The 43,319-nt window shown below is 71.6% G+C and carries 35 protein-coding genes, 1 tRNA gene and 1 pseudogene (1 of these 37 cut by a window edge); 24 read left to right on the top strand and 13 right to left on the bottom strand.

What is annotated here, in order from left to right; all coding sequences use genetic code 11:
- On the bottom strand, positions 1 to 403 hold the 5' portion of the coding sequence (locus ACH34T_RS27740; protein WP_396023852.1) for a thiamine pyrophosphate-binding protein. It extends 1,289 nt beyond the left edge of the window; 403 of the gene's 1,692 nt are visible here — the first part of the coding sequence; the start codon lies at positions 401 to 403; its stop codon lies beyond the left edge, outside the window.
- A 345-nt stretch (positions 404 to 748) separates the two neighbouring features.
- On the opposite strand from ACH34T_RS27740, the gene ACH34T_RS27745 reads away from it, so the two are divergent.
- The 3 genes from ACH34T_RS27745 (at position 749) to ACH34T_RS27755 (ending at position 4,619) form a co-directional block, all read left to right on the top strand.
- On the top strand, positions 749 to 3,157 hold the full coding sequence (locus tag ACH34T_RS27745; protein WP_396023853.1) for an ATP-binding protein: 2,409 nt from the start codon (positions 749 to 751) through the stop codon (positions 3,155 to 3,157).
- Complete coding sequence (locus ACH34T_RS27750; RefSeq protein WP_396023854.1) at positions 3,130 to 3,786, top strand: response regulator; 657 nt, start codon at positions 3,130 to 3,132, stop codon at positions 3,784 to 3,786. Before ACH34T_RS27745 ends, ACH34T_RS27750 begins: the two co-directional genes overlap by 28 nt.
- A 272-nt stretch (positions 3,787 to 4,058) precedes the next feature.
- Complete coding sequence (locus tag ACH34T_RS27755; RefSeq protein ID WP_396023855.1) at positions 4,059 to 4,619, top strand: LuxR C-terminal-related transcriptional regulator; 561 nt, start codon at positions 4,059 to 4,061, stop codon at positions 4,617 to 4,619.
- Positions 4,620 to 4,785: 166 nt separating this feature from the next.
- On the opposite strand, the gene ACH34T_RS27760 is transcribed toward ACH34T_RS27755, so the two are convergent.
- Both ACH34T_RS27760 and ACH34T_RS27765 read right to left on the bottom strand, forming a co-directional pair.
- Positions 4,786 to 5,133, bottom strand: coding sequence for a hypothetical protein (locus ACH34T_RS27760; RefSeq protein WP_396023893.1), 348 nt, complete (start codon positions 5,131 to 5,133; stop codon positions 4,786 to 4,788).
- A 302-nt stretch (positions 5,134 to 5,435) separates the two neighbouring features.
- Positions 5,436 to 5,678: pseudogene (locus ACH34T_RS27765) on the bottom strand (hypothetical protein); the annotation flags it as partial.
- Here ACH34T_RS27765 and ACH34T_RS27770 point away from each other — a divergent pair.
- Both ACH34T_RS27770 and ACH34T_RS27775 read left to right on the top strand, forming a co-directional pair.
- The gene (locus tag ACH34T_RS27770) at positions 5,665 to 6,021 is read left to right on the top strand and encodes a sulfotransferase family protein (protein WP_396023856.1); all 357 of its coding nucleotides are present in this window, start codon (positions 5,665 to 5,667) and stop codon (positions 6,019 to 6,021) included. The pseudogene ACH34T_RS27765 and the gene ACH34T_RS27770 sit on opposite strands and share 14 nt — an antisense overlap.
- Positions 6,018 to 7,355, top strand: coding sequence for a hypothetical protein (locus ACH34T_RS27775; protein WP_396023857.1), 1,338 nt, complete (start codon positions 6,018 to 6,020; stop codon positions 7,353 to 7,355). Before ACH34T_RS27770 ends, ACH34T_RS27775 begins: the two co-directional genes overlap by 4 nt.
- A 47-nt stretch (positions 7,356 to 7,402) precedes the next feature.
- Here the strand turns inward: ACH34T_RS27775 and ACH34T_RS27780 are convergent, their stop codons facing one another.
- Positions 7,403 to 8,623, bottom strand: coding sequence for a cytochrome P450 (locus tag ACH34T_RS27780; protein ID WP_396023858.1), 1,221 nt, complete (start codon positions 8,621 to 8,623; stop codon positions 7,403 to 7,405).
- A 231-nt stretch (positions 8,624 to 8,854) separates the two neighbouring features.
- On the opposite strand from ACH34T_RS27780, the gene ACH34T_RS27785 reads away from it, so the two are divergent.
- From ACH34T_RS27785 to ACH34T_RS27830, 10 genes are all read left to right on the top strand, one after another.
- On the top strand, positions 8,855 to 8,959 hold the full coding sequence (locus tag ACH34T_RS27785) for a keywimysin-related RiPP (RefSeq protein ID WP_396023859.1): 105 nt from the start codon (positions 8,855 to 8,857) through the stop codon (positions 8,957 to 8,959).
- Positions 8,960 to 9,208: 249 nt separating this feature from the next.
- Complete coding sequence (locus ACH34T_RS27790; RefSeq protein WP_396023860.1) at positions 9,209 to 11,044, top strand: asparagine synthase-related protein; 1,836 nt, start codon at positions 9,209 to 9,211, stop codon at positions 11,042 to 11,044.
- Complete coding sequence (locus ACH34T_RS27795) at positions 11,025 to 11,303, top strand: lasso peptide biosynthesis PqqD family chaperone (RefSeq protein WP_396023861.1); 279 nt, start codon at positions 11,025 to 11,027, stop codon at positions 11,301 to 11,303. The genes ACH34T_RS27790 and ACH34T_RS27795 overlap by 20 nt, the downstream gene beginning before the upstream one ends.
- A gap of 13 nt (positions 11,304 to 11,316) precedes the next feature.
- Positions 11,317 to 11,754 carry a lasso peptide biosynthesis B2 protein gene (locus ACH34T_RS27800; protein WP_396023862.1) on the top strand — a complete coding sequence of 146 codons (438 nt, stop codon included), beginning with the start codon at positions 11,317 to 11,319 and terminating at the stop codon, positions 11,752 to 11,754.
- Positions 11,751 to 12,983: a cytochrome P450 gene (locus tag ACH34T_RS27805; RefSeq protein WP_396023863.1), complete on the top strand. Its 1,233-nt coding sequence runs from the start codon at positions 11,751 to 11,753 to the stop codon at positions 12,981 to 12,983. The genes ACH34T_RS27800 and ACH34T_RS27805 overlap by 4 nt, the downstream gene beginning before the upstream one ends.
- A gap of 82 nt (positions 12,984 to 13,065) precedes the next feature.
- Positions 13,066 to 14,325 (top strand): cytochrome P450, encoded by a 1,260-nt coding sequence (locus ACH34T_RS27810; protein ID WP_396023864.1) that lies wholly within the window; start codon positions 13,066 to 13,068, stop codon positions 14,323 to 14,325.
- A 45-nt stretch (positions 14,326 to 14,370) separates the two neighbouring features.
- Positions 14,371 to 14,634 (top strand): ferredoxin, encoded by a 264-nt coding sequence (locus ACH34T_RS27815; protein ID WP_396023865.1) that lies wholly within the window; start codon positions 14,371 to 14,373, stop codon positions 14,632 to 14,634.
- A gap of 6 nt (positions 14,635 to 14,640) precedes the next feature.
- Complete coding sequence (locus ACH34T_RS27820; protein ID WP_396023866.1) at positions 14,641 to 18,360, top strand: ABC transporter ATP-binding protein; 3,720 nt, start codon at positions 14,641 to 14,643, stop codon at positions 18,358 to 18,360.
- 64 nt (positions 18,361 to 18,424) lie between these two features.
- A complete protein-coding gene (locus ACH34T_RS27825) occupies positions 18,425 to 19,294 on the top strand; it encodes a hypothetical protein (RefSeq protein WP_396023867.1) in 870 nt (289 codons plus the stop codon).
- A complete protein-coding gene (locus ACH34T_RS27830) occupies positions 19,291 to 22,113 on the top strand; it encodes an AAA family ATPase (protein WP_396023868.1) in 2,823 nt (940 codons plus the stop codon). Before ACH34T_RS27825 ends, ACH34T_RS27830 begins: the two co-directional genes overlap by 4 nt.
- Here the strand turns inward: ACH34T_RS27830 and ACH34T_RS27835 are convergent.
- Entirely contained in the window at positions 22,097 to 27,838 is a 5,742-nt protein-coding gene (locus tag ACH34T_RS27835) for an acyltransferase domain-containing protein (RefSeq protein ID WP_396023869.1), read from the bottom strand. The two genes, ACH34T_RS27830 and ACH34T_RS27835, sit on opposite strands and share 17 nt — an antisense overlap.
- Before the next feature lie 158 nt (positions 27,839 to 27,996).
- Between ACH34T_RS27835 and dpgA the strand changes: the two genes are divergently transcribed.
- The 5 genes from dpgA (at position 27,997) to ACH34T_RS27860 (ending at position 32,078) form a co-directional block, all read left to right on the top strand.
- A complete protein-coding gene (gene dpgA / locus ACH34T_RS27840; RefSeq protein WP_396023870.1) occupies positions 27,997 to 29,115 on the top strand; it encodes a 3,5-dihydroxyphenylacetyl-CoA synthase DpgA in 1,119 nt (372 codons plus the stop codon).
- A gap of 18 nt (positions 29,116 to 29,133) precedes the next feature.
- Positions 29,134 to 29,910, top strand: coding sequence for an enoyl-CoA-hydratase DpgB (gene dpgB, locus ACH34T_RS27845; protein ID WP_396023871.1), 777 nt, complete (start codon positions 29,134 to 29,136; stop codon positions 29,908 to 29,910).
- Positions 29,907 to 31,247, top strand: coding sequence for a (3,5-dihydroxyphenyl)acetyl-CoA 1,2-dioxygenase DpgC (gene dpgC, locus ACH34T_RS27850; RefSeq protein ID WP_396023872.1), 1,341 nt, complete (start codon positions 29,907 to 29,909; stop codon positions 31,245 to 31,247). Before dpgB ends, dpgC begins: the two co-directional genes overlap by 4 nt.
- On the top strand, positions 31,231 to 31,548 hold the full coding sequence (locus ACH34T_RS27855) for a hypothetical protein (protein ID WP_396023873.1): 318 nt from the start codon (positions 31,231 to 31,233) through the stop codon (positions 31,546 to 31,548). The genes dpgC and ACH34T_RS27855 overlap by 17 nt, the downstream gene beginning before the upstream one ends.
- 77 nt (positions 31,549 to 31,625) lie before the next feature.
- Positions 31,626 to 32,078 (top strand): carboxymuconolactone decarboxylase family protein, encoded by a 453-nt coding sequence (locus tag ACH34T_RS27860; protein WP_396023874.1) that lies wholly within the window; start codon positions 31,626 to 31,628, stop codon positions 32,076 to 32,078.
- Here the strand turns inward: ACH34T_RS27860 and ACH34T_RS27865 are convergent.
- The 4 genes from ACH34T_RS27865 to ACH34T_RS27880 all read right to left on the bottom strand — a co-directional run bounded on the left by ACH34T_RS27865 (position 32,062) and on the right by ACH34T_RS27880 (position 36,790).
- Complete coding sequence (locus ACH34T_RS27865) at positions 32,062 to 32,868, bottom strand: class I SAM-dependent methyltransferase (protein WP_396023875.1); 807 nt, start codon at positions 32,866 to 32,868, stop codon at positions 32,062 to 32,064. The genes ACH34T_RS27860 and ACH34T_RS27865 overlap by 17 nt on opposite strands.
- Before the next feature lie 258 nt (positions 32,869 to 33,126).
- Positions 33,127 to 35,028, bottom strand: a complete 1,902-nt coding sequence (locus tag ACH34T_RS27870) for a CocE/NonD family hydrolase (RefSeq protein WP_396023876.1) — start codon at positions 35,026 to 35,028, stop codon at positions 33,127 to 33,129.
- Between the two features lie 356 nt (positions 35,029 to 35,384).
- Positions 35,385 to 35,930, bottom strand: coding sequence for a DUF1697 domain-containing protein (locus tag ACH34T_RS27875; protein WP_396023877.1), 546 nt, complete (start codon positions 35,928 to 35,930; stop codon positions 35,385 to 35,387).
- Positions 35,931 to 35,932: 2 nt separating this feature from the next.
- Entirely contained in the window at positions 35,933 to 36,790 is an 858-nt protein-coding gene (locus ACH34T_RS27880; RefSeq protein WP_396023878.1) for a polysaccharide deacetylase family protein, read from the bottom strand.
- A gap of 123 nt (positions 36,791 to 36,913) precedes the next feature.
- Between ACH34T_RS27880 and ACH34T_RS27885 the strand changes: the two genes are divergently transcribed.
- The 3 genes from ACH34T_RS27885 to ACH34T_RS27895 all read left to right on the top strand — a co-directional run bounded on the left by ACH34T_RS27885 (position 36,914) and on the right by ACH34T_RS27895 (position 39,322).
- Positions 36,914 to 37,708, top strand: coding sequence for a helix-turn-helix transcriptional regulator (locus ACH34T_RS27885; protein WP_396023891.1), 795 nt, complete (start codon positions 36,914 to 36,916; stop codon positions 37,706 to 37,708).
- A gap of 112 nt (positions 37,709 to 37,820) precedes the next feature.
- A complete protein-coding gene (locus ACH34T_RS27890) occupies positions 37,821 to 38,627 on the top strand; it encodes an SDR family NAD(P)-dependent oxidoreductase (protein WP_396023879.1) in 807 nt (268 codons plus the stop codon).
- Positions 38,628 to 39,112: 485 nt separating this feature from the next.
- Positions 39,113 to 39,322, top strand: coding sequence for a hypothetical protein (locus tag ACH34T_RS27895; RefSeq protein WP_396023892.1), 210 nt, complete (start codon positions 39,113 to 39,115; stop codon positions 39,320 to 39,322).
- 395 nt (positions 39,323 to 39,717) lie between these two features.
- On the opposite strand, the gene ACH34T_RS27900 is transcribed toward ACH34T_RS27895, so the two are convergent.
- The gene (locus ACH34T_RS27900) at positions 39,718 to 39,957 is read right to left on the bottom strand and encodes a methyltransferase (RefSeq protein WP_396023880.1); all 240 of its coding nucleotides are present in this window, start codon (positions 39,955 to 39,957) and stop codon (positions 39,718 to 39,720) included.
- Positions 39,930 to 40,364, bottom strand: coding sequence for a transposase family protein (locus ACH34T_RS27905; RefSeq protein WP_396023881.1), 435 nt, complete (start codon positions 40,362 to 40,364; stop codon positions 39,930 to 39,932). The genes ACH34T_RS27900 and ACH34T_RS27905 overlap by 28 nt, the downstream gene beginning before the upstream one ends.
- Positions 40,365 to 40,519: 155 nt before the next feature.
- Here ACH34T_RS27905 and ACH34T_RS27910 point away from each other — a divergent pair, with 155 nt between their 5' ends.
- Positions 40,520 to 41,698 (top strand): hypothetical protein, encoded by a 1,179-nt coding sequence (locus ACH34T_RS27910; RefSeq protein WP_396023882.1) that lies wholly within the window; start codon positions 40,520 to 40,522, stop codon positions 41,696 to 41,698.
- A gap of 401 nt (positions 41,699 to 42,099) precedes the next feature.
- Here ACH34T_RS27910 and ACH34T_RS27915 read toward each other — a convergent pair whose 3' ends face one another.
- Both ACH34T_RS27915 and ACH34T_RS27920 read right to left on the bottom strand, forming a co-directional pair.
- Positions 42,100 to 42,651, bottom strand: coding sequence for a hypothetical protein (locus ACH34T_RS27915; protein WP_396023883.1), 552 nt, complete (start codon positions 42,649 to 42,651; stop codon positions 42,100 to 42,102).
- Positions 42,652 to 43,079: 428 nt separating this feature from the next.
- Positions 43,080 to 43,152: transfer RNA gene (locus tag ACH34T_RS27920), tRNA-Glu, on the bottom strand.
- Between the last annotated feature and the right edge of the window lie 167 nt (positions 43,153 to 43,319).

The following is a 43,319-nucleotide window of genomic DNA, read 5'->3' on the forward strand; positions in this document are numbered from 1 at the left end:
AGTGGATCCGGTCCGGCACGGCGCCCACGGAGGCGGCCAGCGCCCACTGGTCGATCCGGAAGTTGGACCCGACGGCCCCGGCCGCGGTCTCTCCGGCGAGCACGAGCAGCGGAGTCCGGCTCTTGGCCGCCTCGGTGATGCCGGTGAGGGCGTTGGTGAGGCCCGGGCCTTGATGAACCGAGAGCACGCCGAGAGAGCCGCGAGCACGCGCGTAGGCGTCCGCCATCGTGGCGGCACCGCCCTCGTGACGGGCGGCCACGAACCGCATGCCGCCGGCGATCAGCGCGTTGGTGATGTGGAAGTTTCCGCTTCCGACGACCCCGAAGGCCACGTCGGCGCCCTGGCGGGCCAGTGCGGTCCCGAGGGCTTCGGAGACCGTGGTGGTGACGGGGGGCTGGACCATCATTTCTCCAGGACGTCCGTAAGGGCCGAGTAGTGCGCTGCGAGGTGCGGTTTACGCGCAGCGGCCATTTGTCAAATCCCGCTGGGACCGCCTGCAAGAGGTGGACGAATGGCTACTCGAAATCAATCGAATGATGTGCTAATGAATGCGAGAGGCGATATCCTCGACCTATTGTGAACCGTGGGATCGAGCATAGCGTCCAACGAGTTCGCGGACAGGGGACTGGCGGCTGTTCTCTGCTTGTCACATGGTGTGACAAGCAAGGGACAACGCGTGATCGAATACGGGGAGAATTTCACCGGTGAATGTGCGATACCGGGTCGCTGAATACGAGTGGTGCCGCGGGTGAAGCCGCAATCGTCGCCGGTGGTCGAGAGCGGACAGGGGCGCGATGAGGGCGGCGGGGTCGAAAGTCCTGGGGGAGGCGAGCGGGAAAGGCGGCGAACACCCGCCGCGGGCGGAGCCGCCGGTCCGGCCGAAAGCGGGCTGCGGGCGCTCGGCCGCCGCGAGGCGGCCGTCTCGCGGGTCGCCGTCGTCCTGGGCTGTGGTCTGCTGGCGATCCCCGGGGCGCCGGCACCGCTCGCGGCGGCCGGATTGCTGGCGCTCGCGCTGCTCGGCTGCGGACTCTACTGGCTCAGCCTCACCCGGCGCCCCGCCGCGGGATGGGCGACCGCCGACCTGGCCATCGTCGTCTGCGTTTGCCTCACCCAGCACTGGACGGTCTCGCCTGACCTGCTCGACGGGGGCGTGAGCTCGGCCCGCGCCGTCGCCTCCCTCACCGTGGTGGCGTACCAATGGCACAGCGGCCCGCGGAACGGCGCGATCGTCGCGGTGGTCGTCACGGCCGCCTATCTGGCCGGCGCGGCCGTCGGTGACGGGGGAGCCTGGAACGCGCTGTGGCCGAAGGCGCCCTGGATGCTGGTCGAGGCCGCGCTGTCCCGCATCCTGTGGATGCTGATGCTGCGCGGCGCCCGGCATGCCGACCACATCGGGCGGCGAGAGGGCGACCGGCGGCGGCGCTGGGCGGTGGCGGCCGCCATCCGCGCGGACGAGCGCGACTATCTGGCCGCATTGCACGACACCGCCGCGGCCACCCTGCTGATGGTCGGTCTCGGCGGCGCCCGCGGCCGGGCTCTCGCCGAGCAGGCCGGGCGTGACGTTCGGATCCTGTCCGGCCACCTCGAGCACGGCGGCGCCGAGGCGGACCTGGCCGAGATGCTCGGCACCACCATCGGGCGCAGCTCGCTGACCGTCCACCAGAAGGCGTCCGGGCCGTTGCCGATGCCGCTGCGCCCGGCCGTCGCGATCTGCCGCGGCGTACACGAGGCCCTGGCCAACGTCGCGCGGCACGCCGGCGTGAGCGAGGCGACGGTGTCCGCCGGACGCGACGGCGACGGAGTCCGTGTCGAGGTCCGTGACCGGGGCCGCGGGTTCGTGCCGGCAGAGGTGCCGCGGCACCGCCGGGGAGTCTCCATGTCGATCGTCGAACGGATGGCCGCGGCGGGCGGGTCGGGCTCGGTCACCTCCCTGCCGGGCGCCGGGACGCGGGTGACGCTGACCTGGTCGCCCGCGTCCGAGCGGGCGGGCCGGGCCACGGAGGGGGTGTGGCGGACCAGGTCCGCCTACGTGACCGTGGCCGGGTTCCTGCGCGGGATGCGGCTGGCCGTCGTCGGGATCATCGTGGCCCTGCTGCTGGTGTGGGAGCTGCCGATGATGGCGTCCGGCGGCGGCCACGGCCCCCGGCCGTTCGCCGTGCAGGTGACGGCCTACTGCGTCATGCTGGCCGTCGCGATCGGCAGCGGGATGCGGATCATGCTCCACCGGCCGATCCGGAGGCCCGTGCGATGGCTCATGCTCGCCGTCGTGGTCGTCGCGTCGGTCGCGGCCAGTGCGGGGACGCCGATGGAGGAGCTCGGCGGTCCCTCCCACTGGAACTACGGCAACGTCGGCTGGTTCGCGCTGCTGCTGCTGATGGACGCGCCGCTGCGGGTGCTCATCGCCGCCACGTTCCTGGACTATGCCGTGGCCCTGGTGCTACTGACGGTCGCGGGCGAGTCCGGCTTCGGGACACTCGCCGTCCTGACCACCGCGTCCGTGCTCATCTGGAGTTACCACCTGGGAGTCGTGTTCGCCACCTGGGCGCTGCGGCGCATCGCCGAGACCGCGGCGCGCATCTCACTGGAGGAGGAGCGGCTGCGCACCAGGGACGCCGTCGGCCGCCGGCTGCACGGCGAACGCCAGTCCCGCTTCGCGGCGCTGGCGACGGCCGTCATTCCGCTGCTCACCGGGCTGGCGTCCGGCACGCTCGATCCGGCTGATCCCGAGGTGCGGCGCGACTGCGCGCTGGAGGCGGCGAGGCTCCGGCGGCTGTTCGCCGAGAGCGACGACGTGCCCGACCCGCTGGTCCACGAGCTTGAGGCGTACATCGACGACGTCGAACGGAGGGGAGTGGCCGTCTCGCTGGCGGTCCGCGGCCGGCGCTCGACCCTGGACCCCCTCGCCCGGCGGGCGCTCACCGAACCGGCACTGTGGGCGCTGCTCATGGTCGCGAGCGCGGCCCGGATCACGGTGGTGGCCGCGCCCGCCGAGGTCACGGTCAGCGTGGTGGGCGATGTCGGCGACGCGGGCGAGCTCGCCCGGCTGCGAAGCCTGATCGAGCGGAACCGCGCCGGTCGGGTGACCGTCAGCCTTACGACGATGGGCACGCGGTTCTGGGTGGAGGCGACATGGCGCGACACGAAGCGACCAGCGTGACGGTGATAGACGACCACCCCGTCATCGTCGCGGGCGTGCGGTCGTGGTGCGATGACGCCGATCCGCCGATCGGCGTCGTCGCGGCCGGGCCCGACGTCGACGTGGCGCGGACGGGGAAGGGGCGAGATGCGGACGTGGTCGTGTTCGACCTGCACCTGACCGGCAGCGCACCGGCGTTCGCCGCGCTCAGGGGGCTGGTGGACGACGGTCGCCAGGTGATCGTCTATTCCATGCGCGATGATGCCGAGGCTGCGCTGACCTGCCTGGACATCGGCGCGTTCACGTATCTGACCAAGGCCGAGGGCGACGTCCACCTGGTCGCGGCGATCCGCGCCGCCGCGGAGAACCGTCCCTACACGCCGCCGGCGCTGAGCGGCGCGATCGGCACCGACTCGCGGCCCGGACGCCCGCAGTTGTCACTACGCGAGTCCGATGTGCTCGTGGAATGGTTCCGCTGCGAGTCCAAGGAGATGGTGGCGCGCAAGCTCGGGCTTTCCGTGCGCACGGTCAATACCTATCTCGAGCGGGTCCGCATTAAGTACGCCAACGTCGGCCGCCCGGCGTCGACCAAGGCGGCCCTGGTGGCCCGCGCGATTCAGGACGGGCTCGTGGCAGTGGACGAACTCTGAGCGGGCCGAAATGTGGGACGAATGACCGACGTGGGTTTCACTGCCGATCTTCTATGATTCGAGAGGTGAATCGATACGAAGCTTCCTGATGGTGTCGCCCCGCGAAACCGACACGATGACCAATAGGGTGCAGATCGTCCCCGGCGACCGCCGCTCCTCGCCGCCGTTGTCATGACACGACCTGATCTCCCGAGTTTCACCTGCTCGTCATCTGCTTGTTTCGAGGGGGATTTCCGCCGACCGCGGGAGGCGAATACTGAGATTGGGATCTCATGTCGAAAGCAGACAGTTCACCATCGTCCACCGACCCGATGGAGCCGGCCGATTACCGGCGGATCTGCCGCGTCCTGGACGACGTGCTGGGCGCGCACGACCACACGCAGTTCCGAGAACGGCTGCGCGTCTCGCTCGCCCGGAACTTCGGCTGGGAGGGAGCGGTCAGTGTTCCGCAGACCTGCGCGGACCGGGTGCTCGGCGACGGCCGCTCGCTGGCGATCGTGCCGCCCACCCGGGCCGGAGCCCGCGCGCACGCGCGGCACCGCGCCATCCTCGATCACCTTGACCGTTACCTGAATCCCCTCGTCGGGGACTTCGGAACCGCGGACGGACACGAGGCCGCGGGCGGCAACGGACTGTCGCTGACCCACCGTGAGCGCGAGGTCGCCGAGTTAGTCGCGGCCGGACTGACCAACGACCAGATCGCCGAGCGGATGCACATCACCGTGGGCACCGTGAAGAAGCATCTCAGCCAGGCGATGGCCAAGAACGATTGCACCAGCCGCACCCAGCTCGCCTTGCTCTTACGCCGCCCGTCCGCCCCGGGCGCGGGCTGACCAGATGCATACCACTTCGCCTCGGCCGTCATCGTGACCGGCCGAGGCGAAGCATCTGAGGGAGGCAATCCAGGGGTGCCTTCGCGCCTGCCGGGGAAGGGCAGTCTTGGCGACGGGCGTGGATTCGCTACGGCGAAGGGCGCTGATCTGCTAGGGCGCTGATCTGCTAGGAGGCGGGGCTCGCCGTGGCGGAGCGGACCGTGGCGGCGGCGGCGGAAGCCGCAGGAGCGGTGGGGGCGGTCCGCAGGACGGTGCTGAACGCCTTGTCCAGCGAGTCCGCGACGGCCTCGAACCCCAGCCGCAGCATTCCGGTCTCGTACTCGCGCACGGCCTGGCTGGGAGGCATGGTGTGGATCGCGTCCCCCAGCAGCGTCACACCGGGGCAGTCCCACGGCTCGACGGGCCGAGCGGAACGGAACTCGACGGGGAAGGCGACGGCCGCGTCCACGATCCTGCGCAGCAGTGGGTGCCAGCCGGCCACCATGCCGATGGTGTCGACACGGGCGCCGGGCACCGCCACATCACGGACGGCGGGGCTGGTCCCGTCCCGGCCAGGCCGGACATCATGATCTCGCGCAGGGTCAGCCGGTTGACCGCGAAGAACGAGCCCGCCGGGCGGGGCGGGATGGGCCGGACGAGCCGTTCGTTCAACTCGCCGTCGAGAACCGCCAGTCGCGCCGCCGGGACGAGCGCCGTCTCGGTGCACAGCGTGAACAGCCCGTCCGGCAGGCAATCACGCAGCGCCCTCGCACCGCTCTCCTTAATGGAAATGCGATGCCCTTGCTCGCGGAAATGCGCGGAGCCGTCGCGCTCGTATACCGCGCAGCTGACTCCTGATTTCCGGAGCCCCTGGGCCAGGCAGAGACCGCCGATGCCGCCGCCTATGACGAGCACGTGGAGGCCGTCGGGGTTGTCTGCCACAAGCGGAGAGACTAGCCGTTCGCCCCACCGCTGAATATGGGACGAAAGTGGAATGGGAGCGCGGCCGGTCGAATGGTTAGCATTCGGCTGCGGAAACATCCTGCCGGACGAGAGGACCCCGCTCATGCTGGACGTCATCGGGGCGGGGTACGGCCGCACCGGGACCCTGTCGACGAAGTTCGCGCTCGAGAGGCTCGGCTTCGGGCCCTGCTACCACGCGGTCGAGTCGCTGCGGCACCCCGGCCACCTGCCGAAGCGGGAGGCCGCGTTCGACGGCTCCCCGGACTGGACGGACCTGTTCGACGGCTACCGATCCACCATGGACTGGCCCGGCATGTTCTTCTGGCGCGAGCTCCTCGACGCCTGCCCGGACGCGAAGGTGATCCTCACCGTCCGAGACCCGCGCCGCTGGTTCGCCAGCATCCGCGGGGTCGGCGGATCCCACGGTGCCCTGATCCCTCGCCTGCTGGCCCAGCGGTGACCGAGGGGCGCGCCCCCTGGTTCGTCGCGATGCCCGACTCGGCGGCGGGCGCCGCCACCGCGCGCATGGTCCGGCGGCGCATGGGCGCCGCCTCGGTGGTGGAGCACCCGTCCGGGCGCCCGTGGCTGATCGGGGAGTGGGCGCCGTACCGGCTGGCGACCGGCCGGGCGCGGCATCGGGCTCTCGCCGTCGTCGGTGAGCATGACGTCACAGCCGACCGGCTCGACCGCTACGCCGCCGCCCTGACCGGCGCGGGGGATCTTGACGGTCTGGACGAGCGCATCCCCGGCAGCGTGCACCTGGTCGCCTCCGTCGCCGGTGTCGTACGGGTTCAGGGCACCGTGAGCGGACTGCGCCGGGTCTATCACTGCGAGGTCGGGGGCGTGCCCGTGGCGGGCGACAACGCCGGCGTCCTGGCGCGGCTGTCGGACGCGCCGGTGAACGCGGCCCGGCTCGCCGTCTGCCTGCTCTACCCCGCCATACCGTTGCCCAGCGCCTGGCACACGATGTGGAACGGCGTCGATGCGGTCCTGCCCGGACACTGCCTGGTGCTGTCCGCCGGGGGGACGGTACGGCAGGCGCCCTGCTGGGATCCGTCCACCGGGCGACCTGTTGCGACTCTGGCGGAGGCCCGCGCGGCACGCCGCGCACTCGACGGGCCCGTCGTCATGGCGGGCCTGAGCGCGGGAGGCAGCCCTGAGACCGACGCTCCGGTCCCCTCCTATGAGGGCGTACTGACGGACTACGACACCTTTGACCTGCCGTTTCCCTACCTGCATTACCGGCGGCGCTTCGAGGCGTCGCTCGGCTCCGGCTCGTCCGTCATGCTCCCGGTGCCCCCGGCATCGGACGGCTCCGGCGCCGCGCCCGTGATGCCGGCATGGGCGACTCCCGACGCGGTGGCGGCGGTGGGCCGCATCCTGGAGGCCGAGGCCGAGGTCGCCGAAGGCGAGCCGGGCCCGCGGATCGTGCAGGCGCAGGTGCGGTCGCAGGCGATCGCGGCCTTCCAGCGCCTGGCCACGGGCCACGGGGTGGTGCTGGCGGTACCCGATCTCGACGACCGTGTACTGGCTGCCGCGCATGGCCCCGAGTGCTCAGCGCCCGGTGGGTACGGTCCGGCCGGCCAGGGGCGGGGACCGGGCGCCCGTTATCCCGACGAGATCATGGAGGCCGCGGAGGGATCGCTCCTGGCGCGCATGGGCCTGATCGACGCGGCGGAGCTGCGCACGGCCCTCACCCGTCCCGCCGATGCGCGAACGCCCGCCCACCGGATCGAACCGACCCTGGCCTGCGAAGCGTGGATCCGGAACCGGCGGCGTGACGTCCACGGCTGAAGTCCGTACCGGCTCCGAGCCGGCCTGGCGAGAGACCGGCAAGGCCGTCACCACACGACGGGTAGTTCCCGTGGCCCCTGGACGGTACGGCGGGCCGGCCGCCATGGGATGTCCGCGGCGGAAACGGCCAGCCGCAGCCCTGGGAAACGCCGCAGCAACTCCCGAACGGCCACCTGCAGCTCCAGGCGGGCGAGTGGCGCGCCCAGGCAGTAGTGCGGGCCATGGCCGTAGGTGAGATGCCGGTTCTCCGCGCGGCGGGGATCCAGCAGGTCGGCGTCGGTGAAGAGGTCCGGGTCACGGTTGACCGCGGTGAAATCGACCATGACCCCGCCCCCGGCCGGGATCTGCACCCCGCCGAGCTCGACGTTCTCGGTCGCGACCCGGATGACGGCACCGTTGGCCGGCGGGTAAAGCCGGGAGAGCTCCTCCACCGCCCCGGGGATCAGCGCGGGATCGTTCACGATCGCCGCCCTCGCCGCCGGGTCGCGCAGCAGCACGTACGCGAAGATGCCCAGCTGGTAGAGGGTGGTCTCGTAGCCCGCGATCAGTATCTGCACCGCGAGGTTGACCGCCTCGCCCTCGGCGGGGCCTTCCGGGCGGTCGGCGGCCAGCTCGCTCAACAGGTCCCGGGCCGGCTCCGCGCCCTTCGCCTCGAGCGTCCGCGCCAGGTACGAGCGGAGTGCGTGCCAGGCCGCCATGCGCTCGGCCGGACCGCAGGGACGGACCGCCATGACGGCCCCGGCCCACTCGGCGAACGAGGCGCGATCCCGCTCCGGCACGCCGAACAGGCGCCCGAGCACCGCGATCGGCAGCGGCGAGCAGAACGCGGCGATGAGGTCGGCGGGAGGGCCCGCGGTGGTCATCGCGTCCAGCAGTTCGGTGACGATCCCTTCCACGTCCTCGCCCAGCTCCTCGACGCGGCGCCGTCCGAACGACGCCGTGGCCAGGCGCCGGAGCCGGGTGTGTTCGGGCGGGTCGGCGCTCAGCAGGTTGCCGCGCATCGCCATCACCGGACCGGAGACGAACTGGGGCGCGCCCGGCCGGTGGCGGCGGGCCAGGCTGAACACCGGGTCCGTCCACACCCGGACGGCGTCTCGATGCCGGGTCACCAGATGGACGACGTCGCCCGACGGGAGCGTGACGGCGGCCACCGGCTCCCGCTCGCGCAACTCGGCCAGCAGGGGAGCGGGCTCGGGCGCGTCCGGGCGCTCGAAGGGATAGGGGCAGCCCCCGTGATCCGACGGAAGGGCGGAATGCGAAGCGGGCAACGGGGGACCTCCTCGGCCGACGCCTGGATTGTCTGCCGAATAGAAAGAAAGCATCTTCGGTACGTTCCTGAAAATGGGTCGAAGGTGGAAGTCATAGCGGCTCCCGCAATTGTCGAATGTTTCTACTTTTGGTCCATACCGGCCCGCCTTTTCAATGTGGCAGGCTCCGTCGTGCCAAAGGTTCTTGGTCGCCCCCGGGGGCGGCCGGACTGAGGGGAGGTGAATTCGCCAATGCGTACCTACGAGCGTCCTACGCTGGTCGACCTCGGCTCGTTCGAGCTGGAGACCGATGGGTTCAATGGCCCGAACTGGGAGTGGTATGACAGTTGGGGGTAAGCCGGCCCTGACGTGAAGGCGCGGCCGGGCGGTCATGCGGTACAGCCCCGTCACCGTTCGGCCGCGTCCCATCCCACCGCACGGCCGCGCCCCACGCTCGGTGGGCGCATGCCCAACCGGGAGCTCGCCGACGCCGCCCTGCCCTCCGTGGTCACCGGCACCCGCTGCTCATGCCCCCCGTGCTCCGCACTGTCTTCGCATCGTCCGCTCCGGTCCTCCGGCGCCCAGCCCGACGGGATATGCGCTTTCATGCCTCACTCAGCCGTTCCATGGTTCGTGGTCCTGCCGGACGTCGAGGACGCCAAGCCCCTCGCGCTGGCGCTCCGCCGCGACCATCCCGGACTCGGAGAGCTGAACCATCCCTCGGGACGCCCCTGGCTGCTCGGCTCGTGGGGCGGCCGCCCGCCCGTCGTGGGGCGCGCGGCGGACTGCTCCATCGCGCTCGTCGGCACACACGCGTGCACCGAAAAGGAACTGTCGGGCCACGCCTCGCGCGTGCGCACCGTTCACGATCTCTCCGGCGTGGCCGAACGGGTCGGCGGCAGCGTCCATCTGATCGCGACGGTGGGAGGCCGTGTCCGCGTCCAGGGCACCGCCTCGGGCCTGCGTCGCGTCTACCACGCGACCGCGGACGGCGTGCCCGTCGCGGGCGATCGGGCGACCGTGCTGGCCGGGCTCGCCGCGGCCGTCGTCGACCCGGCCCGGATCGCGGTCCGGCTGATCTTCTCCAGCCCGCCGTGGCCGCTCGTCTGGGATTCGGTCTGGGACGGCGTCCACACCGTCCTGCCCGGTCACTGCCTGCTGATGAACGGAAGGTCGGCTCTTCGCGAGGAACGCTGGTGGACGCCGCCTCCTCCCGAGCTGCCCCTCGCCGAGGCCGCCGCGGCGATGCGGAGCGCACTGTCGGCCGCCGTCACCGTCCGGGTCGGCCAGGGACGGACGGTCGTCTGCGATCTGAGCGGGCTCGACTCCAGCTCCGTCTGCTCCCTGGCGGCCCGCGCCGGCGCCGAGGTCGTGGCGCTCACCGCGGCCCAGCCGGACGTGATGGACGACGATGTCCGGTGGGCGAAGAGCACCGTCGAAGGGCTGAGAGACTCCGGCCATCGCGTCCGGCACGAGGTGATCCCCGCCGAGGACAGCCCGCTCGTGTACGACGGGATCCTGTCGGCCCGCGCCGACTTCGACGAGCCGTTCGGGTTCGTGCACAACCAGCGGCGCTTCGCCTACATGCTGGGCCGCGGCGCCGAACATTCCCCGTCCGCCCACTTCACCGGGCTCGGCGGCGACGAGATGTGCATGCCCGCGCCCCCGTGGCTGCGCACGCTGCTCGTGCGGCGTCCGCTCGTGGGGCTGCGGCACTTGAGAGCGGCCGTCGCTCGCGAACGCGGGTCGCACGCGCGGTTCGCGCGGCGACTGCTGAGCGAGCGGGCCTACCCGGCCTGGCTGCGCGCGGCGGCCGAGGGCCTCGGCCGCGCCGCGGAGCGCGGTACCGCCGCCGGGTGGGGGAGCCCGCCCGTGCTGCCGGGCTGGGTGACGGCCGGCGCGGCGGAGTCCGTGCGGGACGCCCTGCTCGCCGCGGCGCGCGATCCCCGCCTGCTCGACGCGGACGCCGGGATGCACTTCCTCCTCGCGGGGGCGTGCACGGGCGCGCAGGAGAAACGCTGCTTCGAGCAGCTCGGCGACGGGCAGGGCACCCGGCTCGCCATGCCGTTCTTCGACGACGCGGTGCTGTCGGCCGCGCTGTCCGCCCGCCCCGCGGACCGCAACGATCCCGGGCGCTACAAGCCCGTGCTGGTCGAGGCCATGCGCGGGATCGTCCCGGCGGCCGTCCTCGGGCGGGAGACCAAGTCCGACACCGCGACGACCGCGGTTCTCGGCAGCCGCCGGCACCGCGACCAGCTCACCGGGCTGGCCGAGGGCGCGCACTTGGCCGGGCTGGGCCTGGTCGACGCCGGGAAACTGCGCCGTGTCCTGCACGAGCCCATCGACATCCAGACGCCCCACCGCAGGATCGAGCCCACCATCGGATGCGAGATGTGGCTCCGTAACCGTAGTGAGGAAAAGCATGTACGCGTTGGCGCCTAACATCTCCACGGCCGAGACCGAATACGGCGCCGTCCTCCTTGACGAGGAGCACGGCAGGTACTGGAACCTCAACCCCACGGGTGTGCTCGTCCTGAAGTCGATCCTGGAGGACGGCGACCCCCGCGCCGCCGTCGGTGCCGTGGTCAAGGACTTCGACGTGGCCGAGGACGTCGTCCGGGAGGACGTCGAGACCATCCTCGGCCGGCTGGTGTCGGCCGGGATCCTCGTGTCCGCGCCCGAGCGCGGCGACGCGACCTGAGCGGAGGCGACCCGTGTCCGAACCCCAGGTGATGGCGATCGACCGCGCCGCGTTCACCCTCCGAGAGCGGACGGCCGCGCGCGTCGCGGTGCTCGCGGCCAGGATCCTGGCCAAGCAGCCGCCGCAGCGGCTCCGCCGTGTGCTGCGGATCGTCGGCAAGGGCGCCCGGCCCGCGACCTATGACGAGGCCGCCCGAGCCCGCCGCGTGGTGGTCAACACCAGCTGGCGGTGCACGGGGCCCAAGGGATGCCTGCCCCGCTCCATCGCCACCGTGCTCCTGTGCCGTCTTCGGGGCACGGTCCCCACGTGGTGCGTGGGGGTGCGGATCATCCCGCCGTTCGGGGCGCACGCCTGGGTCATCGCCGAAGGGCGGGACGTGGACGAGCCGTTCCCCGAGGGCTACCACCGCACGCTGATCTCCGTCGAGCCCCCGGTTGGGACCACGCCATGACAGACATCTTCGCCCCGCCCGTCCCCGCGCTGGAGTTTCCGGTGCGGACCTGCCCTTACCAGCCGCCGCCCGCCTACGACGAGCATCGTGCGAGGGGGCCGGTGACCCGGGTGACGATGCCCAGCGGTGACACTGGGTGGCTCGTTACGGGATACGCCGAGATCCGGGCGCTGTTCAACGACAACCGGCTCTCCGCCGACCGGGGTAGCCCGGACTGGCCGAACTTCTGGCCTGCCCCGCGCAAGCCGCGGCCGACCAACGCGGCGGTTCGTGAGGCCCAGGAGTTCAATCTCATGGACGACCCGGAGCATGCGGTGCTGCGGCGTTCCGTGCTGCCCAACCTCACCGTGCGGCGCACGCGCGCGCTCCGCCCCGCGATCCGGCGGGGCGTGGACGCTGTCCTGGACAGAATGCTGGAGGCCGGTCCGCCGGTCGACCTGATCCCGGCCTTCGCGGCGCCGGTGCCCGCGGTGATGATGGCGGAGCTGTTCGGGATCGATCCGGCCGATCGCGAGTTCTTCGAGGAGCGGGTACGGCGCGCCGCCACCGACCGCCGCCTGAGCGGCGCCGCGCTGGAAGAGCTCGACGCCTACCTCGACCACCTGATCGCGGTGCGTGCGGACACCGCGGCCGCGCCGCGGCCGGGCGATCTGCTCTCGGCGCTGGCTCACCGGCTCACCGGCGGGGCCGGGGGCCTCGACCGGCGGCAGCTCGTCAACGCCGCCCGCGTGACCCTGGTCGCCGGAAACGAGTCGACCCTGAACATGATCGCGCTCGGCACCCTGACGCTGCTGGCCCACCCCGGCGAGGCCGCGGCCCTGCGCGAGGATCCGTCCCGCATACCGCGCGCGGTCGAGGAACTGCTGCGCTACCTGTCCATCTCCGACCCGATCCCGCGGATGGCGATCGAGGACATCGAGATCGCCGGCCAGGTGATCCGCGCGGGTGACGGAGTGCTGCTGTCGGCCGCCGGGGCCAACCGCGACACGGCGGTCTTCCCCGACCCGAACACCCTGGACCTGTCCCGGCCGGCACGCCATCACGTCGCGTTCGGATACGGCGTGCACCAGTGCGTCGGCCAGAACCTCGCGCGGGTGGTGCTGGAGAGCGCCTACTCATGCCTGCTGACCCGGGTGCCGGGGCTGCGGCTCGCGGTCGCGCCCGAGGAGGTCGGCCCGAGCTTCGGCGTGGGCCAGCCCCGCATCACCACGCTTCCCGTGACGTGGTGACGGGCGGACGGGAGACCGGGCCGGGACGAGAGACCGGGCCGGGACGAGAGACCGGGCCGGGACGAGAGGCGGTGAGCGCGGAATGACAGCAGACGACGCGCGGGCGGAGCCGCTGCCGGAGTATCCCATGGGGCGGACCTGCCCGTTCCATCCGCCCGCGGGCTTCGAACGGCTCCGCGCCGCCGGGCCCGTGGCGAAGGTGGCCCTGCCGGGCGGCGGGACGGCGTGGGCGGTGACCGGCCATGCCGAGGCCCGCGCGCTCTTCGCCGACCCGCGGATTTCCTCGGACGCCACCAGGCACGACTTCCCGCATCCGGGCCGCCCGCCGGGCGAGCGCGCGTACGGGCCGGACGCGAAGAAGCCGGTGCAGACGTTCGTGGAGATGGACGAGCCCGAGCACGGTGAGCATCGGCGGATGGCCATCCCGAGCTTCAGCGTCCGGCGGGTCCGCGCGATGCGGCCAGTCATCGAGGAGGCCGCCGGCCGGTTGCTGGACGAGATGACGCGGGCGGGCTCACCGGCCGACCTCGTGTCCCGGTACGCGGTCCCGCTGCCGTCCATGATGCTCTGTCACCTGTTCGGCCTGCCCGAAGGGGACCACGAGTTCTTCCGGGAGCGCGCCGACACGGCCGTGCTGGACAAGCGGCGCTCCGGTCCCGCCCTCGCCGAACTGCGCTCCTATTTCGAGCGGATGCTGATGAACCGGCCCGCCACCGGAGGCGAAGGCACCCTCGGCGAAGGCACGTTCGGCACGGACGACGGAGGGCTGCTCGGCCGCCTCGCGGCGGCCGGGACGGAGGCGGGGATCCCGCCTGGGCGGCTGGCCGACACCTGCGTGATGATCGTGGTGGCGGGGCACGAGACCAGCACCAACATGATCGCGCTCGGCGTGCTGGCACTGCTCTCCCAGCCGGACCGGGCGACCCCCCTCCTCGACGGGCGGCCGGACGCGGTGGCGGGCCTGGTCGAGGAGCTGCTGCGTTACGTGTCGATTCCGGAGACGATCATCCGGATGGCGGTCGGCGACATCGAGGTGGGCGGGCGGCGGATCCGGGCGGGCGACGGCGTGCTCCTGCTGCCCGCCGCCGCGAACCGCGACCCCGCCGCGTTCCCCGAGCCCGGCGTGCTGGACCCCGGCCGCCGGGCGCGCCACCACCTCGCGTTCGGCTACGGCGTGCACCAGTGCCTCGGGCAGAACCTGGCCCGGTTGGAACTGGAGATCGCCTTCACCGCGCTCTTCGGCCGGCTGCCGGGCCTCCGCCTCGCGGAGCCGTCCGCCCGGTTCGAGGCCGCCTCGCCCGGCGGACTGCAGGGCGTCGCCCGGCTCAAGGTCGCCTGGTAGCGGCCGGTGACCGCGGGCCATCGCACAGCAGAAGGGAAGGTACACGTGCGGATCTCAACGGACAGGCATCGCTGCGTCGGAGCGGGACAGTGCGTGCTGTCGGCCGCGCGCCTTTTCGACCAGGACGAGGACGGGCTGGTGGTGGTGCGCGCCACCGACCCCGGAGCGGACGGCGACGAGGTGCGGGGCGCGGACGGCGACGAGGTGCGGGGCGCGGACGGCGACGAGGTGCGGGGCGCGGACGGCGACGCGGTGCGGCAGGCGGCCGACCTGTGCCCCTCGGGCGCGATCTGGCTCAGTGAGGACTGACGGCCGATGGCCGACGCCACCGCGCCGCGGTACCGGCACTGGCTCGCCCGCCTGGCCGGCGAGTGCCGCCGCCATCCGGCCGCCTGCGCCCTGGCGGGCCTGGCCGCCGTGCTGGTCATCGGTTTGGAGGGTGTCGGGCCGCTGATCGTCCGCCAGGTGGTCGACGACGCCGTCGGGGGCCGTACCGGCCGGCTCCTGCTGTTCGGCGCCGTGCTGGCCGCCCTGGCCTGCCTGCGCTTCGCCGGGTCGTTCGCGTCCAAGTACGCCGCCGACCGGCTCGGGCTGGACGTCCAGCACGACCTGCGCCGCCAGGTGTTCGCCTCGATCCAGCGGCTCGACGGCGGGCGGCACGACCGGCTGCGGACCGGGGAGGTGATGTCCCGGACGACCACCGACCTGCAGATGCTCCAGGGGCTGGTGACCGCGCTGCCGATGATGCTGGGAACCGCGGTGCTGGCCGCCGTGGCGTTCGCCGCGATGGCTTCACTGTCGATCCCGATGACCGCGGTGGCGCTGGCCGTCATCGGGGCGACGGGATGGGTGACCGTGCGGTCGGCGGCGGCCCTGTTCTCGGCCTCGTGGGCGGCGCAGCAGCAGGCGGCGGTGCTGGCGCAGCAGGTCACCGAGACGGTCGAGGGCGTCAGGGTGGTCAAGGGCCTCGGGCAGGAGGAGGCGGAGGTCGGCCGGTTCGAGCGGGCCGCGCGCCGGCTGTACGCGGTGCGGGTCCGGACGGCGCGGCTGACCGCCCGGCCGTCGGGCCTGCTGGTCGCGGTGCCGGCCCTGGGTCAGGCGGTCATGCTCGGCCTGGGCGGCCTGCTGGCGATGCAGGGCCGGCTGAGCCTCGGCACGTTCGTGGCCTTCTCCGCCTACGTCACCCTGCTGCTCGGGCCCGTCCGGCTCGTCGCCACGCTCTTCCTGATCAGCCGGTCGAGCCGGTCGGCGGTGGAGCGCGTCTACGAGCTGATCGATCTGCGACCGGAGGTGACCGAGGCGCCCGGCGCCGTGGATCTGCCGCCGGGGCCGCTCGGGCTCCGGCTGGACGACGCGCGGTTCGGGTACGAGGACTCCCCGCCGGTGCTGGACGGTTTCTCGATCGAGGTGCGTCCCGGCGAGACCCTCGCGCTCGTGGGCCCGGCGGGGTGCGGGAAGTCCACCGTGTCCGCGCTGCTGTCGCGCTTCTACGACGTGCAGGCCGGGTCCGTGCGGGTGGGCCCGCCGGGCGCCGAGACCGACGTACGTGACCTGAAACTGCGCAGTCTCCGGTCGGCGGTCGGCGTCGTCATGGAGGACCCTGTGCTGTTCTCCGGCACGATCCGCGACAACATCGCCTACGGCAGGCCGGACGCCACGCCCGAGGAGGTGGAGGCCGCGGCGCGCGCGGCGGAGGTACACGACACCGTGCGGGCGCTACCGGACGGCTACGACACCGTCGTCGGCGAACGCGGGCTCACCCTGTCAGGCGGGCAGCGGCAACGCATCGCACTGGCCAGGGGACTGCTGACCGCGCCGCGGGTGCTGGTGCTGGACGACGCCACCTCCGCCGTGGACACGGCGACCGAGGCGGCCATCCACGCCACCCTCAAGAAGGTGACCCGGGACCGGACGACCGTGCTGGTCGCACATCGGCGGTCCAGTCTCGCCCTGGCGGACCGGATCGCCGTCATGGATCGGGGACGCATCGTCGACGTCGGCACGTGGGCGGAGCTCGAAGCGCGTTGCGCGCTGTTCTCCGCGTTGCTGGCCGGGCCGGGGGAACGCCTCGAAGGCCCAGGGGAACGCCTCGAAGGCGGCGACGGCCAGATCGTGCCAGGGCCGTCGGCCGAAGATCGTGACCTGTGGCCTGTCACGGATTCCGCTGCGGCCGCCGCGGTCGCGGCGAACGGGGCCGGCGCCCGCCCGCCCATGAGTGTGCGAGCCCCGGACGTGACACGGCTGCCGCCCGCGACCGAGGAGCCACGCGTTCCCGGCGCCGTCGACGTACGCGCGCCGGAACCCCCGTTCCCCCTCAGCCGGCTGCTGCGGCCGGTACGCGGCGGGCTGCTGGCCGCCGTGGTCCTGATGGGTCTGGACGCCTCCGGAGCCCTGGCCGTGCCCGCCCTGGTGCGGATGGGGATCGACGCCGGTGTGCGTCAGGAGGCCGCGTCCGCGCTGGCCCTGGCGACAGGCCTCGCGGTCGCCGTCGCGCTCGCCCGTGGGCTCGCCTCGGCGGCCCAGACGGTCGTCATCGCGCGTGCCGGCGAGTCGCTCCTCTACCTGGTGCGGGTGCGGAGCTTCGCGCAGCTGCAGCGACTCGGGCTCGACTACTACGAGCGACACCGGTCCGGCGCGATCACGACCCGGATGACCAGTGACGTGGAGGCGCTGACCAGCTTCGTGCAGACCGGTCTGGCGAACGCCGTGGTCGGCGCGCTCACCTGCGTCGGCATCGCGGTGGCGCTGCTGGCCACCGACGCCGCGCTGGCGGCGGTCGCGGCCGCGGTGCTGCCCGCGGTGGCCGTGGCGACCTGGGTCTTCCGCCGGTTCTCGGCGGACGCCTACGCCGAGTCCAGGGAACGGATCGGAGCGGTCAACGCCGATCTCCAGGAGAGCCTGTCGGGCCTGCGGACCTCCCAGGCCCACAACGGCGAAGGGCGCTCGGCGGCCAGGTTCGACGGCCACAGCGACGCCTACCGCCGTGCGGGACTGCGGGCCCGGCGGTACATCGCCACCTATCTTCCGTTCGTCGCGCTGACGTCGGACGTCGCCCAGCTCGCGGTGCTCGCCGCCGGCGCGCACCGGGTGGCCGCGGGGGATCTGCGTCCCGGCGTGCTCATGGCGGCACTCCTGTACCTCAGCCTGCTGCTCAACCCGATCCAGCAGATGTCGAACGTGCTCGACGGGCTCCAGCGGGCCAAGGCAGGGCTGTCGCGCATCGACGAACTGCTGCGCGTCCCGTACTCGGTGCCGACTCCGGGCGGTGGCCATGCGATCCCCGTGCCGGCGCGGCTGCGCGGCGGGATCACACTGGACGCCGTCTCCTACCGCTACCCGGGTGCCGACCGTTCCGCGCTGCGCGACGTGACGTTGCACCTCGCTCCGGGCGAGACCGTGGCCGTGGTCGGTGCGAGCGGTGCGGGCAAGTCCACCCTGTTGAAACTCGTCGCGCGGCTGTACGAGCCGACGGGCGGGCGGGTGCTGGCCGACGGCGTGGACGTGCGCCGTTTCGACCCGTCCGCCTACCGGCGCCGGCTCGGCCTGGTGCCGCAGGAGCCGCATCTGTTCGCCGGCGACGTCGCGGGCAACATCGGCTATCCGCGTCCGGACGCCCCGCCGGAGGCGATCGAGGCGGCCGCCCGCCGGGTGGGGGCGCTGGACATGATCCGCGAGTTGCCGAACGGGTTCCGGCAACGTGTCGACGAACGCGGCCGGGGCCTGTCGGCGGGCCAACGGCAGCTCGTCGCGCTCGCGCGGGCCGAACTGGCCGACCCGGACGTGCTGCTGCTCGACGAGGCGACCGCCGCGCTCGACCAGCGCGGCGAGGCCGCCGTCTTCGCCGCGCTGGATCGGCTCTCCGCGCGGCGCACCACGCTGGTGATCGCGCACCGGCTCAGCACGGCCGCCCGGGCCGACCGGGTGGCCGTCCTGCACGACGGGGAGCTGGTCGAGTGCGGGCGGCACGGGGATCTGCTGGCGGCGGGCGGCCGGTACGCCCGGCTGTGGTCGGCCGGACGCCCCGACGCCGCCTGACGGAGAGAAGGGAACGATCATGTGCCGGTCCAGCGTTTACGTGGCCCGGGTGCGTGGCGGTGGCGTGGCGGTGCTCGACACCGCCGGCGGCGGGCTCGCCCGGACGTTGCCGTCCGGCACGGCACCGTACGGCGTCGCCGTGTCCCCGGACGGGAGGCGTGTGCATGTCACCGACTTCGACGGTGGACGGCTGTGGACGATCGGCGTCGCCGACGCCGCCGTGACGGGCACCGTCCAGGTCGGCGCGGGCCCGGGATGCGTGGCGGTCCCGGGAGACGGCGGTCTCGCGTACGTGACCGGCTACCGTGACGGCACCGTGTCGATCGTCGATACGGCGGCCGGGGCCGTCGTCGCCGCGATCGAGACCGGAGGGAATCCGGCGAACATCGCGTTCTCGCCGGACGGCGGTCGCGCCTACGTTCCCGACTTCTCCCGCGGCATGGTCCATGTGCTCGACGTGCCGTCCGCCTCGGTGTGCGGGACCATCGCCGTGGGGGCCGATCCGAACGGCGTCGCGGTCTCCCCGGACGGCACGCGTGTCTATGTGACGAACTCGGCCCGCGGCGACGGCACCCTGTCGGTGATCGATGCGGCCACGGGCACGGTGGCCGCCCGCGTGGCGGTGGACCCGGGGCCGTTCGGGGTCGCGCTCGCACCCGACGGCCGGCGTGCCTACGTGACGGGCTACTACAACGACACCGTGTGCGTCGTCGACACCGGGCTGTCCGCCGCCGTGGCCTCGATCCCGGTCGGCCGCCGCCCGGAGAACGTCGCGGTCGCGCCGGACGGCAGCCGCGTGTACGTCACCGAGCAGCACGGCCGGAGCGTCTCGGTGCTCGACGCCGCCGGGTCCGTCGTGACGACCGTCGAGCTCGGCGGCACGCCCGGCGCGATCGCGGTGGGCCCGGCCGAGCCGTCCCGGCCGAGCCCGTGACGGGCGCGGAGCCCTGGCCCGAGCGCGACGCCGCGCTGGGCGCGCTGGAGGACGTCCTGCGCGCGGCGGTCTCGGGCACGGGCGGGACGGCCGTGGTCACGGCCCCGGTCGGCTGCGGCAAGACCGCCCTGCTCCACCGCTTCGCCGAACGGGCGGCGGGCGGCGCGAGCGCGGTCGTGCTCGACGCGGTGGGATCGAGCGCGGAGCGCGCGCTGCCGCTGGGCGTCGTGAGCCAGCTGTTCGGCGGCCCGGCGGCACCGGCCGACGCACGGGCCGCGGTGGCCGCTCTGCTCGCGGAGAGCGCGTCCTTCGCCGTTCCCAGCGGAAGGGACGGCGGCGACCTCCTGCACGGGGCGGGCGCGCGGGTCATCGAGGGCCTCTGGCGCACGGCGCTGGAGCTGGCGGCGACCGCCCCCGTGCTGATCGTCGTGGACGACGTGCAGGACATCGACCCGCTCTCGCGCCAGTGCCTGCTGTATTTCGCCCGGCGGCTGCGGCGGGCGCGGCTGGCGCTCGCCGTCGGCGAGGCGGCGGGCGTGACGCCGCCCTGGGGACGGCGACCGCTGAGCGAGGAGCTGCTCCGGCAGTCGCACTGCCGCCAGGTCGCGCTGGGTCCGCTGTCGCCGGACGGGGTCGCGCGATACCTCGCCGGGCGGCCGGAAACCGCTGCGGCCGCTCCGGCGGCGGCCACCTGGCACGAGGTGAGCGGCGGTAACCCTGAGCTGGTGCGCGCCCTGGTCGCCGACCAGCCCGCCTACGCCGAGGCGGCGGCTCCGCGCGTCGCCTCCGCGTACGGCCACGCCGTGGTGGGCTGCCTGCACCGCTCGGGGCCGGACGTGCTGCGGGCGGCGCGGGGGCTCGCCGTGCTCGGTGACGAGGCCACGCCCGGTCGGCTGGGAGCGCTGATCGGAACGGGCGCGGGTCCGGCGGCGCGGGCGGTCGAGACGCTGACCACCGCGGGCCTGCTGCGCGCGGGCCGGTTCCGGCATCCGACCGCCCGCGCCGCCGTGCTCGCCGACCTGGCCGCGGTGGAACGGGCCGACCTGCATCTGCACGCCGCCGAGCTGCTGAACGACGAGGGGGCCGACGTCGAAGCGGTGGCCGCGAAGCTGACGGCGGCCGGCCGCGCGCCCGGACCCTGGGGCGTCGCGGTCCTGCGGGAAGGGGCCGCGCGGGCGCTCGCCTCGGGCCGATCCACGGCCGCGGCCGAACGGCTCGCGCTGGCGCTGCGCGGCAAGGTCGGCGTCCGGGACCGGGCCGCGATCACCGCGCGGCTCGCCACCGCCGAGTGGCGCGCCGACCCGGCCGCCGCGACCCGGCGGCTGACCGAGCTGGTCGTCGCCGCCCGGTCCGGGCACGTGCCGGCCGCGGAGTCAGCGATGCTCGTCAGGGCCCTGGTATGGCACGGCCGCCTCGACGAAGCACGCGAGGTCTTCTGCGGCCTCACCCTCCCGGGACCGGACGCCGCCGAGGCCGGGGCCGCGATCGAGCTGGGCTTCCTGCGCGGGTGGCTCCGTTACTCCTGCCCGTCGCTGCTCGAAGTATCGTGCGGCGGCGGCGCGGAGGCCGATCCCGAGTCCGGTGCGAGGACCGCCATCGGCCCCGCGGCGGTCACGCTCGCTCCTCATCTGCAGTCGGCGGCCCTCCTCGACCGGGTTCTCACGCACGGCGGCGGCGAAGGCGTCGTCGCCGCCCTCGAGGAGATCGTGCGGTCCTCCCGGCTGGACGACGCGACCCTGGAGCCGTTGGCGACCGCGCTCACCGCCCTGCTCTGCGCCGACCGCGCCGTCCTCGCCGATCGGCTCTGCGACGTCCTCCTCGTGCAGGCCGAGACCCGGCGGGCGCCGGTCTGGCTCGCCGCCCTCGCCGGGCTTCGGGCGCGGATCGCCGTGCGCCGCGGCGACCTGGCCGCCGCTCGCCGGTACGCGCGATCGGCGCTGGGCGCACTGCCGGAGCACTCGCTGGGGACGACGGTGGGCGTGCCGCTCGCCGCGTGGGTGACGGCGGCGACGCGCATGGGCGACCATGACGAGGCCGCGGCCCTGCTCGGCCGTCCGGTGCCCGAGGCCATGTTCCAGACGTGGCCCGGCCTTGAATACCTGCATGCGCGCGGCCACCTGCGGCTGGTGCGGGACAGGCCGCACGCCGCCCTGGCCGACTTCCGGTCCTGCGGGGAGCTGATGGTCCGCTGGGGCATCGACCTGCCACGGCTCTTGCCTTGGCGATCCGCCGTGGCTCTCGCGCACCTGCGCATGGGAGAGCCGGACGCGGCGCGCGCCGCCGTCGAGGAGGAACTGGAACTGGTGGGCCCCGGTCGTTCGCGCGTCCGTGGCGCCGGGCTCCGTCTGCTGGCCGCTGCGGCCGCGCCGAAGGAGCGGCCGAGCCTGCTGCTGGAGGCGGTGGAATCGCTCCAGGCTTCGGGTGATCGTCTGGAGACCGCGTACGCTCTCGCCGACCTGAGCCGCGCGTACCAGACGCTCGGCGACACCTCCCGGGCGCGCCGGATCGCCCGGCGTGCGTGGCCGCTGGCCCGCGGCTGCCATGCCGAGCCGCTCTGCCGGGAGCTGGCGCCCATGCGGGCGGGCCCCGCCCCCGCCGGTCCGGCGGACGCCGATGCCGCTTGTGCTCTCAGCGCCGCCGAACACCGGGTGGCCGCCCTCGCGGCCCAGGGGTACACCAACCGTGAGATCGCGCGGAAGCTGTACGTGAGCGCCAGCACGGTGGAGCAGCACCTGACGCGGGTGTACCGCAAGCTCGACATCCGCCGCCGTTCGCATCTGCCGGAGAGCCTGGCCGTGGAGGTCATCGATCCGGCCTGAGCGTCGCCAGCCAGGAGGCGAGGGCTCGGGCGGTGGTCCCGGCGTGCGACTCCAGCAGGGTGAAGTGATCGCCGGGGACCGTGACGCCGGGCTCCCGGTCGTGCGGCCCCTCGAGCCCGTCGGCGGCGTTGAGCCGCAGGATCGGGAGGCCGGTGTGCGCGGGCCGCCACGCCGTGAAGATCCGGCCGTACCCGCCGGACGCGATCAGTGCCTGCTCGTCCGGCTGCCCGGCGACGGCCTCGCGTGCCCAGAGCGCCGCGCGCGCTCGCGGTCCTTGCGCGCGTTCCGGCTCCAGTGTGTCGAGCAGGGCGACGGCCGCGGGCGGCGATCCGAGTCCCGGCAGCAGGTCCGCCACGGCCTGCGCGATCCACCCGCCCGCCGACCGGCCGACCAGGACGAACTCCGAGCCGCCCGCGTTGCCGGCGATGGCGCCGGCCAGCACGTTCGCCAGTGCCGAGACGCTCTCGGGAAGCCGTTCCCCGGAGGCGAAGCCGGGCAGCGGGAAGGCGATGACCTCGCGTGCCCCTTCGAAATGCCGGGCGAGCCCCGCGTATTCGTGCGGTCCCGACCATGGCCTGAACGAAGGGAGGCAGATCAGGGCAGGGGACGCGTTCCCACGTGAGAGCCGGACGGGCTCGCGGGTGGCCGAACCGTCCGCCTCGCCGAAGGTGGGGTGGAGACGGGACGCGGTGTGCAGGAGGTCTTCGGCGACATCGAACCTCTCTTGCTCGCGTGCGCGCTGGTAGAGCCGGTAAAGCCCCGGGGCCGGGTCGTGCCCCGGGGCCGGATCGTGATGGCCCGTGACGTCGCCGGCCGCGGAGCCGAGCCGTTCCCGCAGGTGCCCGGCCAGCGATTCCGGGGTGGGGTGGTCGATGGTGACCGTCGCGGCGAGCCGCAGGCCGGTCGCCTTCCCCAGCCGTTCGCGCAAGGCGGTCGCGCCGAGGGAGGTGAGCCCGGCGTCGTTGAACGGAACGTCGGCCGGGACGGCGCTCGCACCGGGATGCCCGAGGATCTGCGCGACCCGGGTGCGGACGAGCCGGACGAGATCGGTACCTCGCGGGTCCACGGGCGGCTCGGCCGGCGGCGTCACGTCTCCGGAGAGCGGCGTCACGTCTCCGGAGAGCGAACCGTCCAGGTGCGTCGGTTGGGCCGGGGCGAGCCAATACCGGCGTCGTTGGAACGCGTACGTCGGCAAAGGCACTCCTTGTGCGCCCTGGGGAAGGCATCGGGCCCAATCGACGTGGACACCACGCACGTGGGCCTCCGCGAGTGACCGCAGGAACCGGTCGAGCCCGCCGTCCTCGCGGTGCAGTGAGGGGACCGTCACCGCCGGCTCGAGCGTCTCGCTGATCCCGGTGGTCAGGATGGGATGCGGGCTGGCCTCGATGAACACCCGATGCCCGGACTCGCCCAGAGCCTCGGTCGCTTGCTGGAAGCGCACCGTTCCGCGCAGGTTGCGGTACCAGTAGGCGGCGTCGAGGTCCGTCCCGTCGATCCAGCACAGGTCCACCGTCGAGAAGAACGGGATCCGGGGTGCGTGGGCGTCGATTCGTCCCAGCGCGTCCAGCAGCGGCTCCCGCAAGCCGTCGAGCTGGGCCGAATGCGCCGCGCATTCGACCGGGACGCGCCGGATGCGGACGCCGTCGCGCTCGCACTCGGCCATGAGTTCGCTCAGCGCCACGAGGTCGCCGGAGACGACGACCGAGCGCGGCCCGTTGACCGCGGCGACGGAGAGGCGGTCCCCGTAGGGGGCGAGCCGCTCCGTCATGGCGACGGCCCCGGCCGCGCACGCCGCCATGCCGCCGCGCCCGGAGACCCGTGCGAGGATCCGGCTGCGCGATGCCACGATCCGGGCCGCCTCCGCGAGCGGGAGCGCTCCCGCGACGTGCGCGGCGGCGATCTCCCCCTGCGAGTGGCCCACTACGGCGTCGGGCTCGACCCCGAACGAACGCCACAGTCCGGCCAGCGACACCATCACGCAGAACAGCACTGGCTGGACGACCTCGGTCCTGTCCAGGGACGGGGCGCCCGGTGCGGCCCGGAGCACGTCGAGCGGAGACCAGTCGACGTGCGGCGCCAAGGCCTCGGCGCAGGACTCCAGGTGCTCGGCGAACACCGCGGAGCCGAGCAGCCGGACGCCCATCCCGGCCCACTGCGAGCCCTGCCCGGGGAAGACGAAGACGGTCTTGCCACCGGTCTCCGCCGTCCCCTCGACGAGACCGTCCGCGGGAAGATCGTGTGCGAGCGCGTCGAGGGCGTCCAGATCGCCCGGTACGACGGCGGCCCGGTGCCGGTGCTGGGTGCGCTCGGTGGCGAGCGAGAACGCGACCCGCAGGTCGCCGAGACCCGGGTGGGCGCGGACGTGGTCGAGCAGGCGCCCCGCCTGTGCCCGCAGCGCGGCCTCGCTCGCCCCCGAGATCAGCCACGGCACCGGCCCCTTGTCGGGCGCGGTCGGCGTGGGGCGGGCGTTGGGGGCCTGCTCGACGATGACGTGCGCGTTCGTCCCGCTGATCCCGAACGAGGAGATCCCCGCCCGGCGCGGCCGTCCCGACACCGGCCACGGACGGGCCTTCGCCAGCGGCCGGACCGGTCCCGAGGCCCAGTCCACGTGCGGGGTCGGCTCGTCGGCGTGCAGGCTGCGCGGCAGCAGCCCGTGCCGCATCGCCATCACCATTTTGATCATTCCGGCGACGCCCGCCGCCCCCTGCGTGTGCCCGAGGTTGGACTTCAGCGAGCCGAGCCACAGCGGACGGTCGGCGGGCCGGTCCGTGCCGTAGGCGGCCCGCAGCGCGGCCGCCTCGATCGGATCGCCGAGCGGCGTGCCGGTGCCGTGCGCCTCCACCGCGTCGACCTCGGCGGCGGGAACGCGGGCCCGCCGCAGCGCGTCGAGGATCACCTGCCGCTGGGCACTGCCGCTCGGCGCAGTCAGGCCGTTGGAGGCTCCGTCCTGGTTCACCGCGGACCCGCGGATGATCGCGAGGATCCGCCGCCGGTTGCCCAGCGCGTCCGACAATCGCTCCAGAAGCAGCATGCCGGCGCCCTCGGCCAGCCCGGTTCCGTCGGCCGACGCCGCGAAGGCCCTGCAGCGCCCGTCCGGCGACAGCGCTCCCAGGCGGCTCATCGTGACGAGCGTCCGCGGCGTGGCCATCACGGTCACGCCCCCGGCCAGGGCGAGCGAGCACTCGCCTTCGCGGAGCGCCTGACCGGCGAGATGGACCGCCACCAGCGAGGACGAGCACGCCGTGTCGATCGTGACGGCGGGCCCGGTCAGCCCCAGCGTGTACGCGACACGGCCGGAGACGACACTGGACGCGGTGCCCGTCTCCAGATGCCCCTCGATGTCGCCTTCGACCGCTCCGGCGAGCCCGGCGGCGTAGTCGTGCGTCATCACGCCGACATAAACCCCGGTCCGTCCCTTCCGCCGTGCTGAGGGAACGACACCAGCCGACTCGAACGCCTCCCAGGAGGTCTCCAGCACCAGCCGCTGCTGAGGATCCATGGCCGTCGCCTCGCGCGGCCCGATGCCGAAGAAGCCGGCGTCGAAGTCCGCGGCGTCCTCCAGGAAGCCGCCGCCCCGGCTGCGGATCGTGCCCGCCCGGTCGGCGTCGCCGTCGGCGATGACCGGTACGTCCCAGCCGCGGTCCCCGGGGAACGCGGTGATCGCGTCGGTTTCGCTTTCCAGCAGCGTCCACAGGTCGTCGGGGGAGCGTACGCCGCCCGGCAGCCGGCACGCCATGCCGATGATCGCTATCGGCTCCACGTGCGAGGCGACCGGCTCCGCCGCATCGGGGTCTGTGGTGGCCGGGTCTGTGGTTCCCGGGTCTGTGGTTCCCGGGTCCGGTCCGGATCGCAGGCGTGTCGCGATCCCGGCGGGTGTCGGATGGTCGAAGGCCAGAGTCGGCGGCAGATCCAGGCCGGTGGCGGCGGACAGCCGCCGCGCGAGCCGGACCGCCGTCGTCGAGTCGAGCCCGGCGAGGACCAGGGGCTGGTCGGCGGCGATCGCGTCCGGCTCCGGATGCCCGAGGAGCCGCGCCAGCTCGGCCCGTACCAGGCCGAGCAGATCATCGGCCTCCCGCGGCGCCGCGGGCCCGGCAGGCCGGTGAGCCGTTCCGCGCGCGGCCAGGAGCCGGGCGGGACGCTCGCGCAGCAGATGTCGCCGGATCTTGCCCGAGCCGGTCCGTGGGATGCTCGGCACGCCGTAGAGGGCCTCGGGGACCTTGAACGCCGACACGCGGCGTGCGCACGCGGCGAGCAGTTCGTACGGATCGGCGTCCACGGAGTCGTCCAGCACGACGTAGGCCACCGGGACCTGCCCGAGGATCTCGTCGTCGCGTCCGGTCGCCGCCGCGTCGACGACGCCGGGGCACGTGCTCAGCACAGTCTCGATCTCGGCCGGATGGATGTTCTCCCCGGCACGGATGATGACGTCGTCGAGGCGCCCGGAGACGGTGAGGAATCCGCCGGTGCCCAGCCGTCCCAGGTCGCCGGTGCGGTACCAACCGTCGCGCAGTGCCGCGGCGGTCGCCTCTGGCAGGCCGTGGTAGCCCGTCATGAGATGCCCTTCCCGGACCAGCACCTCGCCCTCGGAACCCGTATCGACGTCGAGACCCGTGTCCGGATCGACGATCCGTACGGGGCGGCCGGGAATCGGCCGCCCGCAGGATTCGGGCGGGGCAGTGCCGTCATCCGCCGGACGGCTCATGGTGATCGGCCCGCACGCCTCGGTGCTGCCGTAGCTGTCGAGGAGCGGAACACCGAAGGCACCGGCGAACCGCTCGCGCAGGGACGCCGACGCGACCGCGCCGGTGACCAGGCAGACGCGCGGCGCGGTGATGCGCTCGCCCGAGCCTTGCTCAGCGGTGTCCAGCAGAAGGCGGTAAAGGGACGGGACGCCCACGAGGAAGGTGTAGGAGCCGCCGCGAAGCTCGGTGAGCACCTCTTCCGCCGAGGCGCCGGGCATCAGGCGAGCGCTCGCGCCCGTGGCCGTCACGCCGAGTACGCACAGCACGTGCGCGAGGCTGTGGAACAGCGGCAGCGGCCACAGGACCGTGTCCTCATCGGACAGCCCCAGTACGGGCCCGTAGCAGGCCGCCACCGCCCACAGGCAGCTCCGCTGGGTGGACACCACGCCTTTGGGCCGTCCGGTCGTTCCTGACGTGTAGAGGACCCAGGCGGGTTCGTCGAGCCCCAGGTCGTCGCGGGCGGGAACCGGGGGCGCCGACCGGGCGAGCGCCTCGAACGACGGAGATCGGTCCGCGTCATCGCCCCTGACACCGTCCGCGTCATCGCTCATGGCACCGTCCGCGTCAGGGCTCATGGCGAGGACGACGAGCGGTGGCGAGGCACCGGCGGGCACGGGCAGGGCGCGCAACCGGGCGGCGCGGACCGGATCTGTGATCACCAGACGTGCGCCGCTGTCGGCGAGCACATGGGCCAGTTCAGCGTCGGCGCAGCGCGGGTCCACCGGGACCGCGACGGCCGCGGCGCGTGCGATCGCGAGATAGCACTCGACCATCGCCACGCCGTCGTTGAGAAAGATGATCGCCCGGTCGCCGCGGTCCAGCCCGAGCCCGGCCAGGTGGCCCGCGATCCGTCCGGTGCGTACCTCCAGCTCGCGGTAGCCCACGCGGCGGTGGCCGTCGGCGAAGGCGGTCGCGTCTCCACGGGACCCGGCTCGATCGCGCAGCAGCTCGTGCAGCGGCCTGATCAGTTCCGTCAGCACCATGTCCTGACTATGTCCCGAGAATTGGTGGTAAGAGAATCCCCTAATCGGCCATAGGACACCCCCTAGAGATCCCCTTGACTCCCTTATTTCGCGAGGCCACAACACAACAACGCATTTTTCTCGACCGCATGGGTGAAATCGCTCCTAGGGTGGCGCCCATGACGAACGCATTGCTCCACAGAGCATTGGGTGAACGCGAGGTGGTTCATCCCGAGCGCACGGAGCCGGCAAAGGTCGCCACGCAGATCGTCGGCATCGGAACCGCTGTTCCGGAATCCTCCTATACGCAGGAAGAAGTGCTGGAGTTCTTCCGTCCTGATGACCCGCGAGTCGAAGCGCTGTTCCGGAACAGCGCGATTCAGCGGCGCTCCCTTTCGCTTCCGGAGCCCGGCGCCGACGGGACGCCGCGTATCGAGACCCAGGGCGAGCTGCTGCGCAAACATAAGGCGCTCGGCGTCGAGACGGGAGCGCGGGCGATCCGGGCGTGTCTGGAGGACGCCGGGCTCGCGCCGTCCGACGTCGACCGTATCTGCTGTGTCACCTCGACCGGGTTCCTCACTCCCGGCTTCAGCGCGCTGCTCGTCAAGGAGCTCGGCCTACCGTCGTCCTGTTCCCGGCTCGACGTGGTCGGGATGGGCTGCAACGCGGGGCTGAACGCGCTCGCCGCCGTTGACGGCTGGGCGGTCACCCATCCGGGCCGGCCCGCGCTGCTGGTCTGTGTCGAGATGTGCTCGGCGGCCTACGTGTTCGACGGCACGATGCGCACGGCCGTGGTCAACAGCCTCTTCGGCGACGGTGCGGCGGCGCTCGCGGTCGTGGGCGGCACCGATGCCCGGCGCCCCTCGCTGGTCCGGTTCGCGAGCACGATGATCCCCGAGGCGATCGACGCGATGCGCTACGACTGGGACGACGAGCACGGGAAGTTCAGCTTCTTCCTCGACAAGGAGATCCCCTACGTGATCGGGGCCAACGCCGAGGAGGTCGTCGGGCGGCTGCTGTCCGGAACCGGGCTCCGGCGCCGCGACATCGCGCACTGGATCGTGCACTCGGGTGGCAAGAAGGTCATCGACGCGGTGGCGGTCAACCTGGGTCTCACCAGGCACGAGATTCGCCACACCACCGGTGTCCTGCGCGACCACGGGAACGTGTCCAGCGGATCGTTCCTGTTCTCCTACGAGCGGCTGGCCGCCGAGGGGGCCGTCCGCCCGGGAGACCACGGGGTCCTCATGACCATGGGGCCCGGATCGACGATCGAGACCGCATTGGTGCGGTTCTAGTCTCCAGGAGGCTTTGCCATGCTTTCGACCGATCAGGCGCCCGAGCCGCCGAACAGGAGCATCCTTCGGCTGGACATCGACTGCGCCCGCACGTTCGCCGCGTCGCTGGGGACGGAACTGACGGAGTTCTGCGGCCGGATCGAGGACACCGGCCCGGGCGCGGTCGCCGTCCTCGCGCTGTCCTCGCCGGCCGGCGAGTCCGCCGACCTGTGGGCCGACGGGTTCTGGGCCGGCGGGACGGGCGTGCACGCCGTCAACCGCTGGGAACAGGCGCTGCGCAGGCTGGAGCGCGTCGGCGCGCTCACGATCGCCGTGGCCGCCGGGGTCTGCGGCGGACCCGCCCTTGACGTGCTGCTGACCGCCGACCGGCGCATCGGCACCCGTGATCTGCGGCTGCTTCCTCCCCGGCTCCACACGGAGCCGTGGCCGGGGATGGCGGTGTACCGGCTGGCGCACCGGGCCGGTGTCGCGCGGGCGCGCGAACTCGTCCTGTTCGGCACTGAGATGGGCGCCGAGCGGGCGTGCGAGATGGGCGCGCTCGACATGGTCGTGGCCGGTCCGGAGGCGGCGGAAGAGGCGGTCACCGCGATGCTCGCCGCCCTGGGCGGCCTGGCCGGGAGCGAGCTCGCGATCCGGCGCCGCCTGCTGCTGGACGCGGTGACCACCGGCCACGAGGAGGCGCTGGGCACGCATCTGGCGGCCTGCGACCGTGCCTTGCGCCGGGCGCGCCAGGAACACGTCCCGGCGTCGTTCCCCGCGGCGGCCCCGGCGCCGAACGGGACGGGCGGGTCATGACCGTCGCGCGCGCGGGCGACGCCCTGACCGGCTCGCCGGGATTCACCGGGCGGCTCGCCGGCGACCGGGCCGCGCTGTCGGCCTTCGTGCGGTCGGCCGAGGCCGTTCTGGACGCCCTGCCTCCCGGGCCCGAGCGATCGGCAGCCCAGCGGGCCCGAGCAGAGGAGGCACATCGGGAGTGCCGCCGCGCCAGGAAACGGTTCATGGCGGCGCACGCCGAGGAGGTGTACGCCGAGTTGGCCGGCGGCGCGGACCCGTCTCGGCTGGACGGCCTGGTCTTCAGCGCCGCGGAGGCGTTCCCCGGACTGGTGCCGACCCGCGCCCAGATGGCGGAGGAGCGGCGGCACGTCCAGCTCCACCGGGAGGGCCGGGAGATCGATCAGGCGATCTTCTTCGCGGGCGTTCTGCGCGCGCCCGGTGCCGGGACGAGCCTGGTGCGGAGCATGCTCCGCCCGACTCCACGGGCCGTCGGGCTGCTGCCGGAGTTCCGTGCCAAGGGGCGCTTGGACCTCGGTGTTGTGGAGATCGAGCGCCGGGACGGTGCGGCCCACCTCACCATGAACAACCGCACGTGCCTCAACGCCGAGGACGACCGGCTCACCGGGGACATGGAGACGGCCGTGGACCTGGCCCTGCTGGACGGGGCCGTCCGGGTCGGGGTGCTGCGCGGCGGGCCGATGACCCACCCCAAGTACCGTGGCCGCCGGGTGTTCAGCGCCGGGATCAACTTGCGCCGTCTGCGGGCGGGCCGGATCACGTTCGTCGACTTCCTGCTCGGCCGCGAGCTCGGCTACATCAGCAAGCTGGTGCGCGGCCTCGCCGCGGACGGCGAGGGAGAGGTGGAACAGGTCGTCAAGCCGTGGCTGGGCGCCGTCGACTCCTTCGCGATCGGGGGCGGCATGCAGCTGCTCCTGGTCTTCGACCGTGTCGTCGCGGAGTCCGACGCCTATTTCTCGCTCCCTGCGGCTCAAGAGGGCATCGTGCCCGGCGCCGGCGCCCTGCGGCTGGGGCGGCTGACCGGCGGCCGCCTGGCCCGGCAGATCATCCTGGGCGGACGTCGCGTCTCGGCACGCGATCCGGAGGCGCGGTCTCTGTGCGACGAGGTCGTCGACGGTGCCGAGATGGATGAGGCCGTGGAGCGCGGTGTGCGCCTGCTCGACGACCCTGCGGTCGTGGCCAACCGGGTCATGCTCAACCTCGCAGAGGAGCCGATCGACCGTTTCCGGCTCTACATGGCCGATTTCACGCTGCTCCAGGCACGGCGTATCTATGACGAGAGCGTCATCGCCACCCTCGAACGGTTCGGGAAAGGACGGCACGGTGACGACCACGCATGAGCGTCTCCGCGAGATCTGGGACGACTTCGAGAACGACGACGACCTGTGGGTGGCCGTCCTCACCGGGGCCGGCGATCGCTCGTCCTCGGTCGGACGGGATCTGAAGGAAGTCGCCGCGGGAGGCGTCCGAGCTGTCGGTCAGGGCGATCAAAGAAGCCGGGCCGGCTTCGCACACCTGTCGGTGGAGCAGGCATTCAGGAACCGGTATGTCTGGGAGGAAAGACGCATGCACGACCGTGACGCACTGGAGGGCCCGCGGGCCTTCGCCGAGAAGCGCGCTCCGGTATCGGAGGGGTGCTGATGGCCCGCGCCCCCTATCCCAGCGATTCGCGTCTGCCTTCGGGGCTTCGCGCGTTCGGAAAGCTCAACGTGGCCCGCATGCTCGCCCACACCGGCGAGGTCTCAGTGCACTGGCACGCTGTGGTCGGGGCGCTGCTCACCGACCCGGAGCTAGACGCCCGGTTGAGGGAGATCGTCATTCTGCGCGTCGCGTACCTCACGGGCTCGTCCTATGAGCGGCTCCATCACGAGGAGATCGCCGCCCGAGCCGGGGTGCCCGCCGACGTCATCGCGGAGTTGGCGCGTGCGGAGCCCCGCCCAGCGGCGTTCAACGCGACGCAGAACGCGGTGCTCGCCCTCGTCGACGCGCTGGTGCGGGGCCATCACGCCGACGAGGGGACCTTCAAGGCCGTGCACGAACGCGTCGGGACCGAGGTGACGGCCAAACTGGTGTTGCTGATCGGCGTCTACGTGTCCACCGCGGTCTTCCTGAACGCCTTCGAGGTGGACATGGACGCCGGGGCGCGGCTGGGGGTCATCGCTCCGACGTGACCGGGGCCTCCGAGGCCGGGCCTCGCATGGCGTCCTTGTCGACCAGGATGAGCAGCCGTTGCCCGAAGACCTCCTGGACGAGCGTGAGGTAGCCGGGCCTGCCTTCGGCCCATTCCTCCAGCGTCCGCTGGGCGGGAGCGGGGTCGCCCCAGGTGCCGTACAGCTTGTTGTTGGTCACGCACACCGGCCGCAGGCCGCGCGTCGCGACCGCCTCCCAGGCGGCGGCCGCCACGCCCGGGGTGACCTCCTTGCGGAAGTCGTCGAGCGCGAGGATTCCGTCGTCCGCGAGGAGATCGCGGGAAACGCCGATGTCATCGCGGACGTTGCGATGGAGATGCGACGCGTCGACATGGACGAACCTGTAAGAATTCGGCTCCACATATTCGCGCGCTCGTGCGGTCGGCCCTTGCACGATGTGCGGCAGCTCTGGATGGAACGACAGGTAGTTCTGCTCGAACGCCGCCCGCATCCGGTCGTAGGTGTCCGCCATCAGGCTCGAAGTGTTCTGCTCACCGGGATTGCGGCGGTAGAACGTCTCGACTTCGGCCTGGTTCTCCTTGTCCTCGGTCGGCTCTCCGAACAGATCGCACACCGTGAGCCGTTGACCGTCCAGCAAGAAGGCACCCAGCAGAATCGCCGTCTTGCCTACGAACGTTCCAAGTTCGGCGATATCTCCGCGCCGCGCCGTCGAATTCTGCCAGCCGAGCAAATGCTCGAACACATGCCTGTCCACCCGGTAGAACCAGCCGGGAACATTATCCAATGCCATGGCGGGCGATGCGACGCTCATTGCAGGCTGCCTTCCTCTGCATTCGGGAATCCTGTGAACCCGAAATTGCCCCTGCTCATGGGAGCTTAGAGACGCCGACGGAAGCGAACCATGGTCCAAAGGTGGAATCTTGAGCTGTTCCGCCGCCGCGCGAGCAGATGTACGGCCGTAACGCGATTTGGCGGTCGGCAGCAGTCGGCGCCGCTTTCGCGGTCTAATCCCCCGAGGACCTCGCCGAGCAGGTAGCGGACGCCTCATGGGGCGCGGGCGTAGAGCGGGTCAGCTGGGGCGGGGCACGGTGGGGAGGACGATGTGCGAGGCCCGCTGTGTGTCGTGGAACACGGTGTTGTCGGCGATGACGTGCCGCCGTTGTGTGCCGGGCGGTTCGCCGGTGTTCGGGTTGACGTCGAAGCGCGGGTGGTTGGAGCTTGAGACGTCGAGGCGGATCCGGTGGCCGGCCGCGAAGAGGTTGCTCGTGGGGTAGAGCGTGATCGTGACCTGGGTGATGTGGCCGGGGGGCAGCGGGCTCGGCTGGCCGCCGGCCCGGTACCTGAGCCGGATGATCGAATCGGTGAGGTTGAGGGCGTAGCCGTGGGGATAGGCCGCCGAGGGTGGGTAGAGGTCGATCAGCTTGGCGGTGAAGTCGGTGTCGGCCGCGGTGGTGGCGACCCACAACCGGACCTCGATCGGCCCGGTCACCTCAAGGTCGTCGACGAGCGGATCGGTCTGGAAGACCAGGACGTCAGCGCGCGCCGCGAGCGGCAGGTAGGGCGGCTGACAGCCGTCCATGTGCGCGGATTCGCGCTGGTCGAAGCCGCCCGGTTCGACGAGGGTCTGGATGCCCTCGAACAGGTATGTGTCCCGGGGGTCGGTGATCCCGGGTGGCAGGCCGGGTGCCTCGAACAGTGCGGACACGTTGCCGCCGATCGTCGGCACCGGGTCCGCCGGGTCGAACCGGTAGGTGGTCGAGGATCTGTCCACCGCGGGCGGCTGAGGGCTCAGGCCGCCGTCATGGTGCAGGTAGTAGGGGACGTAGACGGTCCGCGCCAGTGGCCATTCGAACTCGTCACGCCATCGGCCGCCGTGGCTGAGCCGGCCTTCCGGGCCGCGTGCGCCCGATCCCCCGCCCATCACGAAGATCCGCACCGGGGGGTCGTGGTCGGCGCCGTTGGGTCGCCCCTTGAGCCACCGGTCGTACCAGCGCAGGTGAGTACCGATTACGTCGATGGCTGCGTCCTGGCCGAACCACAGGTCGCCCGCTGACGTTTCCCCTGTCCGGTCGTGCGACCAGGGCCCCACGATCACCTTGACAGGCCCGGTCTTGCGGGCAGACAGCCCCTCGAACAGCTCGAATGTGGCGCGAGTGTAGGAGTCGTACCAGCCGCCCATCAGCAGTGTGGGCGTATCGGTGAAACGGTCGAGATGGGCGGCCGGATTGATTCCCGGGTTCGTCCAGAAGTCGTCGTAGCTGTCGTGGGTGAGCAGCTCGAACGCCAGCCGCTCATACGGCGGGACAAGGGCGAGTTGAGTGGCTCCGGGCCGGATCGGCCAGCGGCGTAGCCATTGCCCGAACGGTATCGGGTCCAGGTTGAGGGCGGCATCCACCCACGGCTCTGCCTTGAGCGCCGCCTGGGTATTGCGTGCGGAATGCCAGAACATCCAGGCGATCCACCGCAGTTCCAGTGCACCGCCGTGCCGGATCGAGCTGGTGTAGCCATTGGCGCCGCTCTGGTTCGGCACGATCGCGGCCAGCCCTTCGGTGCCGGCGGCGGCCGTGGCCGTCTGCGTCCAGCCGACATAGGAGGTGCCCCAGGTGCCGACCTGGCCGTCACACCACGGCTGGGCGCGCACCCAGCCGACCGTGTCATGCCCGTCCTCGGCCTCGCAGCCGAGAAACCCCAGCTCCCCCTCGGACCCGAAACAGCCGCGGCAGTCCTGGATCACCACAACGTATCCCCGTGCGGCGAACCAGTGCGCCCACTCGGCGTCCTCCCCGGCGGCGGACTTGTCGTACGGGGTCCGGACCAGCAGGGCCGGCAGCGCCGTGCCGACAACGCCGTCCTGCCCGGCAGGCCGGTACACATCCGTAGCCAGCCGCACACCGTCGCGCATCGGGACCATAAGGTCCGACTCCAGGGCCGTGTGATACATCGGCTCGGAGAAGCCCCCATCGGCTGCCACGGACACCTGCCTACCCAAGATCCAGTCACCGTGTCAATGTGTCCAGTCCCAGCTCATGCTTGACCCGGGGTGTGGATGGACCTGCTTGTCGGTCCGACGGTTCATCGTGGTCGCCGCAGTGCTGGCGCAGCCGTCCGGCCAGCGCGGCGTGGACCTGTCGGAGGCGAGCCGGTGACCAGGAACCGGCACAACCGGCGACGAGGACTCAGCTGTGCTCTGGAGATGCTGGCCATCCTCCAGATTGGCGCCGTCGCGAGGGTATCGCTCACGATCACTAACGGTCGTCTGGGCTCGAGGCGGTGAAGGCCGATGGGCGTGTCGTCGAGGGACTCGACGTATTCCAAGGGTCGCGGGCTTTACCGCTTTCCCGTCTCGGCGACCAGTGCGGCCAGCTTGCGGGCGGTCCGGGCGGTGCGGATGGTGACGGCGTCCTTGAGGTCGCCGCTGAGACGGTACAGCGCGCTGCGACCGACGTTGGCGCGGCCCACGCGGTGGAGGATGGCACCGGCGCAGTAGCGGGTCTCCTCGCGTTCGGGATCGGCGCTGAAGCGCGTCAGCGCGTCAGGTGAGGCTCGCTCGGGGAACAGGTAGAGGACGTTGCACGACCACTCCTCGTTGCGCTCCCAGTCGTCGGGAAGGCCGGCCGCGATCCGCCTCACCCGGTCGCCGCTGAGCACCAGGATCCGGGTCCGGACCGCGAACTCCTGGTGGACCGCCTCCTCGAGGTCTCGCGCCAGGTCGCCCGTCCGGGCTCTCGGTGCGTCGAAGACGACGTTGCCGCTATTGATGTAGGTGCGGACCCCGGTGTGCCCGGCATCTTCGAACACCTTCCTCAGGCCCGCCATCGGCACCGTGTTGTTGCCGCCCACGTTGATGCCTCGGAGCAGCGCCGCGTACTGCATGGTTACGCCTCGTTCCGGTAGTGCTCGGCGACCTCGTCGCTGGTCGTGAGCCAGACGCCGGGGTGCTTCGTGACGTACTCGAGGGCCTTGTCCAGGTACTTGGCCCGTGAGGGTTGGCCGATCACGAACGGGTGCAGCGCCAGCGCCATGACCCGGCCACCGTCGGCGGAGTCGGCGTAGAGCTGGTCGAAGTGATCGGTGAACATCTGCAGGAACTCCGGTCCGGTTTGGCCGTGTGCGGTGAAGATCCCCAGGTCGTTCAGCTCCACCGTGTACGGCACGCTCAGCACGCCGGGCGCGTTCAGCGGGTAGGGCTGGTCGTCGTTGGTCCAGTCCAGGACGTAGCTCAGCCCGAGTTCGGACAGCAGCGCGGGAGTGTGGAAGGTCTCGGTCAGTGCGGGCCCCATCCAGCCGTGTGGCCGGTGGCCGGTGGCCTTCGTGATCGTCTCGACGACGTCGGCGAGCACGGCGCGCTCGTCGTCGAGGCTCATGTCGGTGTGCAGGACGGAGTTGGTCCTGCCGTGGGCGACCCAGGCCCAGTCGCGGATCCGGCCGGCCTCGACGATCTCCGGATACCGTTCGGGGACCTCGGAGTTCACCAGTGCGCTGGCACGGACTCCATGGCGGTCGAGGCTCTCGATCACCCGCCACACGCCGACCCGTGGTCCGTAGTCGCGCCAGCCGTGGTTCAGCGCGTCCGGCACCAGGGACGCCGTGGCCTCGTTGATGCTCGTCGAGGGCAGGTCCACGTGGAAGTGCTCGATGTTCAGGCCGACGTAGAAGGCGATGCGAGCATCACCCGGCCAGTGCAGCGGCCGGCGGCGGATGATCGGGCTGTAGGGGTAGAGCTCGTTGTGCATGCGGTCAGGCTGTGCGAGCGGGGCCGCGGAAGGGTAGAGAGCGCTGATGGTGGTACTGGCACTGCCAGCCTCGGACGGAACGCCCTGAGCCGTATGCTGGCCGCGAGGAGCCGCCCAGTGAACATGCCACATCGTGAGGAGCTGGCCGGCTTCCTGAGATCCAGGCGGGCCCGTGTCCGCCCGGAGGACGCCGGGCTGCCTCGTGGCCATCGGCGGCGGCTGTCCGGCCTGCGCCGGGAGGAGGTCGCCCTGCTCGCCGGCGTGAGTTCCACCTGGTACACCTACCTTGAGCAGGGACGGCGGGGCGTGAACCCGTCGCGCCAGGTGCTGGACAGTCTGGCGCGGGTGCTCCGTCTGGACGACGACGAGACCCGGCACCTGCACCGGCTGGCCGACCAGGCGGCCGTGGACGCCGGGATCGACGCCGACCTGTCACCGGCCGAGCTGGCCCGGGAGCTGGTGTACCTCAGTGAGGAGATCCCCTATCCGGTCTACGCGGCGGACGTCCATTGCGACGTGATCGCCTGGAACCGGGCGACGATCGGCTACTACACGGACTTCTCCCAGCTCTCCGCCGAGCGGCGGAACATGATGTGGTGGCTGATCGGCAGCCCTGAGGCGAGAGAGCGGCTGCCGGACTGGGAGGACGACGTCCAGGACGTCGTCGCCCGGTGGCGGCGGGTCAGCGCCTCGGTGGCGGACCAGGCGCGCCTGCGGGCCCAGGTCGCCGAGTACAGGCGGATCAGTCCGGAGTTCGCCGCCTGGTGGGACAGCCACGACGTGCGCGAGCACCGCACCCGGGGCCGGAGGTTCAACCATCCCCGGCTCGGGATCGTCACGCTGCGGCTGATCGTGGTCGACTCGGCCGAGATGGTGCCGAGCTCCTTCGTCGTCTATCACGCACCCGTCACCAGGTGAGCGCGTTTTCTGGAGAAGGCTTCGCCCCTGGCAGGGTGTCGCCGTCGTGCCAGAGTGATCGAGGACCGACAGGACCGATCTTCACGCGTCGGACGGACAAGCCCGGCCCGTCGTGAACGGTTGTCGCAGCGACGCGATTCGTCGCGAAGGAGGGTTGCTCGTGAAACGTCTGGATAGCAAGCGCGCACTGATCATCGGAGGCGGCGGTGACGGCATCGGACGCGCCATCACCAGGTCATTCAGCGCGGAAGGGGCTGTCGTCGTTGTCGCCGACGCGCAGCCCGATCGTGCCGCGGAGGCGGTCGACGAGGTCCGCGGCCGGGGCGCGGAAGCCTTCGCCGTGACCGGCGACGTGCGCTCACCCGCGGAGCTCGGCGACATGATCAGCAGAGCGGTCGCGGACTGCGGTGGTCTCGACACGCTGGTCACGGTCGTGGGCGGTCAGGTCGCATTCGTGCCGGCGGTGCGTCTGCACGAGATGCGGGACGAGGACTGGGACACCGTCTACGAGCTCAACCTGCGTTATGTCGCCCGCGCCGTTCGCGCCGTCCTGCCGACGTTCCTTGGCCAGGGCGGCGGCTCGGTCGTGAGCGTCGGGTCGGTGACGGGCCTCATGGCCGCTCCGCGACAGGCCGCTTACGGCGTATCGAAGGCGGGGCTCGTCAGTCTTGCGCGCACCGTGTCGGCCGAATACGCCGCCGAGGGGATTCGCATGAACGTGGTGGCCGGCGGCGCGATCGCCACTTCGGTCAACCCGGCTCCTGACTCACCGGTTCCCGAGATCCCGGCCGGTCGGTACGGGACCGTCGACGAGATCGCTGAGGCCGTGGTCTATCTCGCCTCCGACGCCGCCGCCTACATCTCAGGACAGCAGCTCGTCATCGACGGAGGGGTGTCGTCCCGCGGCCCATTCGGGTGACTGCCGCACAGCGGAGGGGCGACTCGCATGGCCGCGGGCCGCACCATTGACACCGGTCGAATCGCCTTCGACTGAGTGAGTTACCTTGGCCAGCGGGCGAGGTGTGCCAACGACGGTGAGCGGGGTCTGTGGCGGGTCCGTCCCACCGAGACGGTAGTGACTGTAAGGAGGGCGCCTTTTGGGCCCGATTCTTACTCAATGCCGATGCGGCGGTGGTGACGGCTGTATTCAGCCGCGCCTGAAGATCTGGCGGTATTGAGCCTTGGCCTAGACCGATGAATCGAGTACTTCATGTAGTTGGCCGAGTGCCCGAATCCAGCGCTGCTGCAAGCGCCACCCGGAGCGATCCCTCCGAGGTCGACGCCTCGGAAGGGGAAGCGTGATCACCCGGCAGCCGAGACGTTCTGGATGCTGTCCGACCCCACCCGGATGAAGATCCTTGGGCACTGCTCCAGGGCGAATCCTCGGTCGCGTGCCTGGCCGAACTGGTTGGTGCCGCCCCCACTGCTGTCAGCCAGCACCTGGCCAAACTCCGGCTCGCCGGGCTGGTCAAGGGACGCCGCGAGGGCACCTTCGACTGTTACTCCGCCGCCGGCGTCCACGTCCGCCGGCTCTTCGACGAGGCTCTCTTCCACGCCGATCACACCGACCGTGACCCGACCGACCGCGACGAACAGGACCCGCGTCCACACTGACGCACCTTTCGCGCAAACACGGGCCTGACGTCGACCGAGGGTCCGTACGGTTTTCGGCTCTTTCTCGTATTCGGTGGTGGCGCTGAGTGATTACCTGCCGGCCTTAGGCGCGCCGGAGATCGACGATCTGATGGGTGTGGTGTTTTCAGGCCTGTCTGCACCTGGTCATCGAGGATGCGGAGGACGAGGACGATCTGATCGGGTCGTAGCCCGTACTCGGGATGAGCCGGTGTCGTGCCCGGGTGTGCGGGGTGCTGACCGGCCGGGTGCACGGCTGCTACGACCGGACCGTCACCGACGTCCCGGTCGATGGCGGCGGGTGGTAGTGGCGGTGCGAGTGCGTCGGCTGGTCTGCCGGCACGGGGATGCCCACGGCAGACGTTCCATGAACACGCTCAGGCCGGGCTCGCTTCGATCAGGGAGAACGCGTTGGGCGGCGGCAGGGCGGTGACGCCGGTGAGGGTGAAGTCGGCGCGTTCGCACAGGGTCTCGAAGTCTGCGCGGATGCGTTCTCGACCGCCGAGGTTGACCAGCATGTTCAGATCGCTGAGGTACATGATCGCGGGAAGCGCGGTGCCCGCGGTGGGCGGCATCACCGGCTCGATGATCAGTAGGCGGCCGTGGTCCCGACCCACTCCACCAACTGATCAGGCCCGCCAGCCGTGCGCCCGCCCTGCCCGCCCGGCCCGCCAAGGCCAGGCCGAGCCGTTCCAGCAGCCGGTGCAGCAACTCCCGCGCGGCGGCTGTGCCATCTGGTCACCACCGAAACCTGCTCGGCGAACGTGCGCCGTTCGCACGCGTTGTTATCGCAGAAGAACCGGCTCACTTCGAGGACGATCAGGACCGGTCTGCCACCGGCCGCCAGGTCGTGCAGCCGTCGACGGTAGCGGCTGTGGCGCCGGGCGGCCGGTGTCCCGCAGTGGTGGCAGACCGCGCTTGTGGTCTGGGTCCGCGCGGTGACCACGACCCTGTCCCCGGCCTCGATGACGTTATCCAGAGGGCAGCTGCACCTGCCGACGCGGGAATCGACTAGCAGGGCCATGACAAAGCGACGATCGGGGCTGTCTGGAGGCCCCACGAGGTACGCCCTCACCGGCCTATTTGGCAGCTGGCTTCCACGCGGTTCCCACTCTCCGTCAACTAAAGAATGAACCGAAAGTAGCTCTGCGATCTTGAAGACAGATCATCATAGGGGACATGCGAAGCAGGTTGAAGTGGACGGGAGTGTCCCTTGCGACGGTTGGGGTGGTTGGCCTCGGTGTCTATTTCACCGTCACGGGGCTCGGGTTCGATACAGCTGACAAGCTCGCAAATGTGACGGGAGCGTTCCTCGCTGCAGCGGGCCTGATCCTCACGGCCCGGAGCGCGTCGCTGAGTTCGGTCCAGGCCAATCGTCCGGAGGTGTCGATGGGTGTTCCGGCCACTCGCCCGCAGGTCAGCGGAATACCTCAAGTGTCGGTGACGGGGACGGAAACACCTAGGGGACTTTTCCGGCAGACCGCCCCCACCATCGATGTCCGTTTGGTGAATAACGGAGCAGGAACTGCCATCATCACCGGTTGCGAGGTGCATGTCCTATGGGCGAAACGATTTCCAACCCTGCAACCACCCGTGGTGAAAATCGACCGCAATGGCGCCGCCCTGTTGCCGGCTTCCGCCCATTACATGGCACTGCTCCCGGGACCGGAGGACGCAGTCGGACTCAACATCGACGGCTCCCGCGACCAGCCGATCCTCCCAAGGGATCCCGAGGGACTCGGCCCCTCCCATGAGCTCGAGCCCGGAAAAGCGGACCGGTTCATCATCCGCCTGGAGGCGGAACCGCACGGCGGTGGGACATGGTTCGAGCACCCGATGCCGTGGGATGACCAGTTCATCTACGTCGTGCGGCTCACACTCAGATACGACGGGGACCGGCAGACGAGGGAGATCTCCACAGGAGAGATAGCCGTCGGCTTCCCCGCGAACGTCTTTGTTATCCCCTCTCCCGACGAAATCCGGAGCGAGCTGGACAAGTTCCGGCGCAGCGTTGAGAGCACACAAAGAGAGATCGACGCTAAGTTCCGAAACTCGGGCATAGAGTCGATCAGTTGGAGCACACTTCGGGCCTTCCTGGCCGATCCAGATGGCACTCTTCTGGCGCTGACCTCCAGGCAAGCCCGTACCGTCCGCCGGATCCTCCGAGACGAGAGGGAGTTGACCGACGCGTTCTTCCGTCCGGAGCGAGCAGCCAGGGAGTTCGTCAGCCAGTGCGAGGACTTCTACAGCAAGGTGATAGCTGAGATGTACACCTCAACCGAGGACACCCGGCAGCTCCGCAATGCGGCGATGCGATACCGGGCGGAGCTGAGAAGGAACCCCGACAGATACCGGTGAACGGGGCCTTCCCGTTGATAGCCAGACAACCCGGGTATGCCTGAGGTGAGAGGCGCGGCGATCGGCCGACGTGGGAACTACCTGATCGTGTCCGCTGCCCTGGAACTCCAACCTCCGTCGAAGGCCACGTCAACCGGATCAAGATGCACAAAGGCCAGATGTTCGCAGAGCCAGCTTCCCGCTCCTGCGAAAACGAGTCCTTCTCAGCCACTAACAACAGCTAAGCACAGCTACCGTTTCACGGAATTTGAGCCAGATCCGGCTGCGGATCTGGAGAGACCTGGGGAGGGCACCACGGACGATCGACGCCATGGTTCCCTCGTCGCTTTGATCCGCAGCGGGCGCTGGCGACCCCACGCAGCATCGCCGCCCTGCTCGGCCCGCCCGCCGCGCCGCGGGGATTACCCCGCGCGCGGCACGGACGACTTCCCCGAGCCGGAGGGCCCCACGACCGCGACCACCCGAGCGTCGTCAAGCCGCTCGACGAGATCGGACACCAACTCGTCTCGCCCGAAGAACCGATCGGCGTCCTCGCTCTCGTAGCAGGCCAATCCCAAATACGGTGCCGGGGACTGCGGCTGCTTTGCGTCGGCGTCGGTGCCGCCGACGTCGGCCGCAGCGGCGGCCGCGCTCTCGGCGGCGTGCCAGCGCCGCTCCCACTCGGCCCGGTCGGCACCACACGCCTGCGCGAACGCCAACGCCACCTTCAACGCCGTAACCGACACACCACAACGCTCGGCCAGTGCGAACGCCGGATGTTCGGCAAGAACGACCGAGGGCGGGTGTATTACGTCTGCAGCCAGAAGGGCACCCTCCTGTCGTCCGGGTCCGGGAAGAGGCACTCGTGGCGGGGCTGAACGAAATTCTTCAACCGCGAGATCTTCGGAGCCCATCGCCGGGAGCGGCTGAGGACGCTTCTGGTCCGGCTGGGTGATCGGCGCCTGCGCGAACACGACGCGTACCTCGCGGTCCTAGAGGCCAAGATCGCGGATCTGGTCCGTCGCCGGGCGCGGGTGCTGGACCCGCTCGATGAGCCCAGCCAAGCGCTCGTCCAGAACGTCAACGAGCGGGCCGCCCAGATCGCCACCGAGTTGGAAGCCGTACAGGCCAAGCTACGGGAACTGCGAAGTACGGCACCGGCACGGCCGTGCCCCGAACTGCTGGATCTGCTGCCGGTCGGGGCTGTCGACCTGGGGTGCGTTCCCCAACCGGTGCTGCGGCGGTTGCTGGACGTGTTCCGGCTGCGGATGCGTCACGACCGGAAGACCAACAAGGTGGAGTGCGAGGTCACCCTCACGTCGGAGATCGTGGGAACGCAACACCACGCGGCATCCGCGGCGATCGGGGCCGGGGAAACGGAACCGAGCGCCGGTCTACGGCGTACCCCCTACCGGATTCGAACCGGCGCTACCGCCTTGAAAGGGCGGCGTCCTAGGCCGCTAGACGAAGGGGGCCCGGGTGTGGCGGAGATGGTCGCCACAGACCTGGTCAAGTGTAGAGGACGCGGCGGGGCGGCGCGCAAACGGTTACCTGGGGCGGGTGGTGGACGTGGTGGGGGTGGGGCTGCGGGACGGCCAGTCGGACGGGAATTCGGAGGGGAAGGGGGGAGTGCGGGTCGGGG

The organism is Actinomadura sp. 9N215, assembly GCF_044326345.1.
Lineage (GTDB): Bacteria > Actinomycetota > Actinomycetes > Streptosporangiales > Streptosporangiaceae > Spirillospora.

Bases quoted from the DNA above. Each gene is read 5' to 3' on its own strand.
- ACH34T_RS27805 (WP_396023863.1), top strand. From the start codon at position 11,751: ATGACAGACATCTTCGCCCCGCCCGTCCCCGCGCTGGAGTTTCCGGTG.
- ACH34T_RS27910 (WP_396023882.1), top strand. From the start codon at position 40,520: ATGCGAAGCAGGTTGAAGTGGACGGGAGTGTCCCTTGCGACGGTTGGG.
- ACH34T_RS27835 (WP_396023869.1), bottom strand. From the start codon at position 27,838: ATGGTGCTGACGGAACTGATCAGGCCGCTGCACGAGCTGCTGCGCGAT.
- dpgA (WP_396023870.1), top strand. From the start codon at position 27,997: ATGACGAACGCATTGCTCCACAGAGCATTGGGTGAACGCGAGGTGGTT.
- ACH34T_RS27790 (WP_396023860.1), top strand. From the start codon at position 9,209: ATGCCTCACTCAGCCGTTCCATGGTTCGTGGTCCTGCCGGACGTCGAG.
- ACH34T_RS27795 (WP_396023861.1), top strand. From the start codon at position 11,025: ATGTACGCGTTGGCGCCTAACATCTCCACGGCCGAGACCGAATACGGC.
- ACH34T_RS27860 (WP_396023874.1), top strand. From the start codon at position 31,626: ATGCTCGCCCACACCGGCGAGGTCTCAGTGCACTGGCACGCTGTGGTC.
- ACH34T_RS27810 (WP_396023864.1), top strand. From the start codon at position 13,066: ATGACAGCAGACGACGCGCGGGCGGAGCCGCTGCCGGAGTATCCCATG.
- ACH34T_RS27770 (WP_396023856.1), top strand. From the start codon at position 5,665: ATGCTGGACGTCATCGGGGCGGGGTACGGCCGCACCGGGACCCTGTCG.
- dpgB (WP_396023871.1), top strand. From the start codon at position 29,134: ATGCTTTCGACCGATCAGGCGCCCGAGCCGCCGAACAGGAGCATCCTT.
- ACH34T_RS27875 (WP_396023877.1), bottom strand. From the start codon at position 35,930: ATGCAGTACGCGGCGCTGCTCCGAGGCATCAACGTGGGCGGCAACAAC.
- ACH34T_RS27880 (WP_396023878.1), bottom strand. From the start codon at position 36,790: ATGCACAACGAGCTCTACCCCTACAGCCCGATCATCCGCCGCCGGCCG.
- ACH34T_RS27820 (WP_396023866.1), top strand. From the start codon at position 14,641: ATGGCCGACGCCACCGCGCCGCGGTACCGGCACTGGCTCGCCCGCCTG.
- ACH34T_RS27750 (WP_396023854.1), top strand. From the start codon at position 3,130: ATGGCGCGACACGAAGCGACCAGCGTGACGGTGATAGACGACCACCCC.
- dpgC (WP_396023872.1), top strand. From the start codon at position 29,907: ATGACCGTCGCGCGCGCGGGCGACGCCCTGACCGGCTCGCCGGGATTC.
- ACH34T_RS27905 (WP_396023881.1), bottom strand. From the start codon at position 40,364: ATGGCCCTGCTAGTCGATTCCCGCGTCGGCAGGTGCAGCTGCCCTCTG.
- ACH34T_RS27755 (WP_396023855.1), top strand. From the start codon at position 4,059: ATGTCGAAAGCAGACAGTTCACCATCGTCCACCGACCCGATGGAGCCG.
- ACH34T_RS27865 (WP_396023875.1), bottom strand. From the start codon at position 32,868: ATGAGCGTCGCATCGCCCGCCATGGCATTGGATAATGTTCCCGGCTGG.
- ACH34T_RS27885 (WP_396023891.1), top strand. From the start codon at position 36,914: ATGCCACATCGTGAGGAGCTGGCCGGCTTCCTGAGATCCAGGCGGGCC.
- ACH34T_RS27785 (WP_396023859.1), top strand. From the start codon at position 8,855: ATGCGTACCTACGAGCGTCCTACGCTGGTCGACCTCGGCTCGTTCGAG.